Annotated in this window: 41 protein-coding genes and 2 pseudogenes (2 of these 43 only partly in view); 9 read left to right on the top strand and 34 right to left on the bottom strand. The window is 45.2% G+C overall.

The window, feature by feature from the left end; translation table 11 throughout:
• The 3 genes and pseudogenes from KIK04_RS21945 to KIK04_RS21935 all read right to left on the bottom strand — a co-directional run.
• Positions 1-1430 carry the 5' portion of an FAD-dependent oxidoreductase gene (locus KIK04_RS21945; RefSeq protein ID WP_442951118.1) on the bottom strand. It extends 115 nt beyond the left edge of the window, so only the first 1430 of its 1545 coding nucleotides appear in the window; it begins with the start codon at positions 1428-1430; its stop codon lies off the left edge, out of view.
• Positions 1431-1709: 279 nt separating this feature from the next.
• Positions 1710-2540 (bottom strand): DNA alkylation repair protein, encoded by an 831-nt coding sequence (locus tag KIK04_RS21940; RefSeq protein ID WP_232275800.1) that lies wholly within the window; start codon positions 2538-2540, stop codon positions 1710-1712.
• Between the two features lie 3 nt (positions 2541-2543).
• Positions 2544-2729 (bottom strand): annotated as a pseudogene (locus tag KIK04_RS21935) (Lrp/AsnC ligand binding domain-containing protein); the annotation flags it as partial.
• 22 nt (positions 2730-2751) lie between these two features.
• On the opposite strand from KIK04_RS21935, the gene KIK04_RS21930 reads away from it, so the two are divergent.
• Both KIK04_RS21930 and KIK04_RS21925 read left to right on the top strand, forming a co-directional pair.
• Positions 2752-2982: an MBL fold metallo-hydrolase gene (locus KIK04_RS21930; RefSeq protein ID WP_232275798.1), complete on the top strand. Its 231-nt coding sequence runs from the start codon at positions 2752-2754 to the stop codon at positions 2980-2982.
• Complete coding sequence (locus KIK04_RS21925; protein ID WP_232275797.1) at positions 2979-3251, top strand: hypothetical protein; 273 nt, start codon at positions 2979-2981, stop codon at positions 3249-3251. The genes KIK04_RS21930 and KIK04_RS21925 overlap by 4 nt, the downstream gene beginning before the upstream one ends.
• Positions 3252-3331: 80 nt before the next feature.
• Here KIK04_RS21925 and KIK04_RS21920 read toward each other — a convergent pair whose 3' ends face one another.
• The gene (locus KIK04_RS21920; RefSeq protein ID WP_232278855.1) at positions 3332-4024 is read right to left on the bottom strand and encodes an FMN-dependent NADH-azoreductase; all 693 of its coding nucleotides are present in this window, start codon (positions 4022-4024) and stop codon (positions 3332-3334) included.
• Between the two features lie 262 nt (positions 4025-4286).
• On the opposite strand from KIK04_RS21920, the pseudogene KIK04_RS21915 reads away from it, so the two are divergent.
• A pseudogene (locus KIK04_RS21915) lies at positions 4287-4555 on the top strand (winged helix-turn-helix transcriptional regulator); the annotation flags it as partial.
• A gap of 99 nt (positions 4556-4654) precedes the next feature.
• Here KIK04_RS21915 and KIK04_RS21910 read toward each other — a convergent pair.
• The 6 genes from KIK04_RS21910 to KIK04_RS21885 all read right to left on the bottom strand — a co-directional run bounded on the left by KIK04_RS21910 (position 4655) and on the right by KIK04_RS21885 (position 10189).
• Complete coding sequence (locus tag KIK04_RS21910) at positions 4655-5131, bottom strand: GNAT family N-acetyltransferase (RefSeq protein WP_232275795.1); 477 nt, start codon at positions 5129-5131, stop codon at positions 4655-4657.
• Positions 5132-5145: 14 nt separating this feature from the next.
• Positions 5146-6390 (bottom strand): MFS transporter, encoded by a 1245-nt coding sequence (locus KIK04_RS21905; protein ID WP_232278854.1) that lies wholly within the window; start codon positions 6388-6390, stop codon positions 5146-5148.
• 57 nt (positions 6391-6447) lie between these two features.
• Complete coding sequence (locus KIK04_RS21900) at positions 6448-6963, bottom strand: methylated-DNA--[protein]-cysteine S-methyltransferase (RefSeq protein WP_232275793.1); 516 nt, start codon at positions 6961-6963, stop codon at positions 6448-6450.
• Positions 6953-7603, bottom strand: a complete 651-nt coding sequence (locus KIK04_RS21895; RefSeq protein ID WP_269670972.1) for a bifunctional transcriptional activator/DNA repair enzyme AdaA — start codon at positions 7601-7603, stop codon at positions 6953-6955. The genes KIK04_RS21900 and KIK04_RS21895 overlap by 11 nt, the downstream gene beginning before the upstream one ends.
• A 326-nt stretch (positions 7604-7929) precedes the next feature.
• The gene (locus tag KIK04_RS21890) at positions 7930-8922 is read right to left on the bottom strand and encodes a F510_1955 family glycosylhydrolase (RefSeq protein ID WP_232275790.1); all 993 of its coding nucleotides are present in this window, start codon (positions 8920-8922) and stop codon (positions 7930-7932) included.
• A gap of 160 nt (positions 8923-9082) precedes the next feature.
• On the bottom strand, positions 9083-10189 hold the full coding sequence (locus KIK04_RS21885; RefSeq protein WP_232275788.1) for a metallophosphoesterase: 1107 nt from the start codon (positions 10187-10189) through the stop codon (positions 9083-9085).
• A gap of 153 nt (positions 10190-10342) precedes the next feature.
• On the opposite strand from KIK04_RS21885, the gene KIK04_RS21880 reads away from it, so the two are divergent.
• Positions 10343-11719, top strand: a complete 1377-nt coding sequence (locus KIK04_RS21880; protein ID WP_232275786.1) for an outer membrane protein assembly factor BamB family protein — start codon at positions 10343-10345, stop codon at positions 11717-11719.
• A 314-nt stretch (positions 11720-12033) separates the two neighbouring features.
• On the opposite strand, the gene KIK04_RS21875 is transcribed toward KIK04_RS21880, so the two are convergent.
• The 4 genes from KIK04_RS21875 to KIK04_RS21860 form a co-directional block, all read right to left on the bottom strand.
• The gene (locus KIK04_RS21875; RefSeq protein WP_232275785.1) at positions 12034-12399 is read right to left on the bottom strand and encodes a nucleotidyltransferase domain-containing protein; all 366 of its coding nucleotides are present in this window, start codon (positions 12397-12399) and stop codon (positions 12034-12036) included.
• 16 nt (positions 12400-12415) lie between these two features.
• The gene (locus tag KIK04_RS21870; protein WP_232275783.1) at positions 12416-13396 is read right to left on the bottom strand and encodes a quinone oxidoreductase family protein; all 981 of its coding nucleotides are present in this window, start codon (positions 13394-13396) and stop codon (positions 12416-12418) included.
• A gap of 225 nt (positions 13397-13621) precedes the next feature.
• Positions 13622-14170, bottom strand: a complete 549-nt coding sequence (locus tag KIK04_RS21865) for a DUF1697 domain-containing protein (RefSeq protein WP_232275781.1) — start codon at positions 14168-14170, stop codon at positions 13622-13624.
• Positions 14171-14238: 68 nt separating this feature from the next.
• Entirely contained in the window at positions 14239-14997 is a 759-nt protein-coding gene (locus KIK04_RS21860) for an alpha/beta fold hydrolase (RefSeq protein ID WP_232275779.1), read from the bottom strand.
• 125 nt (positions 14998-15122) lie between these two features.
• Between KIK04_RS21860 and KIK04_RS21855 the strand changes: the two genes are divergently transcribed.
• Positions 15123-15983: an AraC family transcriptional regulator gene (locus KIK04_RS21855; RefSeq protein WP_232275778.1), complete on the top strand. Its 861-nt coding sequence runs from the start codon at positions 15123-15125 to the stop codon at positions 15981-15983.
• A 65-nt stretch (positions 15984-16048) separates the two neighbouring features.
• Here KIK04_RS21855 and KIK04_RS21850 read toward each other — a convergent pair whose 3' ends face one another.
• From KIK04_RS21850 to KIK04_RS21825, 6 genes are all read right to left on the bottom strand, one after another.
• Positions 16049-16345, bottom strand: a complete 297-nt coding sequence (locus KIK04_RS21850; RefSeq protein WP_232275776.1) for a DUF1835 domain-containing protein — start codon at positions 16343-16345, stop codon at positions 16049-16051.
• 14 nt (positions 16346-16359) lie between these two features.
• Positions 16360-17496: an FAD-dependent oxidoreductase gene (locus tag KIK04_RS21845; protein WP_232275775.1), complete on the bottom strand. Its 1137-nt coding sequence runs from the start codon at positions 17494-17496 to the stop codon at positions 16360-16362.
• Between the two features lie 151 nt (positions 17497-17647).
• Positions 17648-18862: an oxalate decarboxylase family bicupin gene (locus tag KIK04_RS21840; RefSeq protein ID WP_232275773.1), complete on the bottom strand. Its 1215-nt coding sequence runs from the start codon at positions 18860-18862 to the stop codon at positions 17648-17650.
• A 172-nt stretch (positions 18863-19034) separates the two neighbouring features.
• Complete coding sequence (locus KIK04_RS21835; protein WP_232275772.1) at positions 19035-19373, bottom strand: phosphoglycolate phosphatase; 339 nt, start codon at positions 19371-19373, stop codon at positions 19035-19037.
• A gap of 214 nt (positions 19374-19587) precedes the next feature.
• Complete coding sequence (locus KIK04_RS21830; RefSeq protein ID WP_232275770.1) at positions 19588-19866, bottom strand: GNAT family N-acetyltransferase; 279 nt, start codon at positions 19864-19866, stop codon at positions 19588-19590.
• 45 nt (positions 19867-19911) lie between these two features.
• Complete coding sequence (locus KIK04_RS21825) at positions 19912-20796, bottom strand: pirin family protein (RefSeq protein ID WP_232275769.1); 885 nt, start codon at positions 20794-20796, stop codon at positions 19912-19914.
• Positions 20797-20992: 196 nt separating this feature from the next.
• On the opposite strand from KIK04_RS21825, the gene KIK04_RS21820 reads away from it, so the two are divergent.
• Entirely contained in the window at positions 20993-21907 is a 915-nt protein-coding gene (locus tag KIK04_RS21820) for an alpha/beta hydrolase (RefSeq protein ID WP_232275766.1), read from the top strand.
• A gap of 97 nt (positions 21908-22004) precedes the next feature.
• On the opposite strand, the gene corA is transcribed toward KIK04_RS21820, so the two are convergent.
• From corA to KIK04_RS21800, 4 genes are all read right to left on the bottom strand, one after another.
• Complete coding sequence (gene corA, locus KIK04_RS21815) at positions 22005-22955, bottom strand: magnesium/cobalt transporter CorA (RefSeq protein ID WP_232275765.1); 951 nt, start codon at positions 22953-22955, stop codon at positions 22005-22007.
• Between the two features lie 156 nt (positions 22956-23111).
• Complete coding sequence (locus KIK04_RS21810; RefSeq protein WP_232275763.1) at positions 23112-23474, bottom strand: DUF1093 domain-containing protein; 363 nt, start codon at positions 23472-23474, stop codon at positions 23112-23114.
• 69 nt (positions 23475-23543) lie between these two features.
• On the bottom strand, positions 23544-25373 hold the full coding sequence (locus KIK04_RS21805; RefSeq protein ID WP_232275762.1) for an FtsX-like permease family protein: 1830 nt from the start codon (positions 25371-25373) through the stop codon (positions 23544-23546).
• Positions 25374-25389: 16 nt separating this feature from the next.
• A complete protein-coding gene (locus tag KIK04_RS21800; protein ID WP_232275761.1) occupies positions 25390-26151 on the bottom strand; it encodes an ABC transporter ATP-binding protein in 762 nt (253 codons plus the stop codon).
• A gap of 657 nt (positions 26152-26808) precedes the next feature.
• Between KIK04_RS21800 and thrS the strand changes: the two genes are divergently transcribed.
• Positions 26809-28722: a threonine--tRNA ligase gene (thrS, locus tag KIK04_RS21795; RefSeq protein ID WP_232275759.1), complete on the top strand. Its 1914-nt coding sequence runs from the start codon at positions 26809-26811 to the stop codon at positions 28720-28722.
• Between the two features lie 213 nt (positions 28723-28935).
• Here the strand turns inward: thrS and KIK04_RS21790 are convergent, their stop codons facing one another.
• The 10 genes from KIK04_RS21790 to KIK04_RS21745 form a co-directional block, all read right to left on the bottom strand.
• A complete protein-coding gene (locus tag KIK04_RS21790; RefSeq protein WP_232275758.1) occupies positions 28936-30312 on the bottom strand; it encodes an MATE family efflux transporter in 1377 nt (458 codons plus the stop codon).
• An 18-nt stretch (positions 30313-30330) separates the two neighbouring features.
• Positions 30331-31092 (bottom strand): thioesterase II family protein, encoded by a 762-nt coding sequence (locus KIK04_RS21785; protein ID WP_232275756.1) that lies wholly within the window; start codon positions 31090-31092, stop codon positions 30331-30333.
• Between the two features lie 26 nt (positions 31093-31118).
• A complete protein-coding gene (locus tag KIK04_RS21780) occupies positions 31119-39116 on the bottom strand; it encodes a polyketide synthase (protein WP_232275755.1) in 7998 nt (2665 codons plus the stop codon).
• Positions 39109-41352 (bottom strand): AMP-binding protein, encoded by a 2244-nt coding sequence (locus KIK04_RS21775; RefSeq protein ID WP_232275753.1) that lies wholly within the window; start codon positions 41350-41352, stop codon positions 39109-39111. The genes KIK04_RS21780 and KIK04_RS21775 overlap by 8 nt, the downstream gene beginning before the upstream one ends.
• Before the next feature lie 50 nt (positions 41353-41402).
• The gene (locus tag KIK04_RS21770) at positions 41403-46403 is read right to left on the bottom strand and encodes a non-ribosomal peptide synthetase (protein ID WP_232275752.1); all 5001 of its coding nucleotides are present in this window, start codon (positions 46401-46403) and stop codon (positions 41403-41405) included.
• Between the two features lie 156 nt (positions 46404-46559).
• On the bottom strand, positions 46560-47324 hold the full coding sequence (locus KIK04_RS21765) for a VOC family protein (protein WP_232275750.1): 765 nt from the start codon (positions 47322-47324) through the stop codon (positions 46560-46562).
• Positions 47308-49608, bottom strand: a complete 2301-nt coding sequence (locus tag KIK04_RS21760) for a bifunctional Gfo/Idh/MocA family oxidoreductase/class I SAM-dependent methyltransferase (protein WP_232275748.1) — start codon at positions 49606-49608, stop codon at positions 47308-47310. The genes KIK04_RS21765 and KIK04_RS21760 overlap by 17 nt, the downstream gene beginning before the upstream one ends.
• Complete coding sequence (locus KIK04_RS21755; protein WP_232275746.1) at positions 49605-50705, bottom strand: saccharopine dehydrogenase NADP-binding domain-containing protein; 1101 nt, start codon at positions 50703-50705, stop codon at positions 49605-49607. The genes KIK04_RS21760 and KIK04_RS21755 overlap by 4 nt, the downstream gene beginning before the upstream one ends.
• Entirely contained in the window at positions 50702-54313 is a 3612-nt protein-coding gene (locus tag KIK04_RS21750; RefSeq protein WP_232275744.1) for an amino acid adenylation domain-containing protein, read from the bottom strand. The genes KIK04_RS21755 and KIK04_RS21750 overlap by 4 nt, the downstream gene beginning before the upstream one ends.
• Before the next feature lie 216 nt (positions 54314-54529).
• A complete protein-coding gene (locus KIK04_RS21745) occupies positions 54530-55519 on the bottom strand; it encodes a helix-turn-helix domain-containing protein (RefSeq protein ID WP_232275743.1) in 990 nt (329 codons plus the stop codon).
• A gap of 308 nt (positions 55520-55827) precedes the next feature.
• On the opposite strand from KIK04_RS21745, the gene KIK04_RS21740 reads away from it, so the two are divergent.
• Both KIK04_RS21740 and KIK04_RS21735 read left to right on the top strand, forming a co-directional pair.
• A complete protein-coding gene (locus KIK04_RS21740; RefSeq protein WP_232275741.1) occupies positions 55828-57579 on the top strand; it encodes an ABC transporter ATP-binding protein in 1752 nt (583 codons plus the stop codon).
• Position 57580: 1 nt separating this feature from the next.
• Positions 57581-57671 carry the start of an ABC transporter ATP-binding protein gene (locus KIK04_RS21735; RefSeq protein WP_232275740.1) on the top strand. Its footprint extends 1691 nt past the window's final position, so only the first 91 of its 1782 coding nucleotides appear in the window; its start codon is at positions 57581-57583; the stop codon falls past the right edge of the window.

The following is a 57671-nucleotide window of genomic DNA, read 5'->3' as shown; positions in this document are numbered from 1 at the left end:
CACTCCACCTCGCACCCCAAATGGGTACATGTCGTATCGACGATATGCAGCGTGCCGTGCTCATCTTTGTAAGCCCCCGCCCTTTTACCATTAACGGATACGACGGCTCCCTCATCATTTGACAGGCTCTCAGGTTTTTTGCGAACGATTTCCAGCTTGCCTCCAATGAGATGCTTGGCTACATCCACATTTTGAACAATGAAAGTTTTCACATCTGGAACAGCATGAAATCTAGCAGGTGTATATAACGCTTGATAATTATTTTCTTTCCCTGTAATCAAGTCCCGCAGCAACAGAGCGGCGGCCGTTCCGGTGCTCATGCCCCATTTTCGATAGCCTGTTGCTACATAGACGTTAGGGGTTAGCGATGAGATGTGCCCAATGTAAGGTAAGTTATCTAACGTAACTAAATCTTGAGCAGACCACCGATAAGCAACCTCTCGTATGCCAAACGTTTGGTGAGCAAAATCTTGCAGGGCCTCATAATGCTGGATCGTGCATATGCCTTGCCCCGTCTTATGGCTTTCTCCACCGATTAATATCAAATTGTCCCCGTTGCTATGCGTCGCAGCGCGTACGGAACGTTTGGGGTCGTCTGCGCTTATATACATACCGCCCAAGTATTTTTTCTCACATTTTACCCCAATGACATAGGATCGTTCAGCATACATTCTTGCAAAATAAAACCCCATGCCGTCTATAACTGGGAAGTGAGTGCATGAAACGACGTGCTTACAAGTTATGTTGTGGCCGCCACTTGTTACGACAACAGGGCGAGTGTCTGTTTCAACCGTTTCTACCGTCGTATGTTCATAGATCATTCCACCAGACTCCGTAAACAATTGAACGAGCTTACTTAAGTACTTCAGCGGATGAAATTGAGCTTGCTTGCGCATGACGATAGCCGCTCGAATAGGAAGCGGAAGAGCGATTTGATTGACTATTTCACCTTTGATTCCTAACTTTTCATAAGCGGCCAGTTCTTTTTCAAGCTTACTTATAGATGCCTCCGCATTCGTATACACATAAGCATCTTCCTCACCAAAATCACATTGAATGTTGTGTTCCTCAATGATTCGTTTGATAAATCGTAAAGCGGCGTCATTGGCTTCGTAATATAGCTGTGCCTTTTCTTGACCAAAGTTGCTAATCAACTCGTCATAAATCAAATCATGCTGCGCCGTTATTTTCGCGGTTGTATGTCCCGTTGTACCATGAAACAGTTGCCCCGCTTCTAATAGAACAACGTTTAGCCCTTCTTTTGCTAATAAATAAGCGGTCGTAATGCCCGAAATTCCTCCGCCAACGACAACAACCTCCGCTTCACGATGTTCAGTAAGCTTAGGGAAAGAAGGATGGCTTATTGAATCCCACCAGTAAGACTCCGGAAATTGGGGCATATCATTAAACATCAAGGATTCCTTATCCATCAATATTCCTCCTGAAATAGGAAATAGGGACTCTCTTGATATTCATTTCCTTGTAAGCACATCTTTAATCAAAGCACCTTGTTGGATCATGGACAACGACTAAAAAGTCTATTTTTATCAAATGTGAAGTGAAAGATTATGTTCGCGAGTCGCGCCTGATATGCACTGGCATTCAATTGTTTAGAGAACTCAAAGCGATAACGATCGGCGAATTCTCGAATATTTTGCCCCTCTCCATCGTTTGGATCGAACACCATTTTAATAGGTGCGTATAGTTGATTAATTACCTTTCGCGATCGTTCTCTTGGCTTTTTTAACAATCCTACTAGTCGCTTTGGTTGCAGCACCCTGTTCCCATTCTTCACACAAGGCGATCACCCATTCAGGTTGGGTTTTGCTAGCATCATTCAACCAGTTACCAACGGAATCTTGGACATACTTTGCTGGATCTGATTTTAATAAATGAAGGATAGGCAGGGCTCGCTGAGGTTCTTGTTTTAAGACTTCAATATGCTTGCACCACACACCACGAGGACGAATGGATTCAACGGAAAAGCGACGAATGTTCTCATCATGACTTGCAGCCCATTCTGCCAACCATTTCACACTCTCATCTATATCTTTCGCAAGGTCTTCCCTAATAGACATCCAGGCGATTTCACGAACACCAAAATGACGATCAGCAGCAAAGGGTTTAATATATTGCAATTTAGCTTGGATCGAGCTATTAGGTTCGGTGTGCATAAATGCCGCCCAACATCGAACACTATCAGACACATGATTCAAACACTTTAAGATAACTTCTGCTTGAACCTTACTACTCTTCCCACTCATAACCTGCGTTAATACTGAGCCGATCGTACGAATGGCTTGCATTCCGGATACCGTGTTGTGCCGATCTACTTCTAATAAGATAAATGGGATATCTTCGCTTTCCAAACCGATCGATGGTAACACATGTTCTAATAACGTACGATGATTAACAGCTAACCACTCCGTCAGGTTCACACTCGCTATCTTCCCTTGATTAAGAAATAAGATCACTTCCTGTGGAATATTGGCCGCTTTACTAGCTCCTGTTCGGTTTAACAACTCTTCACTTATCAGCATACATCATTTTCCTCCCTTATTAATAACAATAGACAACTTATAGTTCGCGTTCTTATTTAATGCTGTTAAAAATAGATCCAGTTCCTCGTTAGATGGAAAGCGGCACTCCAAAAGATAACAGCTTTCCCCACTAATCTTAAAATTGTGCATAAGATACGCTTGCTAATTTTCAATAAAGGTTAAAAAAGGGGCTTATCCACCGTTTCCGAACATGCCGAATCAGCACAAACGGAATCCAACTGTAGATTTACCGCTCCCTATCGAGGCAATCATACAGGTTGATGCCGTTATTGTCACTCACCTTCATCCGGATCATTTTGATGCGGTTGCTACTGAAGTGCTGTCTAAAGATATGCAAATTTTTGCTCAATCGGAAATGGATGCAGATGTGATTAAAAAGAAGGTTTTCAAAACGTACAATCTCTTACTCATGGTACCATGATCGATCAAATGAGCTTGACTCGGACAGATGGCAAACATGGGACAGGCGAAATCAGCAAGCTAATGGGAGCAGTGTCAGGTGTCGTCTTTAAAAATCCTGTCGTCGAGACCTATAAGGAAGCGCCTCAAGCGACGATTATCGTCTCCCATCTGGAAGCGCTTAACCACAGCTTATTAACAAGAGCAGAGTTAAACCATTTTATTGATGAACAAGGTCATACTACGAACATATTAGTTCCTAATGATGGTGATTCGATCGCGATTGTATGAGATGCCTGTTAAGCAGTCACATAACGAAGCAAAAACCAGTATGGATGACCATACTGGTTTGATTGTGATTCCTATTTACATTAAAATCTTGCAGCCAATTTTGTCACTTCGTCCAAACCGTCCGCAATAATTTGTTGCGTGCGATCCGTATATTGGTTGTGGCCTTCAATAACAACTGTTTCTGGATTTGCGATACCCCAGAAGCCAAGCAATGTCGTTACATAGTTAACCGCCATTTCGAGCGAAGCCATTGGTTCAGCAGCGTAGTCCGAACCACGTGCGCTTAAGATGGCCACTTGTTTGCCATTAACAAGTCCTACTGGGCCTTCAGCAGTATATTTGAATGTTTTTCCTGCTTGAGAAAGATAAGAAATATACGTTACGAGTGGCGCTGGGACTGCGAAATTCCACAATGGGAACGCGAATACAACCTTGTCAGCTTCTAAGAATTGGTTCAAATATGTTTCCATAAGATCCGCGATTTTTGCTTCTTCAGCTGTTAATTCTAAACCTTGGCCACGTTTGTACAAACCTGTAATAGCCGTGTTGCCGTAGTACGGAAGTTCAACATTGAACAAATCCAGTTCCGTAATTTCAGCATTTGGATTCGCTTCTTTAAACGTGCTTACAAATGTTTCATACATTTTGGAGCTAATCGCTTGCTCCGCTGGACGGTCGTTCGCCTTAATCAATAATACTTTAGTCATTGTTTCATTCTCCTCTGTATGTGAATTATCTTTTTTATTTCCAAACAACTTGCTGAAAAAACCCAATCTTCTCACCTATACTTTCAATAAAAATGACTGACGAATGATGAATCCAGCTCTGTTGCGAGTTCACCTACTCAACTACATGTACTCGACTGGACTTATGTAAGTAAGTTTACTCCGGAAATATCACTATGTCAAGTATCTTTATTTTGAGACTCTTCACTTCGTAAAACGACATAAAGTGTAATCTCTCCTTGTTATGTCTTCGTTTGATGGATACGTTCATCTTATTAGCTCCAACTAAGTTGCTTACGATTCCTGTTGTGGCCCCACCCGAACAGATGAATTAAAACGTTTAACACCAGGTATTACACAGAAAATGCTTACTGAACAATTAAAGAGTCTTGAACAAGACAAGATCATTTTACGAAAAGTATACAATCAAGTCCCTCCTAAAGTAGAGTACTCACTGACAGAGACGGTGAATCGTTAAAAAAGCTCTTGAAGGTACTGTGTGATTGGGGAGGAGACTATATTCAGTATAGGTATCCAGATGGTGAAGTCACAGTAAGAACGAGTGAGGATGAAGTGTAAGTAAGAAAGACGTTCAGCAAGGTTCAGCATGACCCTAATGAACGTCTTACTTTTTTAGTTCATATTACGCATACTAACAAATTTCAATCACGCAAGATTTCAATCATGCAATTTTTTAATAAACAGAACCCGATCTTGCCCGACTCCATCATAGTCTACAACAGCTTGTACACCATCACCCAGAGCGCTTCCATTCTCAACTAAAAATCCCATTCGCGTGTGATATGCGATCGAAGCATTATTAACTGGTGATGTGACGCAGCGCACGAGTGTACATCCTTTCCCTTTAACGGTTGCGAAAAACCGTTCATACAAGCTTCTCGCAATTCCGGAATTTCGATACGCTGTGTGCACACCAACAAAGTGAATATACGCTTGCTCTGGATACGATTGGGAGACAAACCCGATCAAAAAACCAACGATCTGTCCATCTTGCTCGACTACATAACTCGTATCTTGGAAGTGCTGAAAAAAGAGCTTTGGCAACATGTCAGCCATCTGCCGACCACCCCACCACTCATCAATTACGGAGATAACCGGTATGTAGTCAGTCTCCCGTACGTGCCTAATGTTCATATATAGCATCTCCTCTAAATTGAACTCGTATATTCAATGTTGGTTCCTTTTAATACGTCTCTCCTTACCAACGCTATTAAACATAATGTTGTTCCGAAGCCCCCTATAAACAACGTAGTCTGAAGCCCAAACACAGAAACTAAAAATGCGCTAGCAAAACTCCCCAATGCCCAAGCTCCCCAATTAAGCGTACGCTGTACAGCATTTACTCTGCCTAGCATGTGACTTGGTGAGACAAGTTGTCGTATGGTTGCAGCGTAAGGGGCAAATACACCTTCTCCCATCCCATGTATGATGCTTACAGCCACTATACCGTAAACAGTCCCCAAATATCCCATGATCGGTATAAAGGACAGACCTATAACGGATACAGTAGCGCTATAAGTAAGCATTTTTGTATTATTCATTTGTTGACCTTTTTTGATGAGTATCGTATTGCCTATTACAAATCCCACCGCTGCCGAACCTACAACAAAGCCTATTTCAAGTTCAGATAGACTCATTACCTTATAAAGGAATATGACTAATATGCTATATAGTATGTATTTGAAAAAGCCGTAAACAGCGCCGCAGCTTACAATTGGTTCCAGTACGGGGTGGCTTTTAAAATATATTAATCCTTCATATATGTTTTTATATATGGATTTTATATTTACGTTTGTTAAAGAGCCCTCTGTATGCGGTTTAAACCTTGAAATACTTAATACAAACACAAAACAAACAAAATACGTTACTGCGGTAACAGAAAATGAGCCTGTTAATCCAACTACAGTAAACACGATTCCTGCTAGCATAGGACCAATTACGGTAGCAAGAGACTCCGAAAGGGCTAGTTGAGCATTTCCTTTTTTTAAGTTGTCTTTATCTGTTACTATTTCCGGTAAGAAAGAAGGAATGGCAATGTTGTAAAACGTAGTGAATATTCCATATACAAACATGAAAAACACCAATAAAGGAAACGTTATTGTATTTGTTACAGCCAGTATGAATACGGTTAAAAGTAAAGCGCTTTGACCTATACTACAAATGAGCAAAACCTTTTTCCTATGGAGGATGTCTATCAAAGCACCGGCTACTAATCCGAAAATGAGATAGGGTATGAATATAATTCCACGAAGCAAGGCAGCATTCGCCTCACTTGTTTGTAGCACCTCTAACGCAAACAGAGGTAATGCTACTACTATAAACTGGGTGCCTAGCAAACCTATAGACTGTCCTAGCCAAAGCTTGTAAAAATTATAATATTTTTTGTTTTTCATCATACACCTCTATTTATAAATGACCACGTTTACGATATAAGTAAGATCAGATGAAACCTAGCCTCGTTCAAGTTCCAACAGTTGCGTTTTCATTTCCATTCCGCCGCGATAGCCCGTCAGTGATCCATTTTTACCGATAACACGATGGCATGGAACCGTAATCAGGATCGGATTGGCTCCAATGGCCCTCCCAATTGCCCGAACCGCAGTCGGTTTTAGCATTTGTTGAGCAATATCCGAGTAGGTTCGAGTTTGACCGTACGGAATATCACAGAGTGCCTTCCATACGGCTTCCTGAAAAGGGGTGCCTTGATAAAAGATTGGAATGGTGAACCGGCTGAGCTTGCCTTGAAAATAACGAACAAGCTCATCGGCAAAAGGTTGCAATTGTTCGTCATCTCGAATCAGATCGCTTTCAGGCATGTAATGATTTGCCCATTTCACCAACTCTTCGAATGGTTGATGTTGCGATCCGACAAAACATAAGCCTGTATTTGTGGCGGCAATGTACACCTTCCAGTTTTCATAAGACAACAAGGACCAATAGAGAGAACTGCTTTTTTTAGGTGTCATTTGAAAATGCCTCCTTCAAGTGTTGTTTTTGCTGCCTACGATAAGCTTCCGGCGTTTGTCCCGTTTTCCGCTTAAACAGCGTAATAAAATAAGGGGTATTGGAAAGTCCGACAGACTCACCGACTTCAGCAACTGGGTCATCAAAAGTAGTCAATAACATTTTCGCCTTTTCCATTCGGACATGCTGGATGTAGTCCACCGGGGTCATGCCTTTGATTTTTTTAAAGGTTCTATGCAAGTGATAAGGGGTTCCATGACTCAGAAGCGCAAGGACTTCGAGCGTCAACGTTTCATCGCAGTGGCTATCCACGTATTCGGTTATGAACGCAATCCACTCCTCATCGGGTAATCTTTGCCTGGTTGGCTTGCACCGTTTGCACGGACGAAAATGTGCGGCTAGTGCTTGATCAGCATTTTCAAAAAAACCAATGTTTTCTCTTTTGGGTACTCTTGATTTGCAAGAAGGGCGACAAAAAACCCCTGTTGTTTTCACTGCATAAAAAAACTGTCCGTCATAAGAAGCATCATTATTGGCAATTGCCTGCCACTGTTCATCAGAAACAGAAACGGATTGAATGGGCTTGTCAGAGTCTCGTTGTTGATTCGTTCGTTTCGAATTCATTTTCCAATCGTATGTCACTTTGAACCACCTCTCGCTTCAGTATAACCCTGGAAACAAGTTGTTGTACGCATTTTGGAATGTAACAGCAAGATAACGAAATTACAATGATATTCTCAAGTAAATTCGTGCGCACAAAAATACAAAAAGGCTTAAACAAGGGTGAATTTCGAGAAGGTTTAATGCCGTATATATGGCCTGTAGGTTGGGAACACATCAATTTCTTAGGAGAATATAAGTTTGAGGGATTACATGCAACAAGTGTACATTCCTTACGTCCTTTAAATAAGAAAGAGCCAAATTACCGTTAACGGGGTAAAATTCGGCTCTTTCTTATCCAAATTTGCTTAGCGTGTCAATTCAGAGCTCGTCTTTCCTTTATCCGCAATTTTTGTCCAATTCAATCCGTTATCTTCGGTGATGTACACATTCTTGTTGAAGGTGCCAAATGCCCACTGCTTGTTATTTACGGGGTTTTGGCCAAAATAAGCGATAGCATCTTCACCAAGCTCGGGAATATGGTGCTTTTCGCTCTGCTTCGTATCGATGTCAAGCTGTTGCAAATAGGCTTGGTTCTCATAGCCTCCGATAAACAGCTTGCCTGCAAGATTGAAAAATAGTGACGTTGTCTCGCCAGCAGACCATACTTTTTCAAAGCTATTGCCATAATCTTTAGACAAATAGACACCACGTGGAGTACCGACCGCCACTATGGGCGCTTCAGTCGCATGCGCAGCGATCGCGGTCGTTTGCTCGTTAAGGCCTTTCATTACACTTTTCGTCCAAGTGCGGCCCTGATCGACAGAATAAAAAAGTCCCGCTGCATCCATCTTCGAATTAGCTTCTGGATTTACAGCATAAATCACATGCGAATGGTAGCCAACCGCCATGTGATGAAAATCCGTCTCCCCTTGCAGCGCAAGCATCTGTAACGTGTTGCCTTCGTTCGTGCTTTTGACGATTCCAAATGGATTTTTCAGATCAGAACCGGGAGCCGGATGGCCACTAGAATAAAATCCGTCACTGACGGTCGTGAACCCCATATAGTCGTGCTTAGCACCCTCTTTCGCTTCCCAACGTCCCGCTGTGTACGCCTTTAAGCCATCATGCGCTGGAATAAGAATCCGTTTACCGTCTGAAGAAAACCCTATACCGTGGACATGTTCCAAGTTTACGGTTGGAGCTGTGCTTCCATTTTTCCCATATACATAAATGCTACCCAACACTATAATCCCTAGCAGGGATACGATGACTCCCCATTTTGTCAGACGCATCGGTTTGGCCGATTGCACTTGCGTCTCTTTATCTCGCGCTTTCTTTCTATTGTTCGAACTCCCCATACACTAGCCCCTCCTTATTGTGCAGCCTCTAGTCAATAGCCTGTTTCATTGTAGCTCTCACTTGTGAAGAAATGATGAGGATGAGATGCGAAATACAAAAAACCGCTCCCCGATGGTTGTCGAGAAGCGGCAAGTCGCAGCACCTAATGATCGCTGTTTCCTATTTAAAATGAATATTGATTTGAACAATTTCCGAGCGACTACCAAGTCGTAAGGGCGGACCCCAAAAGCCAAAGCCAGAGGAAACAATCGCATGAAAAGTGCCTTGCTGCGCGTAGCCCCAGTCCAACTCATACATCTTCTTCGTAATGAGATGATTAGGCGCCATTTGCCCCCTGTGGGTATGGCCCGACAGCAGTAAGTCAACACCAGCTGCCTTAGCTTGTTGCAATTCAAAAGGCTGATGATCCATCGCAATCACCGGCAATCGTTTGTCGATACTGTTCGTTAAATCTGCAAAGCTTAGCCGATTCCGATCGGTCTTATCTTTTCTACCGACAATGTAAAAGCTATCTTCGATGTTGATAACCTCATCTAGCAAGATTTTAATATCAATATCATGCATGACTTGCAAAAATTCAGGAATCGCTCCGCCGTAATGCTCATGGTTGCCTAGCACGCCATAGACGCCGAGTGGAGCACGCATTTGCTGCATGACCTGTCCCATTTGATGTTTAATAAAGTGGCCCGGGTGATCGTCGATAATATCTCCAGGCAATAAAATGATATCAGGCTTCATCTCGTTAACATGGCGCACTAATCGTTTCAGATGCGACATTCCCGAGAGCTTGCCGAAGTGCATGTCCGAAGCCATTGCAATGCGCAGCGTTTGGCGCTCGTTCGCTTGTTTCGCGATGCTGATGTTATACGTACGAACGACTGGACTGTAGGCATTGAACGTTCCATACACAAAAATAAGAAAGAAAGCAAGCAACACACCGGCGCCAGTCCAGACGATAGCTTGTTCTTGAGGTACGGAAAGTAGCTGTAACATAAATACCGTTAAATTAGCTAAAGGTAACAAAATTATGGCGTATTGGATGACCCCAAACCAATAAGATCCGATCATTCTTAAAAAAGAAACTTTAACTATTTGGTTTATGATATAGGCGTACGCAAATACGCCGAGCAGCAGCCAATAATAGGCCCAATATTGAAAATCAAAGGTTGTGCTCAACCAGACTGCTCCGTTCCACCCCATATAGATGGTGATTAGGGTGTAAATCACAAGCACACCGAACATGCTTAACCATTTTCGTATTTTCACAGTATGCCTCCTATATATAGTAGCTATCAAAAATATATCATATCTATGTTAGGATTGATATGGAAGGATAGACTGGTCGATTTTCCCACAAACCTTGCCATTTCCATTTCGTACTAATAGATGAATATACAATCATATGAGAGGATACTTCTTATGAACAACTACCGTAGATTCAAACCGTATCAAACGTATCAAAAAGTCTTGCTGACTTGGATAGCCGTCATGATTACGGGTACTGTTATCGCTCCTAGCACGCTCTCGGCTGAAGCCCAACGAGCAGCTCAACCACCAAACCAAACATCAAACCAAACACTAAGCCAAACACTGAGCCAAGCATCAAGTACGGCTATTCCCAATGCCCGCATAGCGTGGTCTGTGAACACGGGGAAACTTGATCATTTTGCGGTTGGCGACGGCAAGGTCTTTTTGCTGCAACAAGGCCAGCTTGTCGCAATGGATACAAAGAAGGGTAACCGCCTATGGAAATATGGCAGTCAGCTTCAATCATCCGTAGTGTACAAAGAAGGCTATGTGTATGTTACTTCGACTGGCGGTTCCATCTATGCCGTAGACGTGCGTACAGGCAAAAAAAGCTGGGAAGCGTCTGTCAAATTGAAAGATATAAGAGAACTTCGTGTCGATGGCGATCATTTATACACGATTAGCGAGCAAATCAACGCCTACCATGTGAAAAATGGTAGGTTGGTATGGAAAAACGCCAGCAAAATCGCTGATGCCAGACTTGACGGCTTCGTATCGTTTACTAAGGATCGTGTGCTAACCAACAACATCGTATCTGGCGCTACGACGATGAGTCAGTTCATCGCTTACGATCGCCAGACGGGTAAAGAGGTCTGGTCCTTGCGTGAGCGTTATCCGGTGCAAGTTCATGGTTCATCCATTATCCTGCAATCGATGTACGGCTCACCGCTCCTCCCCACGCTCGAGTACATAGATGCTCGAACCGGTAAAGTATTGAAGACGAAATCGTACAATCCTTTGCAAATCGATACGGCCAAATTCCCACCATCCGAACGGTATAGCTTGCATGGGAACATCTATATGGATGGTCATGATGTATTTGTTGCCATCGATTCCAGTGTTACGGATCAAGTGTTGCACGTGTACCACTACTCGGCAGGAGCAGATCCGCTGAAGCCTGCTACCAACGTTTATAAGCCGTTTGGAAAGCACATGAAATCCGCAACGTTGGATGAAATTGTTGATGGCCAAATCATATTCCGTGATCAATCTGCTCTCTACAGCTTTAAGTTAAATAATAAAGCGGCTGTGTACTATCGTGCAATCAATCGCGGACAGCTTGCGAGCATTTATGTCATTGAGCACCTTATGTTTGCCTTACACACAGACGGAACGTTAATCGCGCTTGATGTGAATTCGGGTATGCCGCTCTTAAGGCTCCAGACGAACGGATTGCAGAGCCCTCCTGTCATCGCTGACGGCAGCGTGCTCATTTTAATGAAAAATAAATTTGTTGTTATTAAAAAACCTAAAATCGAAACAACCTAAGATCGAAGCAACCTAAGATCTCATAACGGAACAAGCAGCCCACTCATATGAAATTTTAAACATATGAATAGGCTGCTTGTTTTTTAATTTCTTCATTTCCCCATCATTTCCTCATCATTTACCCTCCTGAGCATGTTCTTCAAACCAACCGATAAAGTAATGAACAACATGTAAGACTTCCTCCAAGGGTGGAACCTGCTTGTATCGTAATACTTGTTCAATCTGTTGAAATGCTGCTTCACTCGGAAAATAATGCTGAACAATGAGGAGGTCTTCCAGCACACTTGTAGACCAGCTTTCATCTTTTTCAGCAACTAGACAATAGGCACCTCGTACAATACGTTCAACATCGAATGCACTTTAGAACTATCGACTTTAGGAGCAATGGGATGGTCCCATTTAAATGTTTGAGTTGCTTCATTTAAAAGAGTCTTTTCTTGCGGAGTTAGCGATGATTTCAATATCACAGTTAAATCAATATCGGACGATCCCGGCATCGCTTCTCCTCGACCTACGCTACCATAAATATACACACTATGTAGCTTAGGGCCTGCACTATTTTTCAAAATTTCAATGAGTTGGCTTAAAAGTTCTTGGTAGATCCTATCTATTTTATGTAATGAGGTTGGGTTTACAATAAATCCATCAACATCCACTCCGATTCTTGTAGGAAACTGCATATTTCTCCCCCCTCATTTAGTGTTCGACAACTAACAGAACCTTACCTGTGCTTTTTCTGCTTTCAACCCATTGATGAGCCAATGAAGCATCCTGTAGCGCAAACCGTTCGCTAATTTTAATGTTCAGCTTTCCATGTTCCAATAAGCGAAATACTTGAATGGCTGTATGTTGTAATCGTTCTGGATGTTCTTTTCTTGTCGTTCCCAAGCTAAATCCGAGTACAGAGCGGCAACTTGCATGCAAATCGTTCGTATGGATCTGCCCTGTTTTTCCACTTGAATTTCCAAACATGACTAAACGACCATAGTGCGCTAGACAGTGCAGACTCTTCTCTGTTATATCTCCTGCAATACAATCTAAAATAACATCGGCACCTTTGCCGTCCGTTAATGCATTCACTTTTTCAGCAAAGTCACCTTTTTCATAACAAATCACTTCGTCCGCTCCAGCACTTATGGCCATCGGTATTTTGCTTTCATCGCCTACCGTGCCAATGATTTTAGCTGCACCTAACGCTTTGGCGATTTGAATGGCTGTCGTTCCTACCCCGCCTGCGGCGGAATGAATAAGAACGGTCTCTCCACTCTGTAAACGTGCTACATCAGCTAGAAGTTTATAGGATAAAAAAGATACGATACCGCAAGCTCCCGCCGTATCAAAATCAACGCTGTCCGGAATAGCGAACGTTAAATTCTCATCTGCCACGATATACTCGGCATACGATCCATGATGTGGAAAAGCCAATACGCGCTGCCCCACAGCAAAAGACTTCACCTTGTCTCCGATTTTTTCAATTACGCCTGACGCTTCTAGTCCAGGTATATAAGGTAGTTTTCCTTTGCCCTTTTTCCCATATCTGGATTTAATATCAGCAAAATTAACACTCGTTGTTTTGACACGAATTAGGATTTGGTCTGTATGTATGGTCGGCATCTCAACATCGACGACTTTCATATTTTCGGGTGAACCGAAGCTTTCAACGATAATGGCTTTCATATGTATTCACCTTCCATTTCATAGTGTGAAATGCAGTTTCATGTAGGTTCATTTTATAAAGCGCTTGCAAGAAATTCAATTATTAAATCTCTCTTTTAACGGATGCTACATGTGAAAATGTGAAAAACCGTACATTGGGGCGTGTACGGTCACGTCTTTCTATGTACTTACTGCGATGATCCAATTTACTCGTGCAAATCGTGCAAAGTAATCAGCTCGGGACACTCATCCCTCGCGTCCAGCTTGCAAAAGTTCAACTATTTTACGCGTTGTATTTACATTTCGGATCGTCACTTGTTGATATATCTTGGTGCCCATCAGTTTCATCATCCCGCTCTTCGTTACATGATTGCGATCAACCGACCATAAAATCGCTCCAGAAACGTATTTTACCGTATCGACTTCCGGATTGATGACAAGCCGATCAAGCACTGATTCATCATCGATTTCATCCCACAAAAACAGCACGTCGCTCTTCATCTGTTGATCGTTTGACCATGACGCTGGTAGCGAGCTCATCATTTGTGTAAACTCCTCATCACTACGAATGACAACTTTAATGGATAATCCGAAGTTTGTCTGAATAGCCTCTTCCAGCATGTGTGATAGTTGCATTTTTGAATGTTCATCGGTCGTAAAAATGATATTACCCGTATGAATATAGGTCACTACATTTTCCATGCCCGCTTCTTCAAACGCTGTTTTAAGCAGCTTCATATCTATTTTGTTTTTACCGCCAACATTGATTCCCCGAAGCAGTGCGACATAAAGCATGATTATCCGCCTCTCATACATGCATGATGTATCGTGATCGATATCCGTTCATTTCGCGCTTGTATCGTTTATTTTCTTACCGCCTTCAACATGGCCCTAATTTCCTCAATGACCAATTCCGGCTCGTCCTGATGAATATCATGGCCGCTGCGACTCGCAATTCGGTACTTGCTCGACGTTGACAACCGCTGGAAATCCGCCTGTAACGTTTGCTCGATTTGTAGTATGTCATGACTGGGCCATTCCTCGCCCCTCACATCCGGCAAGCCGCTCGTAATAATAGAAAGCGGAAAGTCCCATGGCACAGCATAATCGACGATTTGTTTATAGCTCGTTACTTTGTCGATTCCCTCACGATTCAGCATTGGATTCTCGTAATACTCCCGATTTGCTGCGACTAACTTACTTGGCAGAACTCGTTCATACGCAAGCTCTTTATATTCGGGAGCAGCGTCAACAAGTACCATTCCCGCAATGAGATGCGGATAAAGGCTTGCATACAGCCTAGCGACCAAACCGCCAAAGGAATGACCTACCACAATATAGGGTGGTTCCACGTCTAGCTTGTGTAACAGCACTGCAAGCTCCTCGGCGAGATCATGCAAAGTTCGCGGAATAGGTGCCGCTTCGCTTCTGCCAATACCTGCTCTATCATAGGAAATGGTTGACGCTTCCTGCGATATCCGGTCTTGAATCTCGCCCCATACCTCCCCACTATCGCCTAATCCGGCTATAAAGACAACGCTGGGTGTACATGTGCGTATGTAGGTGCTAAATATTTTGCGGTTATCACACATGATTAAATGACCTTCCTTCTGATTACGCATCTCTCTCTCTCCTTGTAGCATATAAGTATCGGATACATGTATAATAATTCGGTCCTAACAAAGTATAAAATGACAGGATTTTCGTGCTATGAGTTTGTTATTATTCAATCAAGGAGTTGAGCAGGATGGCGTTGGTTGAATCATTGCAAAAAGCGATCGACTATATGGAAGCACATTTACTACGTTCCATCACGATTGAACATATAGCGAAGCAGGCTAACATGTCTCCCTCACACTTTCAGCGTACGTTTTGGATTTTAACGGATACTTCGGTGGGAGAATATCTTCGTCGCCGTCGTCTAACGATTGCTGCGCAACAACTAATAAGCACCAATTGTAGACTTGTCGATCTTGCCTATGCGTGCGGCTACGATACGCCTGAATCTTTTACTAAAGCGTTCCGTAAACAGCATGGTGTAACGCCAAGTGATGTCAGAAAAGGGATTGGACAGTTGCAATCCTACAATCGCCTTATGATTCAAGTTAATCTGAAAGGAGTAGAACCGATGAAATATCATATCGTCGAAAGAGATGCTTTCCAAGTCATCGGAATAAAACGAACCGTATCATTCGGACAAGAATGCGCAGGAACACCTAATATTGGACAATTCTGGGGTGAAGCTCATGCCAATGGAACCGTCGATCAATTGACGGGATTGATTAATGGGCAATTGAAAGGGCTGCTAGGCATTACTGAAAATTATAACACAGCCGACAGCACAATTGACTATTGGATTGCTGCTGAGCATCAAGGAACTGTGCCCGCTGAGCTTGCCAGCTTACATTTTCCTGCATCCAAATGGGTTGTATTTGAAATAAGCGGGCCAGTTCCAGCTGCCTTGATTGAGGCATGGAAAAAAATTTATTCCGAGTGGTTTCCATCTAACGGATATGAACCTGCTGAGATCGCACCTCTGGAAGTTTATCTTGCCCCTGATCTTGATCGTGCAGATGCTTACAATGAAATTTGGGTCGCGATTAAATAACAGTGAACAACCCCGACACATGATGAGCCCATAACATGTCGGGGTTCCTATTGCATCGCTTATTCTTATTTTCCAGCTAAGCAAATTTGCCTCACGGTTTGCAGATTGTGGCTCTCTAGCATGGTGTCAAGCCAAGACAGATATTCGCCATCGACATCTGCCTCCGTTGCAATTAACACTTCTTTGATCCATTCATTTCTCGCTTGGCTTCCCGCTTCTGAATCTAATTCATAGATCGGACCAATCGAAAAATCATCCTTTACACCAATGATTTGTTCGTTTTGATGCTTTTCACTTTTGCTCAACCCAAATTTCGAATTTCCATATGCAGAGTCACCAAAAGCGATGTGTACTCGATTCATGTTCAAAAAGCTCCCTACTTCAAACTAAATTCCTTTTCTTCATCCCACTGAATCTGATAATTAAATATATCATCAGTTATTCCTAGCATAAATGGATCGGCCTGTTCAAACATCTTCGAGATATGATTTATCCGTGGTTTACGGTCAAATTCATAATAATAGTAAGCATCTCGATAATCATGTTCATGTAACATTTTTGCTAAGTACATCGCATCTTCAAGTGCAATTGAAGTACCTTGTCCCGTATTCGGACTTGTACCGTGAGCAGCATCGCCAATGAGCGTCACGCGTCCCTTTGACCAAGTTGCTAGCGGATCGAACTGCAATAAGTGCCTTGGATAAAGGTTCGTCGAGTTGTGAAAAATGTCAGCCACGGGCCCTTGCCAATCGTCGACTAGATTTAGCAAATCTGCTTTTAACGCGTTTGTTGTTTTGTTTTCAAAATGCTTGGCAGGAATCTTTCGTTCTTGAAGTCCAATTCCTTGCCATAATGCTTTATTTTCTGTGGCATGACATCTCCCTACTACAAGTGAGAATGTCTTATCCATGAACACTAGCATTTCATTTTGAAGCCCTAATCCCTCTGTAGATACCAAGCCTTGTATCGTCCAAAAGCCGCCATATTTTAGATGATGGCCTTGAGGAAATATCATTTCTCTCGTCTTTGAATGAATACCATCAGCGCCTACTAGCAAGGTTCCAATTGCCTGTGTCTGATCTTCAAAGTACGCGGTTACATTCGTCTGTGATTGCTCCAATGCAACGAGCTTCTTACCATACTCCACCGCAATTCCTTTGCTCTCTGCTTCAGCAAGCAACATTTTCATGACATGTGTTCTCGTTATATTGACAGATGGGCAGCCAAACTTTATATGGTCAAAAGAATTCATGATCGACACTTCTTCGTTATGGTGCGTAAATATTTTGTATTGATTCAGTGCCGTACTGTTTTCTTCAAGTTCATGCTTTAATCCCAGCTCATGTAAAACATTGACACCATTGGGACTAATAATAAAACCTGCACCCGCTTCTTTAAAATAAGGGTAACTTTCATAAATCGTACTAGAAATACCTGCACGATGCAAAAATAACGAAAAGGAAACGCCTGCTACTCCGGCACCAATAATGATAACATGCTGATGACTAAACATCTTATCCCTCCTCCATTAATTAGACCGACCGTTCAGTTTAATTATATTCGATGAATGATCTTCTATGCAAATCTACTCACACAAAAAAAGATCACTTTATGTCTCCCCTAACGAGAAAAGTGATCTCTTGAACGAATTGTTTATATGTTTACTATTCCATTCCACTTCCGTGTTCGTTACGGATATTAGAATACTTCACGACTGGCCATTTTTCCTTCCGCAACGCGTCAAGCAATTCATCGCCAACGTGCAAATTATCTCGCACCAAATTACGAGGGGTAAGTGCCATCCATTGGTTTAAGGAGATATCGGCAAAACGGTCGCTCTTAAACATTTCGAGAAACCATAACGTTTCGTCCCCGATATTTTGAATATAGTGTCCGTAAGCAAATGGGACATAACCGACATCGCCCGCTCGAACATTATATGTACGAGCTGCACCGTTTCCTGCGAAAACGGTCATACGGCCCACTCCCGTCAAGTAATATTGCCATTCGTCGTTATTCGGATGCCAATGCAGCTCGCGCATTGCGCCTGGTTCAAGCTCAACTAGCGCTGCGGCGATCGTTTTTGAAATCGGGAAGTTCGTGGAATCGACGATGCGAACACTGCCGCCAGGAGTTTTGAGCGGTGTTTGCGCAAGCAGGCGATGCTTGAAGCTGTGTGGAATTGTCCCGTACGGCGATTGTACGTGTTGACTTTCCAGCGAAGGCGGAACTTGATCTGGAAAAATGTAAACCTGTTCCGCAGGAATGCAGTTAAATGCGCTTTCGGGTACGCCAAAATTGGCGGACAGCACTTCTTTGGGTGTATGCGCAAACCAATCGGAAATCGATAATGTATTCAGGTCCGAAAAATGGCCATCATCGAAGACGAGCAAAAATTCACACCCTTCTTCCAGCCCTTGAATGGAATGCGGGATGCCTGGGGGAAAGTACCAGAGATCGCCTGGGCCGATGTCCGCAATAAAATTACGCCCCGCTTGATCGACCGATGTGATACGCGCCCGCCCTAACAGCATATACGCCCACTCTGCTTGCTGATGCCAGTGCAGTTCGCGTACACCACCTGGTGTTAAGCGCATATTCACACCCGCAAGCGTAGTCGCGATCGGAAGTTCCCTTACGGTAATCTCCCGCGACCATCCGCCATGATTTAATTGCATATGCGTATCCGAAAAAGAAAATTTCAAGTTCGGGATCAAGCCTGCATCCGTGACCGGCGGCACGAACATGTCGGGATTTTCCCGATCTCGCATGACATCCCGCGGGCCGCAATCTGTCGCACCAGCTCCATCTTTCCTGATGGGCTGTGGCACATGGTTTAGGTTTGCAGTTTGATTCTGTTTTCTCGATCCATTGTCCATGAGACAACTCCTCTCAGTTCAGTTAGGATAAGGATAATCCAGCATTTTGCATCCTCATTCAAATATGTTATGCCTTACATTTTGTACGTATGTGTTGCTCCATTTCAGATCAAAAAACACGTCACCCTTTCTCCTGAATAGAGAAAAGAGTAACGTGTTCCTTTTTTCGACATTAATTCGGTTCGGTAATGTTCACTTGATAATGTTCAGACGAATTTACAGTAGCCGCAATTTTTTGCTGCTTATTGTTTGCTACATGTCCATCTATATAAATTTCAGGTGTTGCATACTCTCCAGAGAAACTAACCTCGTCAATGACAATATCTACATTCTTTACTTTTTTAAAATGTTCAATCGTAGCTTGCTTAGCCGCTTGTTCCGTCTTTGGCCAATTTTCTACACTAAATTCATCGGGTGTACCATAATCCATAATCGCATACACCCAAGTCGCGAGCACAAGTATTACGCCAGCTATAATCATTAATATCGGATTTAGTATACTTTTCTTCATTTACACTCACCTTCCGTTATGTATGTTAGTTGAATTATAAAATAGTGCATCCGGTTTCACCATTTAATTAGATGACAGGAGTATTTCAATTTTGTAAGACTCCGATATCCACCATCCTATACATAAACCAATACCAAAAAACCGTGGGCAACAAATGGTTGTCCACGGTTTACTACAGTCGAAAGCTCAGCTCACTAATATGCTTTACAGACAATCACTCACGCACATCCGCATATTCGGGATGACGCTCAAATTGAATTTTAGCAAATGGGCAGAGAGGCAGCAGCTTAATATGATGCTCGCGTGCATATTCCACACTTGCTTGAACAAGCTTGTCACCGAGTTTTTGGCCTCGATACGCTTCATGCACGAATGTATGATCAATAATGTACAATTCTGGACTTGAGATGACATACGTCATTTCGGCAATTATCGTACCGTTATCACGGATAAGAAACTTTTTGTTCGATGCATCATGCTCAACCTTGTGCATGTCTATACCTCCTTACGTAACCTCTGGTTGCATGAAAATTCACCATTAAAAATTCGGATTACCCATTTTACCTGCTTGATAATCTTCAAACGCTGCAATGATTTCTTCTCTGCTGTTCATCACAAATGGTCCGTGCATGAAAATGGGCTCATTGATCGGCTCACCGCTCAACACAATGACGAGTGTATCGTCAGTCAGACCTTCGATCACAATTTCACCAGAAGCATTTTCAAATAAAATGAAATCGCCGTCATTAGCTGGGTGTGATTCGTTAATCGTTACATGTCCTTTAAGCACGAAGACAGCCGTATTGAAGGAAGCGGGCAGTTCAAACTGTGCTTTCCCCTTCTCTTTAAATGCAATATCGAACATATGGATTGGTGAGAAAGTCGTTGCAGGCCCTTTTACTCCATTGTACTCCCCAGCAATGACTCGAACAGTCCCCCCGTCGTTAGGCAGCTCTGTTTTTCCCATGTCCTGATTCAACAGTTCTTGGTACTTAGGTGGATGCATTTTATGGGCACGTGGTAGATTAACCCATAGCTGGATCATTTGGAACAACCCGCCTTGCTTCGAAAACGCTTGCTCATGGTACTCTTTATGCAGCAACCCTGATCCCGCTGTCATCCACTGCACATCGCCAGATCCGATTACCCCATGGTTACCATGGTTATCATGATGTTCAATTTTACCCTCATAGGCGATCGTAACCGTCTCAAAACCACGGTGCGGATGCGCCCCTACACCTTTCACCTCGTTGCTAGGTGGAAACATATAAGGAGCATTATAATCCATTAAAATAAACGGACTGATTCGTTGTTGAAAATCGTTACCCGAAGGGAAGTAGTTCGATACACGGAAACCATCACCAACCATATGAAAAGGTGCTCCTGTATACGTGCCCTCCATTTTACGGAATGTTGTCATCATCCATTTCCCCTTCCTCATCAATTAATCTTTATTTCAATAATCTTTAATTAAAGATAAATGATTATTCGTATTCCGTCAAGTAGAACACTGCCTCTGCACAACCGTAACAACGACGTTCAACCAAGTGTGTCATCGCCAAGCAACTCAACATAGGCTATAGGCATATGACTACTTTTGAGAAGAAGGTGAACGATCTATGCATGGTTTCTACTATCAACCACCTTGCTGGATACCCGTGTCTTATCCGCCTTACCAAGGCAATCATCCCTATGTTTATCTAAATACCTCGAACGCCGTCGCACGATATTCATCCGCGCCAGTAGCGGTTGCGAATGAAACAGAGAACCATATCGTACACGAGGAAACCCGCATCGATAAGCCACTTCCTTTTGTCCTCGTCCACGGCGCTTGGGGAGATGGAAGTTATTGGCACAAAACAGCCGAGGCCTTACGACGTGCAGGCCATCAAGTATATACGCCCACCTTGCCTGGACACGGCACTGACCCACATAAAAATGTGACGCATGCCAATTATGTTGATGCGGTCGTTGATTATATTACCCAACGAAATTTGCACAACATTGTGCTCGTAGGTCACAGCTTCGGAGGGACGGTTATTTCGAAAGTGGCGGAGCGGATACCTGATCGTATAAAAAGGCTTGTATTTATGAATGCGTTTGTCCTCGCTAATGGAGAAAGTGCAGCCGACGACATTGGGCCGGAAGGAAAAGCGACGTGGGCTGAGCTGGCCAAGCAATCAAGCGACCATACGATTATGCTCCCATTTCCAGTATGGCGTGAAACGTTTATGAATACAGCCAACCTTGAGCTTGCTACTCGCATCTATCGAACCGTCACTCCGGAGCCTGCTGGGCCACTATTTGAGAAGCTGGACCTGACGAAATTTTATAGCCTTAACATTCCTAGAAGCTACTTGTATTTTACGGAGGATTCCGCGCTTCCGCAGACTGAACAACATGGCTGGCATCCTCACATGTCCAGCCGCCTTGGACTGTTTCGCCTGATCAAGGGCAACGGCGACCATATGACTCCCTTCCACCGCGAACCGGCGCTAGTCGCCCGCAAGCTCGTCGAAGCAGGCAGAGAATAACGCACAACGACCGCCTCCCTAGTACAGTTCGGGAAAGCGGTCGCTATATCATGCAGAGTGAGCCTATCATAGAGCTCACCCTCATCTTTAATTCAGACTAATCAAACCAACCTTTACGCCATAACCAAAAAAACATCCCGAAACCAGCAACAGCCATAACTCCCAACACACTAAAATAACCCCAACGCCAAGCAAGCTCAGGCATGTAATCGAAATTCATACCATAAATACCAACAATAAATGTTAATGGAATAAAAATGGACGTGACCACGGTTAACGTCTTCATAATGTTATTCATTCGATTAGAAAGTAGCGAATTATAACTATCTCTCATATCGGCTGTTATTTCACGATTCGACTCGATCATTTCCGAAAGCTTAAGTAAATGGTCATAAATATTCGTAAAATAAGGGGTATGTTGTTTAATGCCAGCGATTTTGTCGGAACTGATAATCCGGTAAAAAAGATCCCGCATTGGAATAACCGTTTTACGTATTTTAAGTAAATCAGCCCGTATCGTATAAATTTGTTCCAGCAATTTTTGGATACTTACACTCTGTTCTTGATTTTCCAATTCATTTAGTTGGTCCTCAATTTGGTACAAGGTTGGAAAGTAACTGTCTACTAAATTATCCATGACTAAATACGTAGCGTAAACATGACCCTTTTTGATTAGGTGTCGTTGTTCAGTCATCTGTTGCCATACATGATCAATTTCAGTAGATGGTTGGAGATGGAAGGTAACAATGAAGTTGGTCCCTAAAAAGAAGTCCACCTCTTCGGCTTTCAATGTAGCTGGATTAATCGCATGCATAATGAAAAAATGAAGATCCGGATAATGGTCTACTTTGGGACGTTGTAGCCAATGAATGCAATCTTCGATAGCCAGCGGATGAAAATGAAATTGTTGTTCCAATAACACTGCTTCCTCGGCAGACGGTCGATCAAAATCTACCCAATACCATTTGATATTGGATTGGCTTAAACTTTCAAGCGAAGCATGCTCTACTATTTTCATCTCTTGTGTCACTGCTAAAATACGAATCAAACGTTCTCACCCTTATACAAAAATGAAAAGATCATAACTTACAGTATGCCCTAACCTCTCATCGTTTTGCAACAACGAACGACCGCTCCCCAACAATCGGGAAGCGGTCGCTTGTTCAAGTGAAGCCTATGTTCGGTTTAACTCCTCATTCGCAAACTACTCGACATTTAACCCTTTTTTCACGGAACTAGGCAGGTCATCTTTTTGCACTTCTTCATACTTTTTCATCTCGATATCCAGCACGTCTTTTTTCTTCTCATCCTTTTGATCGACATAAAGGGCGAGGAACGCGCCTTCTTTTAGCTTACCGTTGTTCTCTTTAAAGCTTGTAAACGTAATGGAACGCTCTGTCCCATTTTTACTAAATCCCGTTAACGTGTAATAACGTTTATTATCTTTCAATTCGCCTTCACCTTTAACTTGGACGTAGTACTTTTCAAACATTATATCGTGCATACCACAGCCTGCTGCCAACATCGTAACGACGAGTAGCAATGCGATTATAGAAAATTTCTTCATCCTTAACAGCCCCTTCTTGTTGTCGTGCTTCTAGTTGTTTGGGTCGTGAATGGGTCTACACACGTAGACTTATTGTTCTTTCGGCAACACAATTCGTTTATACATTTGCACAGTCACAACATAGTAAACCATGTATATCGCGATGAACAATGTGAGCGGCACCCATACCCGGTAATACGGATCAAGGATAATAAACGAGAACATGTTCAATCCAATGAGTACGTGTACAATTCCGACGATTGCGGGAAACAAAAAGACGTAAAACTGTTCTTTATAAATTGACTTCGTGAGTAGTTCCTTGCGAACGCCAATTTTGCGTAGCATTTGGTAACGACTAATGTCTTTGGTCGCCCCCGTCAAAATTTTAAACATCAAACTGCTGGCCATCATTGCTAAGAAGGCGATCCCTAGGAAAAACCCCATAAATACAAGGCCGCTGGAGAAACCGTGCATCATCTTATATGCACTGTACTTGCTATCAAGCTGATTTACACTGTCTAGCTTAAATTTGGCTACCTGCAATTGATCGAGCTCTTTCCACTGCTGCTCATACTTCAGGAAGTCGTCAGCTTGTCCAACAAACGCCACGCCGGCTTCCCCTTTAAGCTGCTCGTATTGTTGTTCATTCACGATTCGAATCTTGCGATCGGGATGTGCCCCATCCACATGAATCGTCCTAAACGCTTCATGCCAATCATCGGACCAGTTAGTTGAATCCCCTAACGGCAATTCATCGGATACACGCTTGATTTCACCTGTATTTTTCACACCACTCATGCCGTTATACACTCGTACGAATGGTGGATGGCTCACTAAATCCTCTTTCACATAGTAAACAAACTTACTGTCGTACTTAAAGCGATATTCATCTGACTCTTTAAATGTGATCGTGTCCAGCATGGATTTCTCTTTAGTAGTCGGATTGTGAATGACTGCATCATAAATGGACATCATATTCGCAGTTGCCATGACGTTGTTCTGAAAAGCCATACCCGTCGAAATGGCTCCCGCCCCCAGTGCGATTAGCATCGCAACCGTACCTAACACTTTCGTTAAGCTGTTAATACGGAAATGAAGCTGGGCAAATGTAAACATGTTAAGCCCTTTTTCATACGACCTTTTATTTCGTTTAAACAGGTTAATAAACCACGGCATAAACGTCATAAAGAGCAAGTACGTACCTGATGTTATCGTAATTAAGGCTACAATAATGCCCACTTGCGCGAAGACATTAATTTTAATCATGCTATAGTAACCAATTGCCAATAATACAAGTGAAAAAATAGCAGCAACTATCGTCATTTTACCTTTAACCGTTGCTCGTTCTGTATTAGCTTCCGCATGAATGAGCTGTAATACAGACACTCTGGACATTTTGATCGTATTCAAAATGGCAGATAGTACAAATAATATGGTAAAAAAGATAGCCGTTACTTGTAAGGAAGGGAAATAAAATGGATGATATCCACTACCTGTAAACTCCATTTGCTTCATAAGGAGTTGGCCTACCCCTTGGGCAAGCCCCACGCCTACACCGGTTCCCAACAATAGAGAGGCAAAGCCAAGTACGATTGTCTCCATAAACATAAGCGTCATAATTTTATGTTTTTTGGCACCAAGCATCATATACATACCGAACTCTTTTTGTCGAAGCGACAATAAGAACGAATTTGCATACATAATATAGAAAAATGTAATAATCGCTAGCAGAAATGAGCCAGCATGAAAGACGAACTGAATACTGCTAATACCCGCATTGTTTGATTCTAGAAAAGCTTTGTTTAAGGCTAACGTTTGGAACATATAAAAAATCGAGACGGACATGATAAGACCAGCGAGCAGGACAAAATAGTCCTTAAGCTTACTTTTCAGTCCTGACATGGATAACTTTAATAACATTCGGTTACGTCCTCTCTTACGATTTGTGCGTGCCTAAATCGGCAAGTACGTCCAAAATCTCTTTATAAAATGCTTCACGCGACGCTGTGCGCTTAATTTCTTTGTACAATTCGCCGTCTTGAATGAACAAAATACGCTGGCAATAGCTTGCACTAAATGCATCATGGGTGACCATCATAATCGATACACCATGCTCTTCATTCAAGTTCGTCATCGCTTCTAGCAAGCTGACCGCATTTTTGGAATCGAGCGCACCTGTTGGCTCGTCACCAAGTATGATCGCTGGCTCATGGACAAGTGCGCGTGCTGCCGCCGAGCGCTGCTTCTGTCCACCAGACACTTCCGAGGGATATTTTTGCAAAATGGATTCAATACCTAATGTTTCCGCAACCTTTTGCACTTTTGGTCCAATATGTCTGGAAGCTACACCTTGCAAAGATAGCGGCAAAGCGATATTTTCGTAAATCGTCAAATTCTCAATCAAATTAAAGTCTTGAAAAATAAAGCCTAGTTTTTGCGAGCGAAAATCAGACAGCTCTCCTTGCTTCATTTGCGTAATATCGGAGCCCGCAATTTTGATGACGCCTTCTGTCGCCTTATCCAGCGTTGAAATGACGTTGAGCAGCGTCGTCTTACCCGAGCCAGATGGCCCCATGATGCCAACAAATTCACCTTCACGAATCGCAAAGCTAACTCCTCTTAAGGCGTGCGATTGATTGGCACCTTTCTTACCGTACACTTTTTTCACATTTTGAATATCTACCACTGGTGCTTGCATTTGTACATCCTCCTACACGTTAATATCTGTCTCTTATTTTGCCGAAATAGCGCTGAAACTACCATTGATTAACATGACGCCTACCTTACTTTTTTGTCATGTTTCAGCCTATTTGATCACATTGCGCATCTTGAGTTTGCGGTGTATATGATGTAGAAATGAAAAAATGAACGAGAATGCTAGTGAAGCCTTTTTGAGGAAACGATGCAAGCAGTTCCACCTATTAAAGTTGATAATAAAGAGCAGACGATTCATTTTTTTCGAAAAAAGAGGGCTTGACATTGCCAAAGTGAATTATGTAATATTGTCCATAAATTAAAAACAAGGCTTTGACCAAAGACATGATGTTCTTTACGCACTGCCCAGAGAGAGAAGCATTAGCTGCGAGCTTCTTCAGTTAGCGATTGAACTTTACCCCTTTGTAGCCGTGGCGTTGAAACCGCCGATCGTCATCGATCGTGGCAGTAAGCGACACCGATTCATCCCCGTTACCGGATACGAATAAGGATTTTCCAGCTACATGCTGGAAATTGAATTAGGGTGGAACCACGAGCTGAACGCACTCGTCCCTTGCTGGGAGAGTTGCGTTTTTTTGCGTTCACTTTTCGTGTAAATCTGCTTGAATAGATGGAATTAACCAGAAAGGGAGGCTTAATCATGGAGATCAATGTAACACTGCCAGATGGAACTGCAAGGAGGTACGCACAAGGCACGACCATTGAACAAGTGGCGGAATCGGTTAGTATCGGCCTGAAAAAAAATGCGGTAGCTGGGAAAATAAATGGCCAGCTTGTCGATCTCTCAACTTGCATCGACCATGATTGCCTCGTTGAAATCGTAACGCTGGATAGTGAATTAGGTCAGAGCATTTATCGGCATAGTACGGCGCATGTGATGGCGCAAGCAGTAAAGCGCATCTATGGCGAGAAAGCGGTCAAACTTGGCATTGGGCCAGTTATCGAGGACGGTTTTTATTACGATATCGATATCGAAACACCGCTGACTCCTGATGATTTAGCCGCAATTGAGCAGCAGATGGCGGCAATCATTCAGGAGAACCTCCCTATCGTGCGTCGAGTTGTTAGCCGTGCGGAAGCGACTGCCCTATTCGAACAGCTTGCAGACCCGCTCAAGCTGGAATTGATTCATGATTTGCCGGAGGAAGCCGTTATTTCGCTGTATGAGCAAGGTGAGTTTGTCGATCTTTGCCGCGGGCCGCATCTGCCAGCGACAGGACGAATTAAGGCGTTCAAGTTGCTGAATGTGGCCGGAGCATACTGGCGTGGAGACAGCAGCAATAAGATGCTGCAACGTATTTACGGAACGTCGTTTCCGAAAAAAGCTCAACTGGATGAGTACCTACATGTTGTGGAGGAAGCGAAGAAACGGGATCATCGCAAGCTCGGCAAAGAGCACGCCTTGTTTATGTTCTCGGAGGAAGCGCCTGGGATGCCGTTCTATCTTCCAAAAGGAATGGCCATTCGGAACGAGCTTGAGCAGTTTGCACGGGAGCTTCAACGCAAGCGCGAATACGATGAAGTCCGTACACCGTTGATGATGAACAACAGGCTATGGGAGCAGTCGGGGCATTGGGACCATTACAAAGACAATATGTATTTTAGCGATGTGGACGATGCGACGTTTGCGCTCAAGCCGATGAACTGCCCTGGGCACATGCTTATTTATAAAAATAGTGTGCATTCGTATCGCGAGCTACCTATCCGCCTCGCGGAATTCGGTCAGGTGCACCGGCATGAATTTTCCGGGGCGCTGAATGGCATGATGCGAGTTCGTACGTTTTGTCAGGACGACGCGCATTTGTTCGTTCGGCCGGATCAAATCGAAGCCGAGATTAGCCGTGTGATTGCCTTGATCGACCACATTTATAAGGTGTTCGGGTTTGCATACACGGTGGAGCTATCCACTCGCCCAGCAGATTCGATGGGTTCTGAGGAGCTGTGGGACGAAGCGGAAGCATCGTTGCGAAGGGTACTCGATCAGAGCGGATTGGATTATCGCCTGAATGAGGGCGATGGCGCGTTTTATGGGCCGAAGATTGATTTTCATATTTTAGATTCGCTCAAACGAAGCTGGCAATGCGGAACGATTCAGCTCGATTTTCAGATGCCCGAGAAATTCGATCTGTCGTATATGGGTGATGATGGTCAAAAGCATCGTCCGGTCGTGATTCATCGTGCGGTATATGGCTCGATCGATCGGTTTATCGGTATTTTGACGGAGCATTACAGCGGTGCTTTCCCGCTGTGGCTAGCGCCGGTACAAGTCAAAATCTTACCTGTATCCGAGCAGTACGCCGATTATGCCTATGAAGTGAAACGTTCACTGGATGAGGAAGGAATTCGCGTTGAGATCGATCTGCGCAACGAAAGGCTCGGTTACAAAATTCGCGAGGCGCAGCTTGAGAAGGTTCCTTACCTATTCGTGATTGGTGAGAATGAACAGCAGTCCGCTACGGTGTCCGTACGGAAACGAGGCGCGGGAGACATCGGCTCCAACCATGTGCAAGATATGATTGGGCACATCAAAGCAGATATTCTTTCGCGACAATAGTTGCTTTAGCCTGATACTGCTGCAAGCCACCTTACTGCTAATTTCGATTCACAGTAAGGTGGCAACCAGCTAAGTAAGCGTGTTTAATGTTTGATTTCCGCTACTGCTGCTGTAACAGTGGCTAAATCACGAGTCACTCATTTTCAAATAAGCATGAATGATTGGGTTTAACATTTTCCATACTCGTCTCACTTCAATTTGAAATCCTCTGCTTCATGCGCTTATGTGCGTATGCTCAACGGAGCGTTCAGCTGCTTTCAGTTGTTTGAATGTCTTCAACACAAGTATAAACGTGATTGCGAGTATAACTAGATCGATAAGCGCAGAACCAAGATATATCCAATCTAATCCGAACATTCTCGGAACGATGATCATCACAGGTATATAAAATATGACCTGTCGCATAATTCCTAGAATCGATGCCGGCTTGCTCTTGTCGATTGCCGGAAATAACGTCATCGCCATGAACATAAATGACAGCAGCGGCAAGATGGAGAGAAAGATTTTGGCGTTTATTAAACTAGCGCTGTCAATAGACGAAACATCGAACATCATACCTAGCACGGTTTGTGGACTAATCATAAACACGGCCCAGAATGGAAGAATGAACAGCATGCCCGCAATAACAAAGATCCAGAAGCCGCTTATAACGCGACTGTATTGCTTCGCTCCATAGTTAATGCTAATAACGGGTTGTAAGGCACGCATCAATCCGAAGATGGGCGTCATTAAAAAATTAAATATTCGAAATACGGCGCCGTAAAATGCGATATCATAAATCGTTCCGTGCGTCGATAGGACATCAAATACAACAACGGCCTGAACGGCGATCATAATGTTCATGATAAGGGAGGGCATCCCCATCGAGACGATCGATTTCACGATTTGTTTGTTGCGATGTACAGCAAGTGGATTGCCTGTTGGGAACGAAGCTTTCCCCTTTTTGAAATACAAGATGCCCAATATCGTGTACACCAACATGCCGATATTTGTCGCCCATGCTGCTCCACTTACCCCGTAATCCAATAAAATAATAAACACATAATTGAAGAAGATATTGACTAGTAGCCCTACTCCCATCATAACAGCGGCCGATTTCATCTTTCCTTCTGCGCGGACAAGCATATTGGCAGCAAGTCCATAAATCCACAACACAGAACCGATGACAGTTATTTGGTAATAGGTTACTCCCAATTCAAGAGCTACTCCGGTTCCACCCATCATTTTGACTAAAGGAACTGCGAACACTAGCCCAACAATGGTGTACAAGATGGAGATTACAATCGTCAAATAATTGACATTGCCGAGTAACCGTTTCTGCGTTTGCAAATCGTTAGCACCGATCGAGATACCGAGTAAAGACCCTGCCCCTACTCCGATAAGTGAACCAAGTCCAAGCGTTAACGCTGACAATTGATACGCAATCGATACGCCAGCCAGCGCATCCTCACCTACAAATTTCCCGACAAAGATGGCGTCTACGATCATGTTAAGTCCGTAGAGAATCATTGCAACAATCGCAGGCCATGATAGCTTCCACATAACCTTCCATAAGTTATCGGAAAGAATCATTCTCTTTTGTTCATTCATACGACTTTTTCTCCCCTTCTACAAAGCATGCAACTCCTTCTGTCTAACCTTGTTGATAAGCTCTACGAGATACACGTCCCGTAAATTTTGTACAAAAAAATGATTGCCCGCAAATTGTTGTAGCTCAAATGTCCCGTCCGTAACTTCACTCCAATGCTGCATCAACGATGCATCGGCTTCAGGATCGTCTGTGCCTGCATGTGCGATAATCGGAATATTCAGCTTGTTCCCCCGATAGTTGTAACTTTCGTGCAGCTTATAGTCGCTCCTAATCATCGGAAGCAAAAATTGCATCACTTCTCGATTTTCCAATATTTCTTTAGGAGTTCCGTCCAGTCGCTTGATTTCCGCGATTAGAGCTTCATCGCTCATATAGCTTTGGAACAAAGATGGATCAGGATGATGAGGCGCATGACGTCCAGCGACAATGAGCTGCTCAGGCAAAATCCCGAATTTGTCCTGTAGTTGATAGGCAGCTTCAAAGGCGATTACAGCCCCCATACTGTGTCCGAAAAAATGAAAACGTCGATAGTCCAACACCTTAATCAGGTTCGCCATTAACTGCTCGATGAGATCATCAAAGTTCTCCATACAAGCTTCCGATATACGTACTCCTCTACCAGGAAGCTCGACGGGTATAAACTCCACCGGTAAGTTCGGTGTCGTCCAATGTTTAAATGCAGCCGAGCTTCCCCCCGCAAAATGAAAGCAGAATACTCGAATTTCCTTGTCTATATCGCGCTGACAACCGAAGGGAAACCATTTATTTGTCATTTCCATACGTGCACCATCCATTCTTGCTCGTGTTAGTCGTGTAAGTCACTGCTATCAAGACTATTTGGTAGAGAAACGGTGAAGGCGTTGTTCCAGTCTTCCTCAGCAATCAGGAGCTGGATTAGACTTTTGTATGCGGCAAACATATTTTCAATGAGCGAGTCTTCGAATGCCTCATCGACAATATCCCAGATCAGGGCCATTGAACCGTTCCGTTCGTAGGCCTGATGGTCGATAGCGACCTGTGGGGTTTGACTAATTGCATACCCTTCCTTCATATCCGGTGGCAGGGAATCTTCGTCAGTTGCCGAGGATTCTCCGAACAAAAGACTCGTGAATACGATCGGCATAATCGCCTTGCCTGCCGAACCCTTCGCAAGCTTGCGCAACAGATCGAGCCCATTGTGCGTACGATACTCGACTGCTTTCCATAGCTGATGTTGGACATCGTCTATCTCATGGACAAGCGACATGTCCGAGCTATGCAAATAAGAGATGAGCGCAATGTTGGTGAAATCACCTAGTATCTGCGGTACATCCTTATCTAACGGCAGTCGATTAAATAAGGTAAGGTTAAGCGTAATGTCTTTCCGACTACTCCAGTAAGAAAGAACTTTCATATACGCGGTACAAATCACCGCTGAAGGTGTGAACTGGTATTTTTTTATCCTCGCTGTAAAAATACGCGTTTCCGCCTCCGACAGCACAAACTTCAGTCTGCGGAAATGAGGCTTAGCGATGTCACTCAACTTTGTATTTAGCGGGAGATCGGGTGCAGGTGGAAGATGATTAATACGCTCTTCCCAATATACTCGCGCTTCTTGGTGATACTTTTTCTCTTTCAACCAGTTCTCTTCTTGATTCATATACTCCCTGAACGTAAAGTCAGGTTGCACGATTGGCTTGCCAGCATACGCCCTGAAAATTTCGCGGAACATCATCTCCGCGCTCCAACCATCCACGATTAAACAATCAAAACTAAAATGGAGAATCGCAGCTTGATCACTCAATTGGCTAATCTGCACATGAAACATCGGCCACTGGCCAAGTTCATAGCAGTGATGGGACCACTCGGCTCGGATCGCTGCGAGTTGTTCCCCATCATCGATCTGCTGTACCGGAATATGAAAATGAGGAGTGTCCAGCAATACTTGCTGGGTACCATTTTCGTATATAACAGTTCTGAGCATTTCATGTGCTGCAATTACTTTGTTCACCGCATCCTCAAGCTGCTGCGGATCGATGTTGTTACATTCGAACTCGGAGTAATAATGTGCGCTCGTATTCCCGAGTTCATAGTCCGATGAACGCCCCATAACATAAGCCAGTTGAAGCGGCGTTAGTCGGAAAGTCCTTCTGGACCGTAAAGCAGCACCTATTCCATTAGAGTCCGATGTATCTTGCATATACCGGATCAACCCGTCTTTATTTGCCTTTAGTTCAGCCTGTATGGCTGGAGTCATCGCTCCCTGAGGGGCTTTGAATTTCAAGCGCTCGCCTTCTACCCATATCTGGATGTCTTTAGCGAAGCACTGCTCAATTAACAGTTCCAGCGCATTTACATCGTGATCTTCAGCGACGGTAAGGTCGGTTGTTTGTTGTTCTTGCTGTTGTTGTTGTTCTTGTTGTTCTTGTTCTGCTTGTTGTGCTTGTTGTGCTTGTTTCGGTTGGAAATCAACATCTTTATGTTTATAAAAATAAATTAACTCCGACACAGAGTTGTATTTCAACATTTCTCCAACGGAAGGTCTATCGTTATAAACCGTTTCAAGATGGTTAGCTAACCTAATCATGTCAACGGAAGACACGCCTTTGGCGCCGAAATGCTCTTCCGGTCTCAAATCTGGCAAGTTAAGGATGTCACGAACCGTCTGCATCACCGGATGATGTTCGGAGATTACTTCCGATACGGCATCGTTAACGGACGAATGCGCATGTGTGGACAACTCGTTAAAATGGTCAAGCAACTTGTTCCTATCGATTTTTCCATTCAACGTAATAGGAAAATGATCCATTGCAATCAGCTTGTCCGGAATAAAATAGCTCGGCAAATACGCTTTCAAGCGTTGTTTCAGCCCCGACTCGTCAAATGAAGCGGGGTCGCCTTTGACGAAGGCGATCAACTTTTTGCTTTCCATCCGATCTCCAATGGGTAAAATAACGGGATCGCCCGCAATTCCACATTTTCCAATCGCAGCCTGAATCTCTCCGATTTCGATCCGGTAGCCATTCCTTTTAACCTGATTGTCTGTTCTGCCGAGAAATTCGATAATACCGTTGGACATATAACGACCGTAGTCTCCGGTATCATACAATCTTTGCTTGAGTTCCGCATGATAAACAAACGCTTTGCTCGTTAATTGCGCTTCGTTCAGATAGCCGGAAGCAAGTCCCTGTCCTGCGATATGCAATTTGCCTTGCACCCAGTCAGGGCACGGTCTGCCAAATTCGTCGAGAATGTAAAAAGACTGGTTGGCAAGTGGATAACCATAAGGAATGGAGGTCCATTCTGGATCAATACGAGCAACGTCATAATAGTTCGACCAAATCGAAGCCTCTGTTGCCCCACCCATGCTCGTCAATTTTGCATTTGGTAGTGCGCGTTGGATTTTGTCGAATAATCCTAGTGGTATCCAATCTCCTGACAGGATCATATGCCTGATGCTCGTATCTTGGCCGACGTGATCGCTGCTCAGAATATAATCCGTATAAATGTCCATTAGTGCCGGAACCGAATTCCACAGACTAACTTGATATTGTTCTGATAGTGTACGCCAGCATTTAGGGTCCAACCGCTCCGATTCCGTAGGGAGGACAAGTGTTCCACCTGCTGTCAAGATGCCAAAAATATCATACACGGACAGATCGAAACTTAGCGAAGACAGACCTAACATGCGATCTTCCGCTGTTACATGAAGACGACGGTTCACATCAACGACCGTATTCATTGCTGCACGATGCTCAATGCAAACACCTTTCGGTGTTCCTGTAGATCCGGATGTGTAGATCACATAAGCGAGCGCTGACGGGCTAATTTCAACTTCAGCCCACACCCCTTTCTTCCCATTCAAATCCGCAGGGGTAAGGAACTGTAAGTGTTCATCCTGTATGTGTAAATCGTCCTGTACATGTAAATCGTCATCGACGATCAATACGTTTACGCCCGCACGACGAGCAATATCTAACGTCCGACTTACCGGATGATCGTAAGATAAGGGAACATAGGCGGCACCAACTTGAACAATTCCTAGCACGACGGCAATTTGTTCAAACGATTTTCGCATTTGCAATGCGACTTTGTCCCCTTTGTTGACGCCTCGTTGTTGCAACAATTCCGACACTTGATTGGCTCGTTCGATGAGCTGCCTGTAACTATACAGCTGCTCTTCGAACACAATAGCTGTCCTGTCAGGGGTAATAATCGCTCTGTGTCGAATATGTTCATGCAGCAGAGTGTCCCTAATGTCCCTAACATCAGTGGACGTCAGATTGGCACGCGCATGGACTTGCCGCTGGCTTTCGGTACGCAGATCGGTTAATGCGCCCGACCAGAAGTGCGCATCGGTTGCTGCTCGCATGACTAGCGAGACGTACTGCTCGAACATACAATCTACGACGTCGGGATGGAATACGGCGTCCAACGTATCCCACGAAAGCACGATGCCCGCTTGGTCGGTGTAAACCTGATGATCCAGCCAAACTTGAGGCGTTGAGGATACCGACCAGCCCATATGATCCAAGAACGATTCACTTTCAGCGCTGCCGTGCATCTGATCCATGCCGAGCGCACTGGTGAACACGACAGGATACATCCGCTCCTGCGTATGATCCCTGCTGTTCAGTTCTTTAACGAAATCAATTGCGGAAAAACCGCTATGCTCAATATCCGCCTGCATTTGGGACTGAATGGAAACCGCATTTGCGGCGGCTGTAGTATGGTCTCGACGAACTTCAACAAGTGACAATTGCGTAAAGTCGCCGATCACTTGATTAATGTGCGGATGAACAGCTTCCCTGTTAAATACGGTCAGCATAATGGCAAAATGGCTACCCGCTCCCCATGCAGATAGAACTTCTGCATACAAGCTTAGTAGTGCAGCTGATGGTGTCACATGCTGCTCGGCCGCAGCGCGCACAAACTGCTGCCATGTTGCATGGTCAATTCCTTTTTGCCGTCGGACAAACTTCCCTTTTGTGAGGGCTCCTCCTGACAAGTTCACCGAAATCGCGGGAGCAGTCGGAAATTGCTCGACCCTGTCCAGCCAGTATTTCTTATCTAATTCGTACTGCTCGCTTCGCCTGCGTTCAAAAGTGTAGTTCACATAATCTTTAAACGACAATTCAAGTGCTGGCAACGACTGACCTGCGTATAACCGATCCAAGTCTGTCCAGAAAATATATAAGCTCCATGCATCAGCTATCATGAAATCGATCCCAAAATGAATCCGCCATTTGCGTTCATCTATTTCAGTAAGTCGGACGTCAAACATCGGTTGCCCGAGCGGAATGACCTGTGTGGATATCTGCTCTCTCACCTTTTCAAGATGCACATGCATGTCGCGAACTTGTTCCTTACGATACACAGTCAAAGGCAGCTTAATTTCCGGTGCTATTTGTTGCGTCCCGTCCGCTGAGATAATCGCTCTCAACATATCATGGCGCTGGGTCAAAGCACGTAACGCTTGCTCGAACCGGATCGGATCAACATCGTTCATGTCGAGTTCAAAGCTGGTATAGCAGCCAACCCCGCCCCATTTCATTTCGTCGTTTCTTCCGACCCAATACGCATATTGAACTTCGTTCAGCGGGAATGGCTCATATGTATGGTCCGGATATGAACAAAACGAGAGACTGGAACTAGCTGGCATCGTTTGAATGCCTATTTTTTCAACCAAAATGTCTGACCATCTGTTAATCGTGCATGGACTTAAAAAGCTACCCGTGTTTAAAGGCACAGCCCATTCCTTTTTCCACATCGCAACTAGCTTTGTGATCACAATGGAGTTCAAGCCGTACAGCAGCAGATTGCAGTCGTCCGACAGCTCGTCCGCTTCCATCTTCAGTTCGCGAATTAACGCTGCACGGATGAAAGCTTTCACTTCACTTATATCTGAAAATGGTTGCCGATAGGCCTGTCCACCCAGCGTGACAGCGCTCTCCTCTTGTTCTATTTGCAGCGCCTGTTCTACTTGTAGCGCTTGTTCCACACGCTGTGTTTCCTGCTCTTCCTGCTTTTGCGAAATGGCGGATTGTCCGAACAACGGTTCAAGTCCGAAATGTTGCTCCTGAAATCGATAGTTCGGTACAGGTACTCTTTTCAAACCCGAATCGGCATAATACTTTTTCCAATCTATAGGTATTCCTCGGGTGTATAAATGAAACAGATTTGCTTCAACCTGTTCCGCCGTGCGCCCGTCAGGATGATGAGAAGCGACACAATCCGCGCTATCCCCACATATGCATTCCACCATAGTAGAGAGGACGGCCGAAGGACCCATTTCCAGAAACACATATTGATCGGGATTTTCAATCGACTGGATGCTTTCGCAAAATTTAACTTCCGCTACAATGTGCTGGCTCCAATATTGCCAAGATGCCATTTCCTCGCCGATACATTTGCCGGTTACGTTAGATAGCAACCGCTTCGTAGGTTTGGAATAATTCACTTCTTGCGCTATAACTTCGAAAGGCGTGCGCATCGACTCCATAAGCGATGAATGAAAAGCGTGCGAAACTTGCAACGCAACGGTTTTTATGCCCGCGTTATGCAGGGCGTTACAAGCATCCTCCACCTCTTGACTAGCTCCGGAAATGACCGTTTGCTCCGGCGTGTTGGTAGCCGCAATGGATAGGGATGTTGGAGGCTGCACAATGTGAAGAACAACATCCTTATCGGCATGAACCGCGGCCATCTTGCCATCCTTAGGAAGCGCGTACATCAACTCGCCTCGTGCTACAATCAACTTCATAGCATCTTCTAAATGGAAGACGCCGGCCAGACATGCTGCTGTATATTCGCCAACGCTATGTCCTAACATGAAAGATGGCTCGACGCCGTAGGCCATCCACGTTTGTGCCAAGCTGTATTCAACAGCAAACAAAGCGGGCTGTGTGTAACGGGTTTCGTGCAAAGGGCTATCCGCTGAAAAAATAACGTCGATCAGCGATGCACCCGTCTCGTTCATATAGTGTTTATTGCAGGCATCGATATAACTTCGGAATATACGGTTGACCTGATAAAAATCTTTAAACATAGAAGGATACTGCGAGCCTTGTCCTGAGAACATAAAGATTACTTTTTTATCCGTGTTCCCGCGGCTTACAGCAGGACTTGTTCGGCCTTCGAGCGCCTGCCCAATGTTGTTGTGCAATTCGCTTATACAATCGGCCCAGATCACGATTTTTTGTTTCAAATCCGCTTTCGACATGTTTTGACTGAAACTTAGCTGGGCTAAGCTTGTCTCACTTGTCAGCTCAACGTTGTCCAAATCTAAATACGATAAAAACGTCTCCAACTGATCGCGCAGTCCACTTTCCGTAATCGAGCTGAACTTGAAAGGCCACGCTTTCCCTGTGCCATAGCCACTCGAATGTTCCTCATCGTGCCGTTGTTCCACGTTATGCTGTTGTTCCATGTTATGCCGCTGATCCTCGCCATACTGCGCAACTACAACGTGAGCATTCGTTCCGCTTAGACCGAAGGAGCTAACTCCAGCGATTCTCGGCTTGTGCATGCTATTTTCCCACAATCGTGTCTCTTTCGGCACCGCCAAAGGCAGTTCGCTCCAATTGATATGAGGGGAAGGCGTCTCGAAGTGGGGATTCCCCGGTATTTTCCCATTCTCGACAGCTAGCACGGCCTTTATTAGACCAGCAATGCCTGCGGCCGCTTCGAGGTGTCCGATATTCGTTTTTACTGTCCCTACATAAAGCGGGTCGAGCCTATCCTTGGCTACTACATTTCCTAGTGCCGAAATTTCGATCGGATCGCCCAACTCTGTCCCTGTGCCGTGTGCCTCAATATAGCCTATATCACGGGAGTCAAGCCCACAGCGTGCCCACACCTTTGAAATCAACTGTTCTTGTGCGGGGCCGTACGGAGCGGTCAGTCCTGAACTTAGTCCATCCTGATTCACACCGCTTCCTTTAATAATCGCGTGAATATGGTCGCCGTCTCTTTCCGCCGCTGACAACTTTTTGAGCACGACAACTCCGCATCCCTCACCTCTGACCGTGCCGTTAGCTTTGGCATCAAAGCTTCGAATTTCACAGTTGGGTGACAAAATATTTAATGTCGAAAGCAGCTCCGTTATTTCCGGTGAATACATCAGATTCACACCACCGGCAATCGCCATATCGCAATCACCCAAGAGCAGACCCTTGCACGCTTGATCGACGGTAACAAGGGATGATGAGCAAGCGGTGTCTACCGTAATACCAGGCCCCTGAAAGCCGAAAAAGTAGGCAGCTCTGCCGGATAAAAACGAGAACCCTTTGCCCGTGACATCGTTAGGCTCTAGCGTAGCGTTCATTTTATGGTTGAAATACGATTGTTGAATATAGTCCGGTAAAGTAACCCCTGCGTAAACTCCCGTTTGGGAACCTCTTAATTGATTCGGGGCATAGCCTGCATTTTCTAGCGCTTCCCAACACACTTTAAGAAAAAGGCGTTGCTGCGGGTCCGTTCGCTCCGCTTCTTTGGGTGAAAACCGGAATAGCCTGTGATCGAATGCTTCAATATCTTCCGTCAAAAAACCGGCCTTCTGCATAAACGGATGCAAGCTATTATTGGGTGGGCGGTACGTCCCCCATCGCGAAGCTGGCGCAGCTTGGATCATATCCTGCATGGCTACTAGCGCTTCCCAAAATTGCGGTGGACTCGTAATTCCCCCCGGCAAACGACAGGCCATGCCGATCACAGCAATCGGCTCATGGAGGACGCTTTGCTTGGCATGCAACTCCTGTTTCAACCTTTTAATTTCAAGAAGCGCTTGTTTTATGATTTCACTCTTAGTTGCTGATTCAGACATTGATCGCTCCTCCTAGTTCTTGTTTCAGCAGTTCAAACAGCTCCTCCTCCGAGCAATTGTCCCACTCGGATGACGATACAGCGCGATTCGTTGCGGGCTCATTCGCCAGCTGCTGCCTAGCAATATGGCCGTTGCCAGCGGTACGAGCGAGCAAATATTCACTCATCTGCGCTACTGTATTGTAGTTAAAGAGTGCAGTTGCTGGAACAGTGCAACCCAATGCCTGCTCAAGTGAATTGCGCATAGACAGCGACATCATGGAGTTAATGCCAAGTTCCGTAAAAGAGATACTGCGATCGATTTCAGTCGCTGGAACAGCGAGCTGATTCGCAACAAGTCCGATCATATAGTCGGCTAGCTCTTCTTGATTAGTAAATATCCCGTTAACTGCTCCGTTAACTGCTCGATTAAATGCACCGTTAGCCGCTCCGTTAACAGCAGCCAAATCTTTTCGCACTTGCTCCGCCGAAAAGACGCCTAGTACTTTGCTCCATTCGCCATTTACATACATCAGCTTCGCTTTGCTCCGCTGAATCTTTCCGCTTGTCGTGCGCGGAACGTGCATCGGTGGAATAAAGACGATCGTCTCCACCGGAATACCATGCACTTGAAGGACAGCGTCCCTTATTTGCCTTGCCCATTTGTCGCACTGCAAATTTCGGACAGCCGTGCGGTTCACTTCCTGAATGAGAACGAGCTTTTCTTCGCCATCGTGGTGAATAGAAAAAGCAGCAGCACCGTCTGTCCGTAAGTCATCATCGGCAAGAAATGATGTGCGCTCAATATCTTGAGGGTAATAGTTCATCCCCCTAATAATGATCAAATCCTTTATTCTACCTGCCATATAAAGCTCGCCATTTGTATCTTTAAAACCTAAATCACCTGTTCTTAAATATACCTGGCCATTCGTGTCATCACACAAAAATGCGCTGTTCGTTTCCGCTGCACGATTCCAGTAGCCTTTAGTAACCGAAGGTCCCGAGAAGCACACTTCGCCGATGGCCTGAACGCCTAATTCCGTTCCATCGTCAGGATTTCGTACGCATAGTTCATGTTCATCGATAACAAATCCGTTACCGACCAAGAACGTCTCGTCTGTGGCCCATTCATCAGGCAGGTGCAGCGTGTCATCTACCACTCCTCTATCTAAAATAGACACCATACCACGCTGAAGCTCGCTTCTATTCAGTTTTAGCCAGCCTACTTTTTGCCCTACACAATAGGTTGACACCACGAGGGAAGCCTCCGCCAAACCGTATCCTGGACATAATACATGTTCCTTGAGCCCATATGACTTAGCAGCTTGATTAAATTTGTGCAGCGTATTCAAGTGAATCGGTTCAGCCCCACAAAAAGCTCGCTCCAAACTTTTTAACGTCACACCTTCCAATTCGTTCGCAGTACCATGTAGCAGTTTGTCAGCAATCAGTTCATAAGCAAAATTTGGCGCTCCAGTATGAGTCGCTCCATAAGTTGAAATGGCCCGCAGCCACAGCAGCGGCTGCTGCATAAAATCAACAGGCTTCATCAAAATAACTTTATAACCCGAATACAACCCTTGTAGAATTCCGATAATCAAGCCCATATCATGGTAAAAAGGAAGCCAACTCACCATAACGCTGCGCTCGTTAAACTCAAATTTAGCGTCGAGCTGCTTTAAATTATTCATGAGTGAGGAGTGAGTAACCATCACTCCTTTCGGATCTCCAGTGGAACCGGATGTGTATTGCAATAAAGCGAGTTCGTTAAATCCTGTCACAGCGTTAGCAACCGGTTCCCCATCTTCCGCATAGATAGGCAAGGAACTCAAAACTTCACTATGTTGTATACATTGTTCCACAGTAGAAACACTGTTTCGGTCTGTAATAATGCAATTTGCCTGTGCACTTTTAGCTACATTCTCCCATTTCACAAGCGATTTATGACGGCTTACCATATTGCAAGGGACAGGAATTGCCCCAATGCGATGGCAAGCAAGAAACGATACGATGAAATCAATTCCCTGATGAAACATCAGCAGACAGCGATCCCCTTCCGCCACGTTTAAAGTGGAGAGACGAGCAGAACATGTCGTTACTCTAACGAACAGTTCTGAATAGGTGATTTCGGTTAAATTAAAATGGGCGTCGAGCATTCCGTACGCGATTCCATGCGGAGTACGCTGTGCTCTCAGTTCCAACATGTTAACAATAGAGTCGGTGTCGTGTTGTATACTCGTCGTGTTATTGGTAGCCATATTGTGTGCTCCTTTTCAGCAATAACGTCTGTTTCTCGTGAAAATTAGGCTTACACTAGCACTTGTTCAATAACCTTGGCCAGATCACTCGCATTTTGTTCGCTCTCTATACAAGTAAAATGATTTCCCGCGATTTCTTGCACGGTAAACTGCCCGAGGCAAACGTCTCCCCAATATTGCAGCGTCATGTCATTCGTGCCTGGCAATAACGTAAACGCTTCTTGTGCGAGAAGGAAGCGAATATCCCCCACATACGGCTGTGGCGTAAAACAAGCGGACTTCAGACTCTGGCGATACACCTTAAATAAACCCTCTGCCATTTCAACTGGCATCGTATTTCCATTAAATGTAGCGACCGCATCGGTATAAGCCGTAAACCGTTCTCTCGTTGTAAGGGCGGACAAATTTCTGAATAAATTTCCGACTTGATCCAGACCTGGATCTCCCTCAATCGTCAGCGTAGCTCCGTCCGGCACGCTTTTATTGTTCGATTCAAACATGTGCAGCAAACCGCGTTCGAAATTAGCTGCATCTACACCACTGAAACCTGCTTGTTCAAGCGAGATATTTAAATTCGGTACAAATAAGGTTTCAATGACTAAATCGTCTTCGATATGATAAAGAACCGGATGGCTATCAATGAGCACCAGATCTTCTACCTGTATGCCTTTCTCAAGCAACCGCCTAGCCACTTCAACAGCTATTAATCCACCTAAACAGTAACCGATGAGTTGCATTTTCCGATGTCCCGTATCCAGTAAGCGTGCCGCGTAATCATCAGCCAAATGCTCAATCAGCCCGGCATGATCCAACGCACAATACAAATCAATATCTTCAACAGTAATTCCGACAACAGGACCACGTTGTTGTTCATTCAGATGTGAAAGCAGCAACTGGAAACAGTTCATCGTACCAAGACCCGCATGAAAAACAACCCGCAGCAGTCCCTTGTCGCCACCACCATACGTAGTGAGCACCGCATTACTTGAGCTTTTTGTCTGTCGTGTAGGTACTAGCTCATTGCAAGTAAGATCGGTCTTCTTCGTTTGCAAACGGACAAATTGGGCGAGCGCAGCAACAGTCGGATAATTGAGCATCTGCCTAAGCAGCGCATCAAACGGAATGTCGATCCGAATGGGCTCGCTGGCAAGCCGTTCACGTAGCTTTCCAGCAACTTGAGCCATGATGAGTGAGTCAGCCCCATGATGATAAAAATTGTCGGTTGTCCGAATAGTCGGCATCCCTAGCGCTTCCGCCCACAATTGAGACACGAGTTGTTCCAGATCGTCCTGAGGCAAGCTTTCCGTTTGCGCATCTACATCGCCTGTTAAAGCTTGGATTTTCCATTTCACCAGCTCTCGCCTGTTAATTTTCCCATTGCTTGTTAACGGCAGTGCATCAACGATCTGGATATTGGAAGTCATCATATGAGCGGGCATATAATGAGAAAGAAAATGAACCAGCTCAGGCACATATACGTGCCTTCTGTCCAGCTTCACCCTCTTCATGAACAGCTGCACACCTTGCGCGGGGCAAAAATATTTCCACACCTCGTTAGTCGCTTCTGGCGATCGAAACGTCTGCCACTCGGACAACGTCGAATGGTCATCTGTAATTTCTGTAAGAGCCATCCACCCACCCGCACAAATAAGTTCTGTCAGGCTGCTTTCTGCCCTTGAAATATCGCGTACTCCACCTAACGCAAAATCAGCAATCACAACATCAAAGCTATTCGGTGCAATGCCTTGAGCGCGATAATCCTCTTCGACGTTAAAGACACAGAAACGCACTTTTGAAGATGCTTCCCATTGAGTTGTTTCCTTCGCTTGGCTCACTAGATCAGAGGTACGTTCCGTACACCAGTAATCCACCTCGCAACCCTCCAGCCCTGCAGCTACTTTCTCCACGCTTATTGCGGATGCGGTTCCGAGTTGTAACATGCGCAACGTTCGGCCCACATTGTTCTTGGCAATCCGTTGTAACAATGTAATGACGGACTGATGTAGCGCCTTCAGCGTAGATTCGGCTTCCTGCCCGTCCGCAGCCCGAACAAACAGTTCATCTATGCCGCTTGTCATCTGATCTAACTCCGCCTGCTCTTGATCGCGCCGGCGTTCTTTAATCCGAATGGTCTCGACGACACCTAACAACGATTTATCATCGCCTGTTCCATCCACGACTACGGCTGCTGTAGCAATCGCCGGATGTTTTTGCAGCGCAGATTCAATTTCGCCCAGTTCGATTCTGTGTCCCTTGATTTTGACTTGATTGTCTTCACGACCGATAAATTCAATTTCACCTCCGGGCGTATATCTTCCCATATCCCCCGTCCGGTAAAGCCGTTGCCCATCCACAGGATGCACAAAAAAGCGCGCTTCTGTCGTTTCTTCATCCCCGAAATAACCTTGAGCGAGACCATCGCCCGTAATATAAAGCTCACCTGTCACCCACACCGCACAATCACGCATGCTAGCATCTAAAATACGGAAACCCTGATTCGCAAGCGGTCGTCCATACGGTATATTGCTCCAATCTGGCTGTAACCCTTTGTAAGTATGGAAAATAGACCAGATTGACGCTTCGGTAGCACCGCCAAGACTAATAACTTGCACGGAAGGCACACGTTGAATCAACGTATCCGGCAAAGTTAAAGGTATCCAATCTCCGGATAGCCATGCGAGCCGGAACTTCGGCAAGCTTACATGCTGCTCCACATTCAAGTAAGCGAGCAGCATCTGCATCAGAGCCGGAACCGTGTTCCAAATCGTAACTTCATATTTAGTCATCAGCTCTGCCCAATGTGACGGATCAGTTAGTCGATCCACAGCTGGGAAAACAAGTGTGCCTCCGGCAGACAAAATACCGAATATGTCATAAACGGACAAATCGAAACTGAGTTGAGCAAGTCCCAACAAGGTGTCATCAGGTCCGACATTAAAGCGTTCGTTCATATCGTTAATCGTGTTGCCTGCCGCACGATGGGTGATGACAACGCCTTTTGGTTGTCCAGTTGAGCCCGATGTATGAATGATGTAAGCTGGCAAATCGGGATTCCCTTCGGCCACAAGCGTGTGTTCCCGATGCGGCTGCAGCTTGTCCACTTCAATAACCGTCAAGTTGTCAGGCCATTGGATCTCGCAAGTTCCACAAGTGAGCACATGGCGGACACCTGTTTTTTGTACAATCGCTGTTCTGCGCAGTTCCGGTTGTTGCGTGTCAATGGGAACATAGACAGCTCCGGCAGACAACACGCCCAGCACTGCTGCGATCTGATGCACCGATTTGTCCATCACAATGGCGACTCTGTCTTGCTGTTGACAGCCCGTAGCTATCAATTGTTCACGGATTGCTGAGGCTCGCAGCATAAGCTCTCCGTACGTGGTCTGCCCTTCACGGTCCACAACGGCAATTCGATCTGGAGATGCTGCGGCCTGCTCCAGTATCCCACTGTGTAGCATATGATCCGGTAATGGCGCGGCCGTATCGTTCATGTTCGTCCGCTCGCTGACTTGCCAATCTGGCAGCGCTACGGATACGCATTCATCCCAAGCCTGTTCGTTGCTAGCCAGCACACGCAACAGCGACTCAAATGCATCAAACATATCGTCTGTCATTCCATCGGGGAACACGCCCTGCCGAATATCCCAGTTCACCTGAAGACCTGACGCTCTATCCATCGCCTGACAGTCAATAAATACTTGCGGCGTCTGGCTAATTCCGTGCCCCTCAACCTTCCCGATCAAATCATTGCCTTCTGTCGGCTCGACTAGCCCGAGAGCGCTCGTGAACACGATTGGCATCAACGCCGCTTCTCGTCCACGCCTGCGGGATATTTCCCTAAGCACTTCAACCCCAGAAAATAGCCGATGATCCAAATCCTCAAACAACTGGCTATTGATTGATTTCGCTTGTTCGTGGAAAGATTGATCGGCACGCCAGTCTATAGCAAGCAGACTGACCGAAGTAAAATCACCCACAATATGATTAACATCAGGATGCAAAGGGAGTCTGTTCAACACAGTAAGATTCAGACAGAACGAATTGCTGCGGCTCCAACGCTCCATTACAGCCGCATAGGCCGTCATCACCGCGGTCGTCGGTGTCAGACCGCGCTTCTGCGCTTGTTGTTTGAAGTTGTTCCAGCTGTGCGCATCCATTTGCAAATAGCGACGGGTGAACCGTGCGCTACCAGCTTGATGTTGAAGCCTCGCCAGCGGCAGATCCGGCGCCGGAGGCAATTCATCCATTCTACGGAACCAATAGTCTTTGTCCTTGGAGTAAGCAATCGTTTCTCTCAGGCTGCGCTCGGCGATGAGATAGTCTCGGAAGCGGAGCGGACTCTCGGGAAGCTTTAATTCCGCGTTGTTATACATCGCTTCGAATTCCGAGAGGAGCAGCCAAATGCTCGCCCAGTCAGCAATCAGAAATTCAATTGAAAAGTGCAGTACAGCATGGTTTCGTGTATTCGTCACGGCAACGTCGAATAACGGCCAACGTTCTGTATCGTACATGCGGTGACCCATTTCTTCACGAATATGCTCCAGCTTTGCTTCGACCTGATCATGCTCCCAACGACTCGCATCAGTAAGGCCTACCTGAAGTCGTGGTACACTTTCCATAACTTGTTGATAGCCGTTCTTGTCTATGATCGCACGTAGCATATCATGACGTGCAACTAGCTTATTCCACACTTCCTCGACACCGCTATGCTCCAGCTCGGGGTAATGAAGTTCAAGATAAATATGACAAGCTACACCGCCATACCCGAATACCTCACTTCGGCCAAGCAAATAGGCAGACTGCACATCTGTCAGCGGAAAAGGCTCAAATCTAGACTTCGGATCATCCTTTACCGCCATCGGTTTATGTTGTAACTCAAGCAATTCCAATATAACCGTCTTGTGCTGTTTTAAAGTCTGTAAATCACTGGCCGCCAATACACCCTGTGGTGCCCTGTATCGCAACTTACCATCCTCTACCCATAGAGAAACGCCTTCTCCTTGGAGACGTGCCACCAAATCAGTAATAGTTACTGTGCTGTTCTGTGTCATAGCTTGATTCTCCTAGTTACATATTTTCTATAAGTTCGATTAGATCGATAAGATCAGTTAGGTCTATTAGGTCTATTAGTTCGATAAGTTCGATAAGTTCGATAAGTTCGATAAGTTCGATAAGTTCGATAAGTTCGAGCAATTTTACTATTCAACCTATTTGGTTCGGGCAGCTGCAAACACAGCCCCATGAAGGAGGCTCGTATCCAGTGACTCTTTCAAACCGGATAAACCTACTTCTAATACACCCGTTATCTCAGCTGATTCTGCCCGCAGCCATTCATCTCCTGAAATGAGTGCGCGAAAAGGCGACATAAGATTGCTTGGCAGCCCCATTTTGACCCATTCAATTCCCGTAGCCCCATTCGGATGTTCGATTTTTTTAGGCCGCTGCGGTGGATCATAATGTGAAACAATAAACGGCAATTCCGTCTCCTTCGGAGCAAAAAGACTATAGCGAACGAGATTGCCGTCAGGACGAGTTCTTTTTCCATTAATAATGCGTGAAGTTGGCATGCCCAGCTGTCTCACTGCCAATTGAATGTCTTCCAACTCCTTGCGATTGTATTCCGCATTTGGATGTTCCCCATTCGGATGTTCTCCATTCAACATTTCTATACTCGATACGCGTTCGGGTTCCAAGGCTACATCACACCAACCTTCCGTACACTTGGACCAGTATTTAAAGCGCTGTCCTGCTGCGCGACCGTATATCAAACCTAGCGGAAAGCTCAACAAAGAAAGGGACGTAGGTATTTGAAAAAATTCAATAAACGGGCCGTGCTCAAACCACAATAATGCGTTATGCGCCCGTTGCGGAGCGCTGCCCCATTGCATCGTAAATCCGAGCGCTTCGTAATCCCGAACAACCGTTGTGATATCGTCAACTTTGCATATAATATGGCTACATTTCAGCATCATTTTTTTTCCTCACTGCAAAAAATTGTTGTCCAAGTGGAGCGAGTGGATGAGCCTCGTCCAGCAGCGTCAGCACTTCCGCAGCGCCCGCTCTCGCAAACACATCTTGCCATTGTTTCACGGACATAAATGTGGATTGTGATCGCTTTCTGTCATCCTCTGGTTGAGTCATCATGAAAGATTGTGAAATAAGGATTTCCGGGAACTCTCGCACGGGTTCCGTAAACAGCAGCCATCCTCCAGGCACGAGTAATTGCACAAGCCCAGCAACGGCCTTGTCTGTATTGAAAGCATTGTTCAGCACACCGGCCGCGATAATAATATCTGCCTGTGCGAGTTGTAATCCCTGCTCAGTAACGTCTTTGTCAATATCAACAACCTGAAATTGCATCCACGGACAGTCTTTATATCGTTCACGCGCAGCCGAGAGAAAGAAGTGAGATACATCTGTGAACAAATATGCCGTGCTAAGTACGTTCGCAGACGCCTTTAATCTAGGCACGACTACTTCTGTAGTTGAACCTGTACCTGCGCCTATCTCGATAATAGTTAGCGGCTGTTCAGCTTTAGCGGCCGATAACAGCTGTTTGGCAGCCCCGATGCGCATAACCGCTTCTGACACGGATTGGTTGAGATAACGGGCTGTTATCGTTTCACGGTACAAGGCATGGGCGTAGTCCATTTTACCTTCAGGAAATAACAAGAATGCAGCCTGCTGTTCACCCCGCATCAGTTGCGGCAACTGTTCGGCGTTACTGATCAAATAGTCCATCGTGAGTGGTGAACCGAGCTTACCATCCCAAATTTCTCGCACAGCCTTCCAGCAATCTTTTAACTTATTTTCGGTCACAACATCGACCCCATTCATACGGTCCCCGTTGCGCTGGATATACCCGCGTTCACTCAACAACACCAACCAGCGCTTAATTAAATCATGATGCTGGGGAGCCGTTTGCGACATGGCCAATATTTCGCTTATGCTGTATTCCCGCTCCGTGCTAGTCAGCAGTCCCTCTGTTTGGAGAGCGTATATCATCGAATGAAACACCGCTTCATCCAAATTTTTAACGAACGAAGCTACACATTCCGCATCCAATCCGTGCAGCTCGCGGTCACCGTAATCTGTACAAGCAGAAATATCGGTGCTCGCTTGATAACAAAATGAAGCAACATCGTTACCGTGTGCAAACCGAGCACTGTCGTCTTCAATCTGTGAGGCGGCTTCTTTTAACAGGTTTACCGGAAGCGGCTGATGTGTGCAGCCAGGGCGCAGAACAGGATACCCTAGCGCAGCAGTCATTTCATGCCATTGACTGGAACATAACAGTTCTTGTTGGGCCCGCATGTTCGCATTGGCATTTTCCAAACTTAGCTCTCTCATACCTAACAAATCGTGTGCGATGGCTTGCGGCCATTGCTTCGTAAGAATGTCTTTGTAACTCATTGGACTCGACGTGCCTATTGTCTCTGTGCTGTTCTCGAGTACGTGCATGGGACTAGCTCCCGTCAGTTCTCCGAGAATGTTCATGTTGTCAGGTATATGCAAACGAGGATTCCAAACGACAGGACCATGGGTATCAGTAAGGGAAAGTCTCCCTCCCTCTGTCCCAATAGTCATCTGATGTAGTAAGTGAAGGTAATTGTCTGGATCATTAGGATCGACTTCATTATGGACTCTCAACGTAATGGGAATGTTCGCGACCGTTCCCGTAAGGACATGGAACGGCCCACCCTCTCTACTCACCGCGTTGATCTTCCACGGTCGAATGGACGGCAATACTTGCGAAAAGATGTGCATCATCGGATAGGAAACTTGAGAAGCGAACGCCGCGTCAATATACAGTGCATCTTGTTGTTCGAGCAACACTTTTGCAGATGCGATAAACTGTCTCACAGCAGGCAAATGAACGTATAGATCGCCCGTCTGAAAAATGACGCCATGCTGCCGCGCGGTTCGAAGACACGCTGCCATATCCTTGTGATGCACAGGCTGCTCCTGAATAACATGGATGCCTCGTTCGAGCAGCTTTAGTGACACATCCGTGCCCTTACCGCCCAGAACTCCCGATCGCAGCACAACACAGGCGAGATCGATGTCAGGCGGAAGCTGGTCTACTTCGGTATATACATGTATACCGTAATATTTCGCGCATTTCTTCGTGCGCTCACTGCCTTGCCCGAGCAGGCCTACAAGTTCAAACTGTTCAGGCAGCAACTTCAGTGCCTCCATGTAAAATTGCCCAAATGTAGAACCGCATACAACGGTACGCCATTTTTTGTTGTTCATAGTTCACCCTCCTCCGTAATTAACAACTCGTCTACGGAACATTCCAACACGTTCAGATGATGAATGAAAGTTGCCTGTTTTAGTCGGTCAATCACGTTGTACGGATTAGGGATTTCAGCAAGTGGACGCACACCCGCCGGAATTTCACCCTCTAATACGGCAATTGTTGCCGCAGCAGCGGTCAAACCAGTCAATTTCGACGGGCTTTGGGCCTGCAACACTAATGTCCGCACGATTTCCGCGGCATCCTTGACGCCACGTAGCTGTACGATGAAATTTGCATATGTTTGCCGCCCTGCCGAATCAAGCTCGGTCGCCGTGCACAGACGTCTCACCGCAAGATTCGGGTCTACGAGAAACTGTGATCGCACTTCTTCCAGCACTTTCGGCACATGATTGCCGTCAATGGCGATATACCACTCCCCATCACGCAGCGCTAATGAAGTGGCCACGAACTCCGCTTCCGTGTCGAAATACGGATACAAAGCGACTTCACGTGTGAAAAAAGGGAGTGTGGCGCCCGATTTTCGGCTTAGCACCGATGAGCGGCGGGTGCCATTTTTCCATGCTGCCATAGGTTCGTTGTCTTTGCCCGCGACACCGGCAAGATAGTCTTCAGCGGCAGCGGACGTAAATCTATCCAACGCTCCCGTATAGTAAACCAAGGAATCTACCTTATCAAAAGATTCTGCCAGCCAGCGTGGCAGCAGACCCGATAATCCAGGTGTCGCACCTGCTGCATACAGCACGACCGTGTTGTACGCGGTTTCACGCAAGGCCTCTAGCCGCGGATCGATGCCAGCATCTACATGATGACAGCCTAATGACAAACACACCTCGGCCACACGTGCTGATGTCTGATGGGACGGTCCAGCACAGTTAACGATTAATTCACATCCGCTCAAGAATGATTTCAGACTTTGATCATCCTCAATATCAACCTTGACCCATTCAGCCTGTGGCCATTTAGCTCCGTGTTCCATCCGGGCAGCTTCAGGATTTCTCCCCCCTAATCGCAACGGGTGCTTTCCCCATTGGCTCAACATGCTCGCCGCCGCTAATCCTACATCGCCGTAGCCACCAATAATCCCGATCATATTTCACCTTCTTCCATGAATACGAGCTCTTCATTTTTTTCGACCCGTTTTTGCTCAATACTAGCAGCGATCTGATGCAATGCTGGCGCTTCAAACATATGCCTTAGGGATAAATCAATGCCATATCGCTCCTTCACTGCCGTAAGAAAGCGCGTCGCAAGAAGGCTATCCCCTCCTAGTTCAAAAAATCCCTGCTTGCGTCCGATTGACGCGAGACCGAGAAGTTGTGTCCACATGGAGGACACTTCCTGTTCCAATCCCTCATGGGGCAATTCCCCAACGGTTGCATGAACCGTTGACTCGAATACGGAAGCAACAGCTTTGCGATCCACCTTGCCGTTAGCGCTTAATGGAAGCCATGGCAATATTTCAACTTTTTCTGGAACCATATGCGCTGGCAACTGGGCTGTAGCCCAACTCAAAATGTGTTCGGGATTCAGCTCCGGTCTAGATAGCGGACAATCGGCTTCAATCATTTCCGTGAAGGAGTTATCCACCGAGCTGCAACTTACAGGGTGAAGCCCTGCTTTTATGCACAAATTGGCCCACTGCTGTGCTGACAACATCGGGCTGTATGCCTGACTTCGATCATGGTCAAAATCGACAAAGCCCCGATCAAGCACGGCTGATGTTACGGCGGCAAGCGGCGTAAGTTCACTGTGCTCCAAAGCAAATAGCTTTCCGCCGCGTCGTAGCAGCAATGAAGCTAGTGCAACACCGTGATACGGATCGTGATAACGATGAAGTGAATTTATGGCTAGAACCACATCAAAACACGATTGTAATGGATTCGGAACACGGCTATCCGGCAATTGCTTGCAATTGACTACATGCGGTAGTGCAGACAAACGGTTTTTGGCGGCTTCAACCATGGAAGGTGCAGTATCAAGCAAGGTGAACCGAATTTCTTCTGGATCAAGCATTTCTAACAACTTGAGTGCAATCAAGCCGCTACGTCCACCGAGCAATGCCGTTTCAACGGGTTTGCCTGTAGATGCAAACATCGTCTTTATGCGGGCAGCAATCTTTTCAATGCCTGAAATCGTTCCCGAATCCAGAGTGGATAAGCTTTCAGGCGCAAGAAGATCATCTTCAAGCAGAACCATAGCTGACATGTCACCGCCTATTATGCTGCGATAATCGTCCAGCCGCTGAAACAGCCGCTGTTCGATGCTTGAAATCGCGGAATCCGTCTCCAGCGTGCCATGACGAGTTGCTGCGCTGAGTGTAAGCGCTTCGGTATATTGAAGCACCTCCTCCATTCGAGGACCCGCCCGCAAGCTACCGTTATCATCCACAATCACATTTCGCTTACAAAGCCAGAGCAACCACATTTGACGTAGCGATTCATATGCTTCAGTTACCCGCGGATTCCACGCTAAAGTTAAACCGCTTTCTTTTTTAACACTCAATTGTGATAGATTAAATATTTCAGCGATTAAACTTTCTGCCATTTTAGCCTGTATTTCTCGTGAATTTTCCTTATATCGAACATTGTCGATCGACTCTGGTGCAACAGAAACATGAGGAACGTCATTTGTCTGAACGGTAGTCGAATCCGCAACAACAGCGGTCATAAGTTGTTTCGTTCCAGCATTAGAGGCAATGACTGCTACAACCTGACCTACGCCTCCATACTGCCGTAACGCGGCCTCCACTTCTCCGAGTTCGATGCGGTATCCTCTCAGCTTCACCTGCTGATCGGATCGGCCAAGAAACTCGATATTACCGTCCGGCCAATAGCGGCCCCAATCACCCGTTCGATACCAGCGCTTGCCTCCATCATGAATAAAATGCTTCGATGTCAGTTCATCATTGCCAAGATAACCACGTGCAACTCCGATCCCACCGATCCATAACTCGCCACTTACCATATCTGGGCAATCGCGGCCTAACCTATCCACCACACGATAGCATTGGTTATGCAGAGGGGTTCCATATGGAATAGAAGTCCACTCCGAATTTACACCCTTTACTTCGTAGTAATTTGACCAAATAGAAGCTTCAGTTGCCCCGCCGAGCGCAATCAGACGACAGTCTTTCGATTTCCGCCTGAGGCGCTCATACAGATCAAGTCCGACCCAATCTCCAGATACAAGCACAAGACGTAACGATGGGAGTAAGCCCATCTCACCGGAACCGATCATTAGCATCTCAAAAAGTGCAGGCACCGAATTCCACACAGTCACCTTCATTCTGCGGATAAGATCAAGCCAGACAATCGCTTCTCGTCTCGAATGTTCATGGAGTAACACCACTTTGCCGCCGACGGAAAGGAGACCAAATATATCATAAACAGAAAGATCAAAATCAAGTGCTGAAACGGCGAGAACCGTATCCGATTCACTTACAATAAATCGGGTATTCATATCTGAAATGGTGTTATGTGCCGCTTGGTGCGTAATTTGTACGCCTTTCGGTTCCCCGGTCGATCCAGAAGTGAAAATAACGTACGCCAGCGCAGCGGAATCGTTCGGAACCGGATGTGGTAATGGAGTAAAGGAATCCGCTTCTCCGGAAAAAATGATCGTCCTCGTGGTCGGAGATGGATTCATCGAAAGCTCCGCCTTATCCATGATGACGTAGCGAATTTCGCCTATGCGATAGATGCGATCCCGTCGCTGCTCAGGCTGGCTAACTCCGATCGGCACATAGGCAGCTCCTGCAGCTAAGACGGCCAACACAGCTATAATCTGATTAGGTCCTCGCGGTAGTGTTACGGCGACAGCATCTCCCTGCTTAACACCTCTTTGTAGGAGTAGAGCTGCCATCCGCAAAGCTTTATCGGCAAGTTCACCATAAGTCATACAACGGTTTATCCCGTTGTCGTCCCATAGTAAAGCCTCCCGCTCCGGATTTTCCCGAGCCTTCATAAAGAAATCGGCGTGGATTAGTTTCGCTTCGACTTGGACAAACGTGGAATTTACTTGGTCACGTATTTGTCGTTGAGCTTCGGGAAGCGTGTCCGGAAGCTGCTGTTCCCATGAACCTTCAGCTAATCCGTTCAGTAGACAGATGTAAGCTTCAAACATCGTAGCCGTCATCCGCTGTGAAAAAAGCACTTCATGCACTTCCCAAGTAACGACAATGCCGTGCTCTTGTTCAGACATATGACAGATCAAGTAATCTTGTAGCTTCGTCTGCGTAGCATACGTCGCGCGGTCAGCAGCGTGAGGGTGGCTGATCAACTCTTCCACCGTGTCGGTATATCGCATACCTATTAGTGCGGTATGTTGAAGCGTAGTTAACTTCGTAGCGCTGCTATGATTCTTCGAATCATTAAGCTGTACGTCGATGTGGCGACATAATTCGATCCATCGCCATTCCTGCACAGGCTGGAACGTGATCGTCACTGCCTCTGCCGTAAGGATGCGATCAACGAAATCCCCATTCATGGTTTCGTCTGATTCGTTGATCAGCATCATGCTCAGCTCAGCACCTGAGCTCCATCTGCTGACTACTTCGCTAATGGCTGACAGCAGCGCCGACAGCGGCGAAACACAATACGCAGTTGCTAATGTCTTAATCTGTTGCCACTCTTTCTTTCCCATACCATATTCCTTGCGCATGAAACTAGAGTTATCGGTAAACATATTGCCTGATGACATGACTATCACCTCTTTCTTTAAAAGAAAATAACACCGTCCATCTTGAACAACTTAACGATTTCACGTGCATGGAAATGGAAATAAGTTCATGTGAATCCATTTGAAAACATTGTTGATAATAATGATAATCATTATCATTTAAATTTTTCTTTTTTAAGTTACCCTATTCATTTTTCAATGTCAACACGTATGGGATGGATTTTATATTTAAGACTTTCAAACTTTCGCTACTTTCGAGCTAGACAATAAGCGGTATTCACTCGGCAAAAGGCCTGTACTTCTACGAAAAGCATTCGAAAAATTGCTCGCCTTTTTATAGCCCACAAAATGTGATATTTGCTGAATACTATAATCCGTACTTGTAAGCAACTCCTCGGCATAACTCATGCGTTTGCTTTGTAAATGCTCAAAAACAGTACATTTATACACTTTTTTGAAGGTGTATTTAAGCTTAGTTGCACTCATGCAAGCGATTTTGGCTAGCGTTTCTAATTGGATATCATCTGCGAAATGCTCATTTATGTACGCCTTTACCGTTGAGAGATGCTCAAAGTCCAGTGTAGATACGCATGTTGACGGGCAAGATGAGCTGTGTTGGATCGTATTTGTTCGATGTACGATAAGTGCAAGCGCCTCAGCCACCTTACTCTCATAGAACAACTTTGCCCAGATGCCCGTATGGCGACAAGTTTTGATTTGCGCTAACAAATACATAAGTTCAGGAAAATGGGCTACGCCATCTATACTTAGAAAAGCATCGCGCGGATCTTCATATTCTCCTGGATAGCGTGCTTGCAAATAGTTCCTGTAATACTCCGGCATAATGATAATGGACGTGCAGCGGATGCGCGTATTTTTATGATAAACGACTTGGTATATATTGTTATCGCCAACATGGCCCTTGATACAGGAACAGGATAAGCGTCTATATGGGTTGAGTTCTTCCCCAGATACAGAATCGTAGTAGCTAATGCATAAATATTCTGGCTGCGGATACTCCATATAGAAATCTTCATAGGCGATACAATCCTGTACAGAAATGGCGAACATATTGTCACAAGTATACAACCAGTAGTCCCCCTCCCCCTTTTCCGTAAAAAGTGAGTAGCACGTACCCTCCCCGTTATAATTGTTGTTGCCTTCGTCGCGCTGGAATCCATATTGCATAAGGTATGCCTCGAACATTTCCGTTTTTATATTTTTCATCGTTCATCTCCAATACCCAAACAGGACAAAGATACTCCCGCCCAAGACGAAAGATAGTCATCATTATTGACCTTCGTCTTCATGGATTTATAGTATAAAATGAGTTGCTATGCTAACCATAATCTATCGGCATGCCAAAGCATAGACAAATTTTGATAAAGATAATCATTATCAATAGGCGGAAAGAATGTTAATATTATAAGGGGGATCGTGTAGTGCGCGGGCATGCATACTCAATGGGATGCCCATCAAACGAACAGTTTTAAGTTACATCAGACGCTGATTTGATCGGAAGGGAAGCTAGAAATATGCGAGAACTAATAGGTGTTTATTCTTATGCCAAACATTTTAAGAAAGACATGTATAAAGCAATTGCCTATTTAACGACAAGCGTTATTTTAGGCGTTGCCCCTTACTTTATCATTTATCAAATCATTATGCGCTTCACTGGAGAAGAGTCGATCTCAATTGTTTATTTAGGCCTAATGGCTGGGCTAATTCTCCTCTGTCTTGTACTCAGAACACATACTCAATATAAGGGATTGTCCGCCTCTCATCATCTGGCATACGATACGTTAATGGGCATGCGAAAAAGAGTGGCCGACAAATTGAGAATGATGCCTATGGGAACAATCAAAAAGCACAGCACAGGCAGCTTGAAAAAGAATTTTGTTGAAAATATCGAGGATATGGAAATTATTTTGGCGCACGCAATGCCCGAAGGCATTTCCAACCTGCTCACTTCCCTCATTATTGCGTTAGCGTTGTTCGCGCTTGACTGGCGCTTGGCACTGTTAGCGCTGGCCGTATTACCTATTGGCATGATTCCCGTATTTCTCATGGTGCGGGACGGCTCGAAAAGAATGGGCCCGTACTATAAGGCTTCCAAGGAAATGAATGAGAACATCATCGAATATATTTCCGGTATGGAAGTCATTAAAGTATTCAATCAGACTACATCATCTTTCAAAAAATATATTACCTCCGTAGACGAGTATAAAAATAGCACACTTGATTGGTATAAAGCTTCGTGGACATACATGACCATTTATAGTATTATCCTGCCGTCTACCCTTCTGTTCCTACTCCCATTCGGAACCATGTTTTACATTGACGGAACGCTTACGCTTAGCACATTTGTATTATGTATTTTGTTGGCCATGAGTATGGGACTCCCACTGATGCGACTCGTTGAATTTCTGCCCATTTTCCCAAATCTCAAGCAAAAAGCACAGAAGATTGAACAACTATTCAATGAAAAGGAAATGGTAGACGGTCACAATCATACCGTGCCAACCGATTACTCTGTTTCGTTTCACCATGTGTCCTTTGCTTACGATGACAAGGAAACGATTCGTGATATTTCCTTTACTGCAAAAGAAAACACCGTGACTGCACTCATTGGCGAGTCAGGTGCTGGAAAATCGACGCTGGCGAAGCTGCTCGTCAGATTTTGGGACATTAAACACGGTGAAATCAGAATCGGAGGTATACCGATAACGGAGCTTTCATTTGAAACGTTAATGAATTCCATCAGTTATGTATCACAAGATATTTTTCTGTTCAATACGTCGATTATGGAAAACATTCGTATGGGTAGACCTGATGCGACCGATGCTGAAGTATTCGAAATGGCCAAAATGGCCCAATGCCATGAATTTATCCTAAAGACCGAACATGGATATCACACTATCGTTGGAGACGCAGGCGACAAATTGTCTGGCGGACAGCGCCAACGAATTGCAATTGCTCGTGCAATGTTAAAAAATGCGCCGATTATTGTGCTAGATGAAGCTACGTCCTCTACCGATCCAGAAAATGAGGATAAAATTCAACTTGCCCTAAGCGGCCTTATTCAGGGAAAAACGCTTATTGTCATCGCGCATCGATTGTCGACCATTGTTGACGCGAACAATATTATTTTATTGAATAAAGGAAAAATATCGGCTGAGGGAACTCATCACGAGCTTCTTTCCCTTTCACCTATTTATCAAACCATGTGGCAGGCACATGCAGAATCTATGAATTGGGACATCGCCACCAAAGAAAGGGGCAAATAACGTGCTTCGTTTTATTCGTAGAATGCTTATCCTCGCTGGCGACACTGCCGGCAAGATTAAACTCGCGTTTGTATTAAGCTTTGTTGAAAGTT

The organism is Paenibacillus sp. 481 (genome assembly GCF_021223605.1).
GTDB lineage: Bacteria > Bacillota > Bacilli > Paenibacillales > Paenibacillaceae > Paenibacillus_B.
Note: the sequence above shows the minus strand (reverse complement) of the source record. Positions and strands in the feature narration are given on the sequence as shown.

Coding starts and splice junctions, on each gene's coding strand:
- KIK04_RS21940 (WP_232275800.1), bottom strand. CDS start 2,540: ATGCTGATAAGTGAAGAGTTGTTAAACCGAACAGGAGCTAGTAAAGCG.
- KIK04_RS21930 (WP_232275798.1), top strand. CDS start 2,752: ATGCCGAATCAGCACAAACGGAATCCAACTGTAGATTTACCGCTCCCT.
- KIK04_RS21925 (WP_232275797.1), top strand. CDS start 2,979: ATGATCGATCAAATGAGCTTGACTCGGACAGATGGCAAACATGGGACA.
- KIK04_RS21910 (WP_232275795.1), bottom strand. CDS start 5,131: ATGAACATTAGGCACGTACGGGAGACTGACTACATACCGGTTATCTCC.
- KIK04_RS21905 (WP_232278854.1), bottom strand. CDS start 6,390: ATGAAAAACAAAAAATATTATAATTTTTACAAGCTTTGGCTAGGACAG.
- KIK04_RS21900 (WP_232275793.1), bottom strand. CDS start 6,963: ATGACACCTAAAAAAAGCAGTTCTCTCTATTGGTCCTTGTTGTCTTAT.
- KIK04_RS21890 (WP_232275790.1), bottom strand. CDS start 8,922: ATGGGGAGTTCGAACAATAGAAAGAAAGCGCGAGATAAAGAGACGCAA.
- KIK04_RS21880 (WP_232275786.1), top strand. CDS start 10,343: ATGAACAACTACCGTAGATTCAAACCGTATCAAACGTATCAAAAAGTC.
- KIK04_RS21875 (WP_232275785.1), bottom strand. CDS start 12,399: ATGCAGTTTCCTACAAGAATCGGAGTGGATGTTGATGGATTTATTGTA.
- KIK04_RS21870 (WP_232275783.1), bottom strand. CDS start 13,396: ATGAAAGCCATTATCGTTGAAAGCTTCGGTTCACCCGAAAATATGAAA.
- KIK04_RS21865 (WP_232275781.1), bottom strand. CDS start 14,170: ATGCTTTATGTCGCACTGCTTCGGGGAATCAATGTTGGCGGTAAAAAC.
- KIK04_RS21860 (WP_232275779.1), bottom strand. CDS start 14,997: ATGCGTAATCAGAAGGAAGGTCATTTAATCATGTGTGATAACCGCAAA.
- KIK04_RS21855 (WP_232275778.1), top strand. CDS start 15,123: ATGGCGTTGGTTGAATCATTGCAAAAAGCGATCGACTATATGGAAGCA.
- KIK04_RS21850 (WP_232275776.1), bottom strand. CDS start 16,345: ATGAATCGAGTACACATCGCTTTTGGTGACTCTGCATATGGAAATTCG.
- KIK04_RS21845 (WP_232275775.1), bottom strand. CDS start 17,496: ATGTTTAGTCATCAGCATGTTATCATTATTGGTGCCGGAGTAGCAGGC.
- KIK04_RS21840 (WP_232275773.1), bottom strand. CDS start 18,862: ATGGACAATGGATCGAGAAAACAGAATCAAACTGCAAACCTAAACCAT.
- KIK04_RS21835 (WP_232275772.1), bottom strand. CDS start 19,373: ATGAAGAAAAGTATACTAAATCCGATATTAATGATTATAGCTGGCGTA.
- KIK04_RS21830 (WP_232275770.1), bottom strand. CDS start 19,866: ATGCACAAGGTTGAGCATGATGCATCGAACAAAAAGTTTCTTATCCGT.
- KIK04_RS21825 (WP_232275769.1), bottom strand. CDS start 20,796: ATGATGACAACATTCCGTAAAATGGAGGGCACGTATACAGGAGCACCT.
- KIK04_RS21820 (WP_232275766.1), top strand. CDS start 20,993: ATGCATGGTTTCTACTATCAACCACCTTGCTGGATACCCGTGTCTTAT.
- KIK04_RS21810 (WP_232275763.1), bottom strand. CDS start 23,474: ATGAAGAAATTTTCTATAATCGCATTGCTACTCGTCGTTACGATGTTG.
- KIK04_RS21805 (WP_232275762.1), bottom strand. CDS start 25,373: ATGTTATTAAAGTTATCCATGTCAGGACTGAAAAGTAAGCTTAAGGAC.
- KIK04_RS21800 (WP_232275761.1), bottom strand. CDS start 26,151: ATGCAAGCACCAGTGGTAGATATTCAAAATGTGAAAAAAGTGTACGGT.
- thrS (WP_232275759.1), top strand. CDS start 26,809: ATGGAGATCAATGTAACACTGCCAGATGGAACTGCAAGGAGGTACGCA.
- KIK04_RS21790 (WP_232275758.1), bottom strand. CDS start 30,312: ATGAATGAACAAAAGAGAATGATTCTTTCCGATAACTTATGGAAGGTT.
- KIK04_RS21785 (WP_232275756.1), bottom strand. CDS start 31,092: ATGGAAATGACAAATAAATGGTTTCCCTTCGGTTGTCAGCGCGATATA.
- KIK04_RS21780 (WP_232275755.1), bottom strand. CDS start 39,116: ATGTCTGAATCAGCAACTAAGAGTGAAATCATAAAACAAGCGCTTCTT.
- KIK04_RS21775 (WP_232275753.1), bottom strand. CDS start 41,352: ATGGCTACCAATAACACGACGAGTATACAACACGACACCGACTCTATT.
- KIK04_RS21770 (WP_232275752.1), bottom strand. CDS start 46,403: ATGACACAGAACAGCACAGTAACTATTACTGATTTGGTGGCACGTCTC.
- KIK04_RS21765 (WP_232275750.1), bottom strand. CDS start 47,324: ATGATGCTGAAATGTAGCCATATTATATGCAAAGTTGACGATATCACA.
- KIK04_RS21760 (WP_232275748.1), bottom strand. CDS start 49,608: ATGAACAACAAAAAATGGCGTACCGTTGTATGCGGTTCTACATTTGGG.
- KIK04_RS21755 (WP_232275746.1), bottom strand. CDS start 50,705: ATGATCGGGATTATTGGTGGCTACGGCGATGTAGGATTAGCGGCGGCG.
- KIK04_RS21750 (WP_232275744.1), bottom strand. CDS start 54,313: ATGTCATCAGGCAATATGTTTACCGATAACTCTAGTTTCATGCGCAAG.
- KIK04_RS21745 (WP_232275743.1), bottom strand. CDS start 55,519: ATGAAAAATATAAAAACGGAAATGTTCGAGGCATACCTTATGCAATAT.
- KIK04_RS21740 (WP_232275741.1), top strand. CDS start 55,828: ATGCGAGAACTAATAGGTGTTTATTCTTATGCCAAACATTTTAAGAAA.